The sequence below is a fragment of the Sphingobium sp. WR1 genome, assembly GCF_059693745.1.
This window is the reverse complement of sequence record NZ_JCATID010000013.1, coordinates 1-55294: the sequence shown is the minus strand read 5'-3', so window position 1 is coordinate 55294 and position 55294 is coordinate 1. Positions and strand designations below refer to the sequence as shown.

Annotated in this window: 55 protein-coding genes (1 of these 55 cut by a window edge); 27 read left to right on the top strand and 28 right to left on the bottom strand. The window is 64.6% G+C overall.

Going from position 1 to position 55294, the window contains the following annotated elements; all coding sequences use genetic code 11:
- The 6 genes from rbfA to rimP all read right to left on the bottom strand — a co-directional run.
- On the bottom strand, positions 1–303 hold the 5' portion of the coding sequence (rbfA, locus tag AC58EF_RS15850; RefSeq protein WP_497277335.1) for a 30S ribosome-binding factor RbfA. 99 nt of this gene lie to the left of the window's left edge; only the first 303 of its 402 coding nucleotides appear in the window; the start codon lies at positions 301–303; the stop codon falls past the left edge of the window.
- 181 nt (positions 304–484) lie between these two features.
- Complete coding sequence (gene infB / locus AC58EF_RS15845) at positions 485–3112, bottom strand: translation initiation factor IF-2 (protein ID WP_497277334.1); 2628 nt, start codon at positions 3110–3112, stop codon at positions 485–487.
- Positions 3113–3177: 65 nt separating this feature from the next.
- Positions 3178–3840 carry a DUF448 domain-containing protein gene (locus AC58EF_RS15840; protein ID WP_497277333.1) on the bottom strand — a complete coding sequence of 221 codons (663 nt, stop codon included), beginning with the start codon at positions 3838–3840 and terminating at the stop codon, positions 3178–3180.
- A gap of 63 nt (positions 3841–3903) precedes the next feature.
- Entirely contained in the window at positions 3904–4140 is a 237-nt protein-coding gene (locus tag AC58EF_RS15835) for a tautomerase family protein (protein ID WP_497277332.1), read from the bottom strand.
- Between the two features lie 6 nt (positions 4141–4146).
- A complete protein-coding gene (gene nusA, locus AC58EF_RS15830) occupies positions 4147–5718 on the bottom strand; it encodes a transcription termination factor NusA (protein ID WP_497277331.1) in 1572 nt (523 codons plus the stop codon).
- Positions 5719–5732: 14 nt separating this feature from the next.
- Positions 5733–6257, bottom strand: a complete 525-nt coding sequence (gene rimP / locus AC58EF_RS15825) for a ribosome maturation protein RimP (protein ID WP_497277330.1) — start codon at positions 6255–6257, stop codon at positions 5733–5735.
- Positions 6258–6515: 258 nt separating this feature from the next.
- On the opposite strand from rimP, the gene AC58EF_RS15820 reads away from it, so the two are divergent.
- Both AC58EF_RS15820 and AC58EF_RS15815 read left to right on the top strand, forming a co-directional pair.
- Complete coding sequence (locus AC58EF_RS15820; RefSeq protein ID WP_497277329.1) at positions 6516–7649, top strand: PQQ-dependent sugar dehydrogenase; 1134 nt, start codon at positions 6516–6518, stop codon at positions 7647–7649.
- 162 nt (positions 7650–7811) lie between these two features.
- On the top strand, positions 7812–8930 hold the full coding sequence (locus AC58EF_RS15815) for an NADH:flavin oxidoreductase/NADH oxidase (RefSeq protein ID WP_497277328.1): 1119 nt from the start codon (positions 7812–7814) through the stop codon (positions 8928–8930).
- A gap of 35 nt (positions 8931–8965) precedes the next feature.
- Here the strand turns inward: AC58EF_RS15815 and pyrG are convergent, their stop codons facing one another.
- The 3 genes from pyrG to tpiA form a co-directional block, all read right to left on the bottom strand.
- A complete protein-coding gene (gene pyrG, locus AC58EF_RS15810; protein ID WP_497277327.1) occupies positions 8966–10597 on the bottom strand; it encodes a CTP synthase in 1632 nt (543 codons plus the stop codon).
- 90 nt (positions 10598–10687) lie between these two features.
- Positions 10688–11074 carry a preprotein translocase subunit SecG gene (secG, locus tag AC58EF_RS15805; protein ID WP_497277326.1) on the bottom strand — a complete coding sequence of 129 codons (387 nt, stop codon included), beginning with the start codon at positions 11072–11074 and terminating at the stop codon, positions 10688–10690.
- A 191-nt stretch (positions 11075–11265) separates the two neighbouring features.
- Positions 11266–12027 (bottom strand): triose-phosphate isomerase, encoded by a 762-nt coding sequence (gene tpiA / locus AC58EF_RS15800; protein WP_497277325.1) that lies wholly within the window; start codon positions 12025–12027, stop codon positions 11266–11268.
- 202 nt (positions 12028–12229) lie between these two features.
- On the opposite strand from tpiA, the gene AC58EF_RS15795 reads away from it, so the two are divergent.
- Positions 12230–14182: a SurA N-terminal domain-containing protein gene (locus AC58EF_RS15795; RefSeq protein WP_497277324.1), complete on the top strand. Its 1953-nt coding sequence runs from the start codon at positions 12230–12232 to the stop codon at positions 14180–14182.
- 19 nt (positions 14183–14201) lie between these two features.
- Entirely contained in the window at positions 14202–15719 is a 1518-nt protein-coding gene (trpE, locus tag AC58EF_RS15790; protein WP_497277323.1) for an anthranilate synthase component I, read from the top strand.
- A gap of 16 nt (positions 15720–15735) precedes the next feature.
- On the opposite strand, the gene AC58EF_RS15785 is transcribed toward trpE, so the two are convergent.
- A complete protein-coding gene (locus tag AC58EF_RS15785) occupies positions 15736–16473 on the bottom strand; it encodes an extensin-like domain-containing protein (protein ID WP_497277322.1) in 738 nt (245 codons plus the stop codon).
- 3 nt (positions 16474–16476) lie between these two features.
- On the bottom strand, positions 16477–17247 hold the full coding sequence (locus AC58EF_RS15780) for an NUDIX hydrolase (RefSeq protein WP_497277321.1): 771 nt from the start codon (positions 17245–17247) through the stop codon (positions 16477–16479).
- A gap of 137 nt (positions 17248–17384) precedes the next feature.
- Between AC58EF_RS15780 and AC58EF_RS15775 the strand changes: the two genes are divergently transcribed.
- Entirely contained in the window at positions 17385–18017 is a 633-nt protein-coding gene (locus tag AC58EF_RS15775) for a glutathione S-transferase family protein (protein ID WP_497277320.1), read from the top strand.
- A 118-nt stretch (positions 18018–18135) separates the two neighbouring features.
- Here the strand turns inward: AC58EF_RS15775 and AC58EF_RS15770 are convergent, their stop codons facing one another.
- The gene (locus AC58EF_RS15770; RefSeq protein ID WP_497277319.1) at positions 18136–18885 is read right to left on the bottom strand and encodes a Bax inhibitor-1/YccA family protein; all 750 of its coding nucleotides are present in this window, start codon (positions 18883–18885) and stop codon (positions 18136–18138) included.
- Positions 18886–19033: 148 nt separating this feature from the next.
- Here AC58EF_RS15770 and thpR point away from each other — a divergent pair, with 148 nt between their 5' ends.
- Positions 19034–19591 (top strand): RNA 2',3'-cyclic phosphodiesterase, encoded by a 558-nt coding sequence (gene thpR, locus AC58EF_RS15765; protein WP_497277318.1) that lies wholly within the window; start codon positions 19034–19036, stop codon positions 19589–19591.
- Positions 19592–19600: 9 nt separating this feature from the next.
- On the opposite strand, the gene AC58EF_RS15760 is transcribed toward thpR, so the two are convergent.
- Positions 19601–20146 (bottom strand): superoxide dismutase family protein, encoded by a 546-nt coding sequence (locus AC58EF_RS15760; RefSeq protein ID WP_497277317.1) that lies wholly within the window; start codon positions 20144–20146, stop codon positions 19601–19603.
- Positions 20147–20227: 81 nt separating this feature from the next.
- A complete protein-coding gene (locus AC58EF_RS15755) occupies positions 20228–20641 on the bottom strand; it encodes a VOC family protein (RefSeq protein ID WP_497277316.1) in 414 nt (137 codons plus the stop codon).
- A 102-nt stretch (positions 20642–20743) separates the two neighbouring features.
- Between AC58EF_RS15755 and AC58EF_RS15750 the strand changes: the two genes are divergently transcribed.
- From AC58EF_RS15750 to trmFO, 3 genes are all read left to right on the top strand, one after another.
- Positions 20744–21292 carry a GbsR/MarR family transcriptional regulator gene (locus tag AC58EF_RS15750; RefSeq protein ID WP_497277315.1) on the top strand — a complete coding sequence of 183 codons (549 nt, stop codon included), beginning with the start codon at positions 20744–20746 and terminating at the stop codon, positions 21290–21292.
- Between the two features lie 52 nt (positions 21293–21344).
- On the top strand, positions 21345–22334 hold the full coding sequence (locus tag AC58EF_RS15745) for an SRPBCC family protein (protein WP_497277314.1): 990 nt from the start codon (positions 21345–21347) through the stop codon (positions 22332–22334).
- Positions 22335–22461: 127 nt separating this feature from the next.
- The gene (gene trmFO / locus AC58EF_RS15740; RefSeq protein ID WP_497277313.1) at positions 22462–23805 is read left to right on the top strand and encodes a methylenetetrahydrofolate--tRNA-(uracil(54)-C(5))-methyltransferase (FADH(2)-oxidizing) TrmFO; all 1344 of its coding nucleotides are present in this window, start codon (positions 22462–22464) and stop codon (positions 23803–23805) included.
- 8 nt (positions 23806–23813) lie between these two features.
- Here the strand turns inward: trmFO and AC58EF_RS15735 are convergent, their stop codons facing one another.
- Together AC58EF_RS15735 and AC58EF_RS15730 are read right to left on the bottom strand one after the other, a co-directional pair.
- Complete coding sequence (locus AC58EF_RS15735; RefSeq protein WP_497277312.1) at positions 23814–24278, bottom strand: EF-hand domain-containing protein; 465 nt, start codon at positions 24276–24278, stop codon at positions 23814–23816.
- 44 nt (positions 24279–24322) lie between these two features.
- Positions 24323–24982 (bottom strand): hypothetical protein, encoded by a 660-nt coding sequence (locus AC58EF_RS15730; protein WP_497277311.1) that lies wholly within the window; start codon positions 24980–24982, stop codon positions 24323–24325.
- 151 nt (positions 24983–25133) lie between these two features.
- On the opposite strand from AC58EF_RS15730, the gene AC58EF_RS15725 reads away from it, so the two are divergent.
- Genes AC58EF_RS15725 through AC58EF_RS15715 form a run of 3 tightly spaced genes read left to right on the top strand, consistent with a single transcriptional unit; the run spans position 25134 to position 28416 of the window.
- A complete protein-coding gene (locus tag AC58EF_RS15725) occupies positions 25134–27155 on the top strand; it encodes a pilus assembly protein TadG-related protein (RefSeq protein ID WP_497277310.1) in 2022 nt (673 codons plus the stop codon).
- Positions 27152–27751, top strand: a complete 600-nt coding sequence (locus AC58EF_RS15720) for a TadE/TadG family type IV pilus assembly protein (RefSeq protein WP_497277309.1) — start codon at positions 27152–27154, stop codon at positions 27749–27751. The genes AC58EF_RS15725 and AC58EF_RS15720 overlap by 4 nt, the downstream gene beginning before the upstream one ends.
- Positions 27751–28416 carry a TadE/TadG family type IV pilus assembly protein gene (locus tag AC58EF_RS15715; RefSeq protein WP_497277427.1) on the top strand — a complete coding sequence of 222 codons (666 nt, stop codon included), beginning with the start codon at positions 27751–27753 and terminating at the stop codon, positions 28414–28416. The genes AC58EF_RS15720 and AC58EF_RS15715 overlap by 1 nt, the downstream gene beginning before the upstream one ends.
- Before the next feature lie 39 nt (positions 28417–28455).
- On the opposite strand, the gene AC58EF_RS15710 is transcribed toward AC58EF_RS15715, so the two are convergent.
- The 4 genes from AC58EF_RS15710 to eno form a co-directional block, all read right to left on the bottom strand.
- The gene (locus AC58EF_RS15710) at positions 28456–29820 is read right to left on the bottom strand and encodes a pyruvate dehydrogenase complex E1 component subunit beta (protein ID WP_497277308.1); all 1365 of its coding nucleotides are present in this window, start codon (positions 29818–29820) and stop codon (positions 28456–28458) included.
- The gene (pdhA, locus tag AC58EF_RS15705) at positions 29820–30899 is read right to left on the bottom strand and encodes a pyruvate dehydrogenase (acetyl-transferring) E1 component subunit alpha (RefSeq protein WP_497277307.1); all 1080 of its coding nucleotides are present in this window, start codon (positions 30897–30899) and stop codon (positions 29820–29822) included. The genes AC58EF_RS15710 and pdhA overlap by 1 nt, the downstream gene beginning before the upstream one ends.
- A 231-nt stretch (positions 30900–31130) precedes the next feature.
- Positions 31131–31442, bottom strand: a complete 312-nt coding sequence (locus AC58EF_RS15700) for an FtsB family cell division protein (RefSeq protein WP_497277306.1) — start codon at positions 31440–31442, stop codon at positions 31131–31133.
- Between the two features lie 89 nt (positions 31443–31531).
- Positions 31532–32809 (bottom strand): phosphopyruvate hydratase, encoded by a 1278-nt coding sequence (gene eno / locus AC58EF_RS15695; RefSeq protein ID WP_497277305.1) that lies wholly within the window; start codon positions 32807–32809, stop codon positions 31532–31534.
- A 227-nt stretch (positions 32810–33036) separates the two neighbouring features.
- Between eno and AC58EF_RS15690 the strand changes: the two genes are divergently transcribed.
- From AC58EF_RS15690 to AC58EF_RS15670, 5 genes are all read left to right on the top strand, one after another.
- Complete coding sequence (locus tag AC58EF_RS15690; protein ID WP_497277304.1) at positions 33037–33660, top strand: hypothetical protein; 624 nt, start codon at positions 33037–33039, stop codon at positions 33658–33660.
- Positions 33661–33685: 25 nt separating this feature from the next.
- On the top strand, positions 33686–34075 hold the full coding sequence (locus AC58EF_RS15685) for a hypothetical protein (protein ID WP_497277303.1): 390 nt from the start codon (positions 33686–33688) through the stop codon (positions 34073–34075).
- Positions 34072–34395 carry a hypothetical protein gene (locus AC58EF_RS15680; protein ID WP_497277302.1) on the top strand — a complete coding sequence of 108 codons (324 nt, stop codon included), beginning with the start codon at positions 34072–34074 and terminating at the stop codon, positions 34393–34395. Before AC58EF_RS15685 ends, AC58EF_RS15680 begins: the two co-directional genes overlap by 4 nt.
- Positions 34388–35029 (top strand): hypothetical protein, encoded by a 642-nt coding sequence (locus AC58EF_RS15675; RefSeq protein ID WP_497277301.1) that lies wholly within the window; start codon positions 34388–34390, stop codon positions 35027–35029. The genes AC58EF_RS15680 and AC58EF_RS15675 overlap by 8 nt, the downstream gene beginning before the upstream one ends.
- A gap of 105 nt (positions 35030–35134) precedes the next feature.
- Entirely contained in the window at positions 35135–35356 is a 222-nt protein-coding gene (locus tag AC58EF_RS15670; protein WP_497277300.1) for a DUF4170 domain-containing protein, read from the top strand.
- A gap of 102 nt (positions 35357–35458) precedes the next feature.
- Here the strand turns inward: AC58EF_RS15670 and AC58EF_RS15665 are convergent, their stop codons facing one another.
- The 6 genes from AC58EF_RS15665 to carA form a co-directional block, all read right to left on the bottom strand.
- Positions 35459–36118, bottom strand: a complete 660-nt coding sequence (locus AC58EF_RS15665; RefSeq protein WP_497277299.1) for a rhomboid family intramembrane serine protease — start codon at positions 36116–36118, stop codon at positions 35459–35461.
- A gap of 5 nt (positions 36119–36123) precedes the next feature.
- Entirely contained in the window at positions 36124–36600 is a 477-nt protein-coding gene (gene greA / locus AC58EF_RS15660; protein WP_497277298.1) for a transcription elongation factor GreA, read from the bottom strand.
- 84 nt (positions 36601–36684) lie between these two features.
- A complete protein-coding gene (carB, locus tag AC58EF_RS15655) occupies positions 36685–40020 on the bottom strand; it encodes a carbamoyl-phosphate synthase large subunit (protein ID WP_497277297.1) in 3336 nt (1111 codons plus the stop codon).
- Positions 40020–40244, bottom strand: coding sequence for a methionyl-tRNA formyltransferase (locus AC58EF_RS15650; RefSeq protein ID WP_161730337.1), 225 nt, complete (start codon positions 40242–40244; stop codon positions 40020–40022). Before AC58EF_RS15650 ends, carB begins: the two co-directional genes overlap by 1 nt.
- Before the next feature lie 26 nt (positions 40245–40270).
- The gene (locus AC58EF_RS15645) at positions 40271–40639 is read right to left on the bottom strand and encodes a ribonuclease E inhibitor RraB (protein WP_497277296.1); all 369 of its coding nucleotides are present in this window, start codon (positions 40637–40639) and stop codon (positions 40271–40273) included.
- The gene (gene carA, locus AC58EF_RS15640; RefSeq protein ID WP_497277295.1) at positions 40636–41814 is read right to left on the bottom strand and encodes a glutamine-hydrolyzing carbamoyl-phosphate synthase small subunit; all 1179 of its coding nucleotides are present in this window, start codon (positions 41812–41814) and stop codon (positions 40636–40638) included. Before carA ends, AC58EF_RS15645 begins: the two co-directional genes overlap by 4 nt.
- Positions 41815–41967: 153 nt before the next feature.
- Between carA and AC58EF_RS15635 the strand changes: the two genes are divergently transcribed.
- The 4 genes from AC58EF_RS15635 to rpoD all read left to right on the top strand — a co-directional run bounded on the left by AC58EF_RS15635 (position 41968) and on the right by rpoD (position 46925).
- Complete coding sequence (locus tag AC58EF_RS15635) at positions 41968–42420, top strand: GatB/YqeY domain-containing protein (RefSeq protein ID WP_497277294.1); 453 nt, start codon at positions 41968–41970, stop codon at positions 42418–42420.
- A 128-nt stretch (positions 42421–42548) separates the two neighbouring features.
- Positions 42549–42956 (top strand): GIY-YIG nuclease family protein, encoded by a 408-nt coding sequence (locus tag AC58EF_RS15630; protein ID WP_497277293.1) that lies wholly within the window; start codon positions 42549–42551, stop codon positions 42954–42956.
- Positions 42953–44833 carry a DNA primase gene (gene dnaG / locus AC58EF_RS15625; RefSeq protein ID WP_497277292.1) on the top strand — a complete coding sequence of 627 codons (1881 nt, stop codon included), beginning with the start codon at positions 42953–42955 and terminating at the stop codon, positions 44831–44833. The genes AC58EF_RS15630 and dnaG overlap by 4 nt, the downstream gene beginning before the upstream one ends.
- A gap of 43 nt (positions 44834–44876) precedes the next feature.
- Positions 44877–46925 carry an RNA polymerase sigma factor RpoD gene (gene rpoD / locus AC58EF_RS15620; protein ID WP_497277291.1) on the top strand — a complete coding sequence of 683 codons (2049 nt, stop codon included), beginning with the start codon at positions 44877–44879 and terminating at the stop codon, positions 46923–46925.
- 52 nt (positions 46926–46977) lie between these two features.
- Here the strand turns inward: rpoD and AC58EF_RS15615 are convergent, their stop codons facing one another.
- Positions 46978–47706, bottom strand: a complete 729-nt coding sequence (locus AC58EF_RS15615; protein ID WP_497277290.1) for an FkbM family methyltransferase — start codon at positions 47704–47706, stop codon at positions 46978–46980.
- Positions 47707–48022: 316 nt separating this feature from the next.
- Between AC58EF_RS15615 and AC58EF_RS15610 the strand changes: the two genes are divergently transcribed.
- From AC58EF_RS15610 to AC58EF_RS15590, 5 genes are all read left to right on the top strand, one after another.
- Positions 48023–48703 (top strand): DUF6975 family protein, encoded by a 681-nt coding sequence (locus AC58EF_RS15610; protein ID WP_497277289.1) that lies wholly within the window; start codon positions 48023–48025, stop codon positions 48701–48703.
- Positions 48704–48777: 74 nt separating this feature from the next.
- On the top strand, positions 48778–49623 hold the full coding sequence (locus AC58EF_RS15605; RefSeq protein ID WP_497277288.1) for an AAA family ATPase: 846 nt from the start codon (positions 48778–48780) through the stop codon (positions 49621–49623).
- Positions 49624–49740: 117 nt separating this feature from the next.
- A complete protein-coding gene (locus tag AC58EF_RS15600) occupies positions 49741–50154 on the top strand; it encodes a GFA family protein (protein WP_497277287.1) in 414 nt (137 codons plus the stop codon).
- A gap of 90 nt (positions 50155–50244) precedes the next feature.
- The gene (locus AC58EF_RS15595) at positions 50245–51282 is read left to right on the top strand and encodes a hypothetical protein (protein WP_497277286.1); all 1038 of its coding nucleotides are present in this window, start codon (positions 50245–50247) and stop codon (positions 51280–51282) included.
- 41 nt (positions 51283–51323) lie between these two features.
- On the top strand, positions 51324–52181 hold the full coding sequence (locus AC58EF_RS15590; RefSeq protein WP_497277285.1) for a DUF817 domain-containing protein: 858 nt from the start codon (positions 51324–51326) through the stop codon (positions 52179–52181).
- On the opposite strand, the gene AC58EF_RS15585 is transcribed toward AC58EF_RS15590, so the two are convergent.
- Positions 52169–53533: a methyl-accepting chemotaxis protein gene (locus tag AC58EF_RS15585; RefSeq protein WP_497277426.1), complete on the bottom strand. Its 1365-nt coding sequence runs from the start codon at positions 53531–53533 to the stop codon at positions 52169–52171. The two genes, AC58EF_RS15590 and AC58EF_RS15585, sit on opposite strands and share 13 nt — an antisense overlap.
- 157 nt (positions 53534–53690) lie before the next feature.
- On the opposite strand from AC58EF_RS15585, the gene AC58EF_RS15580 reads away from it, so the two are divergent.
- The gene (locus AC58EF_RS15580) at positions 53691–54866 is read left to right on the top strand and encodes a vWA domain-containing protein (protein WP_497277284.1); all 1176 of its coding nucleotides are present in this window, start codon (positions 53691–53693) and stop codon (positions 54864–54866) included.
- The last annotated feature ends 428 nt before the right edge of the window (positions 54867–55294 follow it).

The window sequence follows — 55294 nt, the reverse complement described above, 5'->3', positions numbered from 1 at the left end:
GAATTTGAGCTTCGCCGCATATTTGAGGCGGATGCGGTGCGCGACCTCACGCTGGAGATAGGCGGTGTTGGTGCGCAGCGCCTTCAGCACCGCTTCCTCATCCTGCCCCAGCAGCGATTTGATGAAAACGGTCGCGTGGCGCAGGTCCGGCGACATGCGCACTTCGGTCACGCTGACGACATGCTGGGCCAGCACATCGTCATGCACGTCGCCGCGCTGGAGAATGTCGGACAGGACATGACGCACCTGTTCGCCCACGCGCAGCAGGCGGACGGAGGGGCCTTCGGATTGTTGTTGAGCCATAAATCATCCCTCCCGCTTGCGAGTTCCGGGTGAACCATGCCCCGCATAGTTCAGGCCAGTCCGGGGGACTGACCGACCCGGAACCGGGCCGGGGGTGGGCTCGTCCCACCGGCCTTTGCAATTCAGGAGAGGGCGAGCCCACCCCCTTGCCCCCTCCCGCGAGCAGGAGGGGGAACATGGTTTACAACGTCCGCTGGCGCTCTTCGACCTCGAACAGTTCGAGCGTATCGCCGACCTTGATGTCGTTCGTGTCCTGCAACACCGCACCGCACTCCATACCGGCGCGGACTTCGGACACATCGTCCTTGAACCGACGCAGCGAGGCGATGTGGGTGCGCGACACGATGACATCGTCGCGGGTAAGGCGCGCGGACAGACCCTTGCGGATGATGCCGTCGAGGACGAGCAGACCCGCCGCCTTGTCCTTCTTGCCCGCGGGGAAGACCTGAAGCACCTCGGCGCGGCCGACGATGGTTTCGATGCGTTCGGGCGCGAGCTGGCCCGCCATTTCGCCGCGCACTTCCTCAAGCAGGTCGTAGATCACGTCATAATAGCGCAGCGAGATTTTCTCGCGCTCCGCCAGCTGGCGCGCCTTGGCATTGGGGCGGACGTTGAAGCCGATCAGCGGCGCGCGGCTGGCCGCGGCCAGCGTGACGTCGCTTTCGGTGATCGCGCCGACGCCCGAATGCAGGATGCGCACCTTGATCTCGTCGGTCGAGATCTTGTTCAGGGACGATACGATCGCTTCGACAGACCCCTGCACGTCGCCCTTCACCACCACCGGATATTCGATGACGGTCGTGTTCAGCGCCGAGAACATATGCTCGAAGCTGGTTGGGGCAGCGGTGGTGCGCTTCTTGGTCGCCTGTTCCTGACGGTAAGCGGCGACTTCGCGGGCGCGGGCTTCGTTCTCGACGACGGTGAGCTGATCGCCCGCCATCGGCACGCCGGACAGACCCAGAACCTCGACCGGGGTCGAGGGGCCGGCGGTCTTCACCTGCTGGCCCTTGTCGTTGATCATCGCACGGACCTTGCCGCTTTCCGAACCGATGACAAATGTGTCGCCGATCTTCAGCGTGCCCTTGCGGACGAGGACGGTCGCGACGGCGCCACGGCCCTTGTCGAGCTGCGCCTCGATCACATTGCCTTCGGCGGCGCGATCGGGGTTGGCGGTCAGTTCCATGACCTCGGCCTGGAGCAGGATCTTGTCGATCAGTTCATCGAGGCCGGTCTTCTTAAGCGCCGACACCTGCACATCCTGCACGTCGCCGCCCATATCCTCGACCACGATCTCATGCTCCAGCAGACGTTCGCGCACCCGCTGCGGGTTCGCTTCAGGCTTGTCGCACTTGTTGATCGCGACGATCATCGGGACGCCGGCGGCCTTGGTATGGTTGATCGCCTCGATCGTCTGCGGCATCAGGCCATCGTCGGCCGCCACCACCAGGATGACGATGTCGGTGACGTTGGCGCCGCGCGCGCGCATTTCCGAGAAAGCCTCATGGCCCGGCGTATCGAGGAAGGTGATGACGTCGCCACCCTTGGTCTTCACCTGATAGGCGCCGATATGCTGGGTGATGCCGCCGCTTTCGCCGGCCACCACGTCGGTGCCGCGCAATGCGTCGAGCAGCGAGGTCTTGCCGTGATCGACATGGCCCATGATGGTCACGACCGGGGCGCGGGGCTTCAAGGTTTCGGCCGCGTCGACCTCGCCTTCCATGCCGATTTCGACGTCGGCGTCGGACACGCGCTGGATGCGGTGGCCGAATTCCTCAACCAGCAGTTCGGCCGTATCCTGATCGATCGCCTGGTTGAGCGTGACGGCAGTGCCCATCTTGAACAGGGCCTTCACCAGGTCCGCGCCCTTTTCGGCCATACGGTTGGCGAGTTCCTGCACGGTGATGCTTTCGGGCACGACCACGTCGCGCGACTGCTTCTCGCGCGGCTGGCTGCCGCCCGAATAATGGGCGCGGCGTTCCTTTTCGCGGGCGCGCTTCAGCGCGGCGAGGCTGCGGGCGCGGGCGCTGTCATCGTCCGCGAGCGCGCGGGTGACGGTCAGCTTGCCCGCCTGACGGCGATTATCGTCGCCCCGCTTGGCGCGCTCGGGCTTGGCCGGTTCGGGACGCTTGACCGGCGTAACCGGGGTGAAGCGACGCGGCGGCGGCGGCGCGGCGGAAGTGGTGGTGGCGGGCTTCTCCTCGACCGCCGGCGAAGACTCGGCTTTGACCGGAGAAGGAGCGGCAGGGGCAGCGACAGGCGCGGCGTCCTCGACAAGCGGCGCGGGCGCAGGCGCTTCGGCAGGCTGGGCGGCCGCTTCGGCCTGACGCGCGGTTTCGGCCTCGGCGGCTTCGGCAGCCAGGCGATTTTCCTCGGCGCGGCGCTTTTCTTCCTCGCTCGCGGCCAGACGCTGGGCGTCCTCGCGGCGACGCGCTTCCTCCAGCGCGTTCATGCGGGCTTCTTCGGCCTCGCGCAGCAGCTTGGCCTGCAATTCCTGACGCGACATCAGGCTCTGCGGCGGCGCCTGACGCACCGGAGCGGGCTGCGGCGCGCGGGCCTGGGGCGCGGGCGCGGCGGCCGGACGCGGCGCGGCGGGTGCGGGCGTCGGATCGGCCTGGGGCGCAGCCGCAGGCGCAGCACCGGTCGTCTCACCGGGCTTGCCCAGAGGGACACGGCGCCGCTTCACCTCAACCACGACCGTATTCTTGCGGCCATGGCTGAACTGCTGCTGCACCTGGCCGGATTCCACGGTCCGCTTGATGCCCAGCGGCTTGCGGCCCAGAACCGGCTTGTCTTCCTTGCTGTCACTCATACGATCGAACTTAACCCTTCACTTCCGCTCCGGCCGGAAAGGCCCGCCGGCGCCTTATACCATGCTTAGTCGGTGACGGCCGGCGCATCAGCGGAGACATGCTCCCCATGCACTGGCGCCCCGTTAGCGCAACCCAGATAGCTTTCCAAGCGGCCTATGGCCGCGCGCAGACGCGATGCAGCACGCGAGTCGGTCACCGCGATATGGACGACATTATCCCGCCCCATTGCCATAGATAGGGCATCGCGGTCCACAGGCAAGACGATGCCCGCCAATTCCGTGCCTTCGGCTTCCTGTCCGACCCGCAGCGCCTGGTCCAGCTTGCGGTTGCCGTCGGCCGCCGCGTCGGCGGCGTGGAGTAGCAATCGCACCTGACCCTTGCGGCAGGCGACATCGATCTTTTCCGATCCGGTGAGCAGCATGGAGGCGCGCGCCTCCAGCCCAAGCCGGTCGAGCAGCGCCTTGCGCAAGCCATCCTCGATCATCGCGGGCAGCGTTTCGGGAATCTGTAGCGCGCCATCCTTGAAGGACCGTGCGAGCGCGCCTTTCAGCTTGCCCTTGGCCAGCGCGGTTTCCAGTTCGGCGCGATTGACGCCGATCCACGCGCCCCGTCCCGGCGCCTTGGCGCGCAGATCGGGCAGCACTTGCCCCTCCGGCCCCACGGCCAGACGGATGAGCGTTTCGGGATCAGCACGGTCGCCGGTCAATATACATTTGCGTTCGGTCATGCGCGCTCCTCCGCCAGAACGGAAGAAAGGGCAAGTCCGACGCTATGGGGAGCGTTTATTCTCTCATCGGGGAGTGACCGCAGCATTTGCGTCCTCCCTTGGTGAAGAGGGTGTATCGCGGTCGGCGATCAGTTGACCGCCGGCCCCGTAATTTTCGGTCGGGATTTCGGAAATCACCACCTGCACGGCGCCCGCCGGCTTCCCCAGCCGCTCCACGAGCGACCGGGTGACGTCGGCAACGATCGCGGCTTTCTGCTCGCGCGTGGCGCTGCCGGCCAGACGGATGTCGACAAAAGGCATGGAGACTTACGCTTCCTCGTCGAACCAATGGGCGCGGGCGGCCATGATGATCTCATTACCCTGCTCGTCGCTGAGACCATAGGCGGCGAGGATGCCACCCTTGTCGTCGCTGTTGCCATCCGACTTGCGGCGGCGCTGGTCGACGCGCTTCTTCTGCACCAGCTCGTCGGTGGCGAGGTCGGCAAGGTCATCGAGCGTCTTGATGCCCGCCTTGCCCAGCGTCACCAGCATCGCTTCGGTGAGGTGCGGCATGTCGGCCAGCGCATCCTCGACGCCCAGCGACTGGCGCTCTTCGCGCGCAGCGGCTTCCCGGCGGTCGAGCGCTTCCTGCGCGCGGCTCTGGAGTTCGGCGGCCAGGTCTTCGTCGAAGCCTTCGATCGCGGCCAGTTCCTCGACGCTGACATAGGCAACTTCTTCCAGCTCGCCAAAGCCTTCGGCGACCAGAAGCTGCGACAGCGTCTCGTCCACGTCCAGTTCGTTCTGGAACAGTTCGGAACGGGCGACGAATTCCTTCTGGCGCTTCTCGCTGGCGTCGGCCTCGGTCATGATGTCGATCGCTTTGCCGGTCAACTGGCTGGCGAGGCGGACATTCTGGCCGCGGCGGCCGATGGCGAGCGAAAGCTGATCGTCGGGAACGACGACTTCGATGCGTTCTTCTTCCTCGTCGATGACGACGCGGGCGACCTGCGCGGGCTGGAGCGCGTTGACGACGAAGGTCGCGGTATCTTCCGACCAGGGAATGATGTCGATCTTCTCGCCCTGCATTTCCTGCACGACGGCCTGGACGCGGCTGCCCTTCATGCCGACGCAGGCGCCGACCGGATCGATGCTGCTGTCACGGCTGATGACGCCGATCTTGGCGCGCGAACCCGGATCGCGGGCGGCCGCCATGATGGTGATGACGCCGTCGTAGATTTCGGGGACTTCCTGCGCGAACAGCTTCTTCATGAATTCGGGGTGCGCGCGGCTGAGGAAGATCTGCGGACCGCGATTTTCGCGGCGCACGTTCAGCACGACCGAGCGGATGCGGTCGCCGACGCGGACGACTTCGCGCGGAATCTGCTGGTCGCGGCGGATCACGCCTTCGGCGCGGCCCAGATTGACGACGACATGGCCGAACTCGACCGACTTGACGACGCCGGTGATGATCTCACCCACGCGGTCTTTATATTCTTCGAACTGGCGCTCGCGCTCGGCGTCGCGGACCTTCTGGAAGATGACCTGCTTGGCCGACTGGGCGTCGATGCGGCCCAGGTCGATCGCGGGCAGCGGATCGACGATGAAGTCGCCGACGACCGCGTCCTGCTTCAGCTTGGCGGCCTGCTTGAGGTCCACCTGCTTGAAATAATCCTCGACCACCTCGACCACTTCGACGACGCGCCACAGACGCAGGTCGCCGCTGTCGGGGTCCAGCTTCGCGCGAATGTCGTTCTCCGCACCGTAGCGCGCGCGTGCGGCGCGCTGGATCGCGTCCTCCATCGCCTCGATGACGATGGCCTTGTCGATCATCTTTTCCGACGCCACCGAATTGGCGATGGCGATCAGTTCTGCCTTGTTGGCGGAAATGGCGTTGGCCATGACGTTATGAACCCTTACTCTTCGGTTTCAAACTCGTCCGCCCCATCGGAGGAGAGCGGCATAGTAGCAGCAATCAGCTTGTCGGTCAGCACCAGCTTGGCGTCGCCCACAAGCGCGAAAGGAATGGCGACGTCGCCCGCCTTGGCGTCGGCGAAAAGGATATCCTCCCCCTCGACACCGTTCAGGACGCCGCGAAAGCTCTTGCGGCCCGACACGATTTCGGTCGCATTGATCTTCGCCTCATGGCCCGCCCATTCGCGGAAATCGTGCAGGCGGGTCAGCGGCCGGTCGATGCCGGGCGAACTCACTTCCAGGCGATAGGCTTCCTCGATCGGGTCGGCCTCATCCAGCACGTCCGACAGACGGCGGGAAATGGTGGCGCAATCCTCGATCACCAATTGCTTGGTGGCAGGATTTTCAGCCATGATCTGGAGCGTATGGTCGTCGCCCGTCCCGAACAGCTTGATGCGCACGAGGTCGAAGCCCAGAGCCTTCACCTCGGGTTCGATCAGCGCGGTCAGTGCGGCGATGTCCGCCATGCAGTCTCCAGATACGAAATATGTGCGTCTTCCCGTGCCGCGAGCTTCCGCCCGCGACCCCGACATGTTTGACGATGTAAGGAAGCAAGGGCGATATAGGCGGGGCGCGGAAAATCTGCAACAAATTTAATCCCGACACATTTCCGTTGGGGCTGAGCTTGTCGAAGCCCATCACTTTCTTTCAAAACAAATGAAGAAAAGCCGTTGGCTTCGCCGACCTACGGTTCGACAAGATCGGGGCGAACGGAGATAGAGATCATGCGTCACTCATTGGCCTTCACCCTTCCCCTCCTGCTGATCGCCTGTTCGGGCGACGGGGCCAACAGCCAGACCGCCGCGCCGACACAAAGGCCGTTCAAGTCTTCCACCATAGCCGACTTCGATTCGCCCTGGGCGATGACTTTCCTGCCCGACGGCCGCGCGCTGGTGACGGAGAAGGCGGGCGAGATGATTCTGTTCGATCCGAAGAACGGCACCAAGATTCCGGTCGCGGGCATTCCCAAGGTCGACAGCGCGGGACAAGGCGCGCTGATGGACGTGGTGCTCTCCCCCGGCTTCGCGAAGGACAAGACCGTCTATTTCAGCTTTTCCGAGGAGCGCGACGGCGTGAAGGGCGTGGCGCTGGCCAAGGGGGCATTCAACCAGGCGAGCGACGGGACGACGAAACTGGATGGCGTGCAGGTCATCTTCCGCGCCAGCCCCTATGTCGAAGGCAACGGCCATTATTCGGGCCGCATCGCCTTTTCGCCCGACGGCAAATATCTCTTCTTCACCAATGGCGAGCGGCAGAAGTTCGACCCCGCGCAAGACCCCAAATCGACGCTGGGCAAGGTGCTGCGCCTCAACCCGGACGGCACGCCCGCAGCAGGCAACCCCCTTGCGGCGAAGGGCTTCAACCCCGCCATCTGGTCCTATGGCCATCGCAACCTGCTGGGCATCGCCTTCGACGCGGACGGACGGCTGTGGGAGCAGGAAATGGGGCCGAAGGGCGGCGACGAGGTCAACCTCATCAAGCCGGGCCTCGACTATGGCTATCCCAAGGTATCGAACGGCAGTCATTATGACGGCCGCGACATTCCCGACCATGCGCCCGGCGACGGCTTCGAAGCGCCGAAAGTTTCATGGAACCCGGTCATCTCGCCGGGCGGACTGCTCTATTATTCGGGCGATCTCTTCCCGCAATGGAAGGGATCGCTGTTCATCGGCGGCCTGTCGAGCCAGGCGCTGATCCGGGTCAAGCTGGACGGCGAGAAAGCGGAAAAGGCCGACCAGTGGGACATGGGCGCGCGCATCCGCGAGGTCGAGCAAGGCCCGGACGGCGCGCTCTGGCTGCTGGAGGATGGACGCGAAGGATCGCAGGGCCGGATGCTGAAGCTGACGCCGGTGAGTTGACCCAAGCCCCGTTCGCTTCGAGCCCTTCGACCGCCTGTCGGCGACAGGCGGTCAGGGCTCGAAGCTGACGGAGATACATAAGCCACATCTGCCACTGGCAGCCGGGCCTGCCAGCCCCTATCTCCGCGCCGCTTCCTTCCCTCTCCTCCATCGGAGTACCCCATGAGCGGTCCCAAGCTGTTCCAGCCCTTCCATGTCGGCGACATCAGGCTCGACAATCGCATCGTCATCGCCCCCATGTGCCAATATTCGGCCGTGGACGGGGAAATGACCGACTGGCACCTCATCCATCTCGGCCAGCTCGCCCTGTCGGGTGCCGCGCTGCTGACGATCGAGGCGACCGCGGTCCTGCCGGAGGGACGGATCAGCCATGCCGATGTCGGCCTGTGGGACGACCGCACCGAGGCGGCGATGAAGCGGGTGCTGGACGGCGTGCGGCGTCATAGCGATATGCCGATCGCGATCCAGCTTGGCCATGCGGGGCGCAAGGCGTCGACGCAAGTACCGTGGCAGGGCGGCGCGCAGGTTGCGCCCGATGCGGTCCATGGCTGGCAGACGGTCGCCCCTTCTCCCCTGCCCTTCACACCCGGCACCAATGCCCCGATGGAACTCGACCGGGCGGGGATCGAGCGGCTGCGCGACGCCTTCGTCGCGGCGGCGAAGCGGACCGACAATCTGGGGCTGGATGCGGTGCAGCTCCATGGCGCGCACGGCTATCTGATGCACCAGTTCCTCTCGCCCCTCTCCAACCGGCGCGATGATGAATATGGCGGCAGCCTCGAAAACCGGATGCGCCTGCCGCTGGAGATTTTCGAGGCCGTGCGTGCGGCCTTCCCGGCCGGCAAGGCGGTGACGATGCGCGTGTCGGGCACCGACTGGGTCGAGGGCGGCTGGGATGTCGAACAGACGATCGCATTTGCCCAAGCGCTGGAGGCGCGCGGATGCAGCGCCATCCATGTGTCGAGCGGCGGCCTCGATCCGCGACAGGAGATTCCGGTCGGTCCCAGCTATCAGGTGCCGCTCGCCCGCGCGGTGAAGCAGGCGGTGGCGATGCCGGTGATCGCGGTGGGCCTGATCACCGACTATGAGCAGGCCGAGGCGATCGTCGGCACCGGCGACGCGGACCTCATCGCGATCGCGCGCACCATCCTCTACGACCCGCGCTGGCCCTGGCACGCGGCCGCCCATCTGGGCGCATCGGTGAAGGCCGCCCCGCAATATCTGCGCTGCCAGCCGCGCCAGTACCGGCATCTGTTCGACACGCCGAAGACGGAGGGCTGAAACGAAAAACGGGGCCTTGTCGGCCCCGTTTCCATTTATACCAACCGGCTCTGCTTGACCGCCGCCGCGATGAAGCTGGCGAAGAGCGGATGCGGGTCGAAGGGCTTGGATTTGAGTTCCGGGTGGAACTGCACGCCCACGAACCAGGGATGATCCGGCCGCTCGACGATCTCCGGCAACGTGCCGTCGGGCGACATGCCCGAGAAGATCAGGCCGCCCTTTTCAAGTCGGTCGCGATAGCTGGCATTGACCTCGTAGCGATGGCGGTGGCGCTCGCTGATCTCGGTCGCGCCATAGATGCCCGACACGACGCTGTTGCCGTCCAGCCTGGCCGGATAGGCGCCCAGCCGCATGGTGCCGCCCAGATCGGTTTCGGCGGTGCGCTGCTGCAGCCCCTCCTTGCTCATCCATTCGGTGATGAGGCCGACGACCGGCTCGGACGTTTCGCCAAATTCGGTGGTGGAGGCGTCGGCGATGCCCGCCGTGTTCCGCGCGCCCTCGATACAGGCCATCTGCATTCCCAGGCAAATGCCGAAGAACGGCACGTCGCGTTCACGCGCGAACCGGACCGAGGCGATCTTGCCCTCCGACCCGCGCACGCCGAAGCCGCCGGGGACGAGAATGCCGTGCATCGGTTCGAGGCTGACGGCGAGATCCTCGCCCTTCTCGAACAATTCGGCGTCGATCCACTTGATGTTGACCTTCACCCGGTTGGCGAGGCCGCCATGATGCAGCGCTTCGTGCAGCGACTTGTAGGCGTCGAGCAGGCCGACATATTTGCCGACCACGCCGATCGTCACTTCGCCTTCGGGGTTGAGCTGGCGATCCATGATGTCGTCCCAGCGCGCCATGCTGGGCGCGGGCGCATCACTGATACCGAAGGCGCGCAGCACTTCCTCGTCCAGCCCTTCCGCATGATATTGCTGGGGGACGGCATAGATGCTGCTGGCGTCGAGCGCAGGGATGACCGCTTCGGGCCGGACGTTGCAGAAAAGCGCGATCTTCTTGCGCTCGCCCTCAGGCAGCGGATGTTCGCAGCGGCAAAGGAGAATGTCGGGCTGGATGCCGAGCGAGGTCAGTTCGCGCACGCTATGCTGGGTCGGCTTGGTCTTCAGCTCGCCCGCCGCCGCGATATAGGGCACCAGCGTCACATGGACGAAGATCGACTGGCCGCGATCCAGATCATTATGCAGCTGGCGAATCGCCTCCATGAAGGGCAGCGATTCGATGTCGCCCACCGTGCCGCCGATTTCGCAGAGCACGAAGTCGAGATCGTCGGTGTCGGCGAGCGCGAACGCCTTGATCTCGTCGGTGACGTGCGGGATCACCTGCACCGTCGCGCCCAAATAGTCGCCGCGCCGTTCGCGCTGGATGATCGTCTGATAGACGCGGCCCTGCGTCACATTGTCCGACTGGCGCGCCGAAACCCCGGTGAAGCGCTCATAATGGCCAAGGTCGAGGTCGGTTTCCGCCCCATCGTCGGTCACATAGACTTCGCCATGCTGATACGGGCTCATCGTGCCCGGATCGACGTTGAGATAGGGATCGAATTTCCGAATGCGAACACGGAAACCTCGCGCCTGCAACAATGCTGCAAGCGAAGCGGCCATCAGGCCCTTGCCAAGCGAGGAGACCACGCCGCCGGTGATGAAAATATACCGCGCCATGGGAGTGGAGGCTTAGCCTTTCGGAACAACAAAGGGCAAGCGCGCGAATCCACGCGCGCTTAAAAAAAGATCGAAAGATCGGTGAATTGTTTAGTTGGCGAGCGGAACCGCGCCATTGGACGCCGGGGCCGGGGTCGTTGCCGAGGCAGCATTGCCGGCCGCACCCGCCAGCGGATCGGCGTTCGGGATCGCCGGAGCGTTCTGCGTGGCAGGCGCCTGCTTCACCAGCGAGGTGTCGATGTCGCTGGGCGCATGGCGCACCGAGGCGATGACCGCCATGACGATCGACAGCAACACGAAGATGCTGGCGAGGACCGTGGTCGAGCGGGTCAGGAAATCCGCCGCGCCGCGCGCCGACATCAGCCCCGCCGGGCTGCCGCCCACGCCCAGACCGCCGCCTTCCGACTTCTGCATCAGGATGACAGTGACCAGCAGGGCGGCGACGATCGCCTGGACGACGAGGAGGAAGGTGAACATTGCGAGTTTCTGTCCGGTGAAGGAGTGCGTTGGCGCGCACATAGCGACGATGGGGCGCGGGGGCAACCTGTGAGGGACGGCTGCCTCATCCCGGACACATCTCCGTTCGTTTCGAGCGAAGTCGAGAAACGCCGCCACAGCGCTCGTCGCTTCTCGACTTCGCTCGAAGCGAACGGACGTTGCGCTTTATGTCAGGCCGCAGCCGCCATGCGCTGGTCGGCCGCCTCGATGATCGGGGCGAACTTGGCCGCGGTCAGGCTGGCGCCGCCGACCAGGCCGCCGTCGACATCGCCGATCGCCATCAGATCGGCCGCATTGTCGCCGTTCATCGACCCGCCATAGAGGATTCGCACCTTGTCCGCTTCCTCGCCGATCCGGCTCGCCAGCGCGGCGCGCAGGGCGGCGTGCATGGAGGCGACCGCCTCCATCGTCGGGATGCGGCCGGTGCCGATCGCCCAGATGGGTTCATAGGCGACCGCCAGCCAGTCGGCCGACGCGCCTTCGGGCAGCGACGCGAGCAACTGCGCCGACACGACGTCTTCCGCCTTGCCCGCATCGCGTATGTCGATCGTCTCGCCGACGCAGAGGATGACGTTGATCCCCGCCTTGTGCGCGGCGACCGACTTGGCGGCGATGTCGGCATTGGTTTCGCCGCGCGCTTCGCGCCGTTCGCTATGGCCGGTGATGACCCAGGTGGCGCCCGCTTCGGCCAGCATTTCCGCCGACAGCGATCCGGTATAGGCGCCGCTCATGTCCATATGGCAGTTCTGCGCGCCGACGAAGGCCGCGCCGCGCCGTTCCGATCCCGCCATGATCAGCGTCGCGGGCAGGCACAGGCCCACTTCCACCGCCGGATGCGCCGCCGCCACGCGGCCGATCGCCTCCACTTCGCTCAGATGCGCGCGCATCCCGTTCATCTTCCAGTTGCCGACAACCAGCTTTCGCCTGTTCATCCGCCTCGTTTCCCTTGTGGTTATTGCTGCACGTCGCTCCCGCCCTTCCGCCGCCGGTTCGTTGCCCGACGTCTCCCCGGAAGAAGAAGGAACTGAGGAAAGCCGATGAACGGCGCTCACGCATTTGTCCAGTGCAAGCCTTGCCCACGCGCCGATCCGCCCTTAAAGCGGGCCGCCACACAGCCGCAGTTCCGGAAAACCCATGCTTTCTGTCTTTCGCAGCATCATCCGCTCCAAATTCGGCGCGCTTTTCGCGATCCTGTTCCTCGGGATCATCGCCGCCGCCTTCATCATGGGCGACATCACCAGCGGCAAATTCGGCAGCGGATCGATGTTCGGCGGCGGTTCGGCCGCCAAGGCGAAGGGCCGGACGCTGAGCCAGGGCGAGTTTCAGGACCGCGTCCAGCGCGTGTTCGAAAATGCCCGCCGGTCGAATCCGGGCCTGCAAATCAGCGACTTCTTCGCGCAGGGCGGCGCGGCCCAGGTCTATGACCAGCTGGTCGCATCGCTGACGCTGCGCGCCTTCGCCGACGATCAGGGCGTGCATATCAGCAAGCGGCTGGTCGACGCCCAGATCGCGCAGATCCCCGCCTTCCAGGATGCGGCCGGCAATTTCAGCCAGGATAATTTCCGCGCGCTGCTGACCCGCGAGCGGCTGACCGAGCAAGCGCTGCGCGACGATATCAGCCGTGAAATCCTCCAGCGCCAGTTGCTGGCGCCCATCGGCCTTGGCGCGCGCCCGTCGGAAACCTTGGTGCTGCCCTATGCCTCGCTGCTACTGGAAGCGCGGCAGGGCACGGTCGCCGCGATCCCGGCGGTCGCCTTTCTCGACGAGAAGAACCCGACCGACGCGCAGCTGACCGACTATTACAAGAAGAACAGCGCGCGCTTCACCATCCCCGAACAGCGCCGGATCCGCTACGCCGTGGTCGACGCCGCCCGCTTCGTCCAGGCGTCGCAGCCGTCCGAGGCGGAGATCAGCGCCTATTACAACCAGAACAAGGCCGCCTATGCCGCCAAACAGAGCCGCAGCGTCGAGCAGTTGGTGCTGCCGACGCAGGCGGGCGCGAAGGCGATCGCCGACCAGGTGAAGGGCGGCAAGAGCCTGGCCGACGCCGCCAGGGGCGCGGGCCTTGCCGTGGCGACGCTGGCCGACCAGAGCCGCGAGGCGCTGACCGCTTCGGCGAGCAAGGCCGTGGCCGACGCCGCCTGGGCCGCCAGGCAGGGCGAACTGGTGGGGCCGGTGCGCGGATCGCTGGGCTGGCTGCTGCTGCGCGTCACCGCCGTCAACGAAACCGCCGCCCGCCCACTGGCCGCCGTGCGCGGCGAGATTATCGAGACGTTGCGCGCGCGGAAGGAAAAGCAGCTGCTGACCGACTTCACCGGCAAGCTGGAGGACCAGATCGCCGATGGCGGCACCTTCGAGGAAGTGGTGAAGGATAATGGCCTGACGCTGGAGACCAGCCCCGCGCTGCTGTCGACCGGCAAGCAGGTCAAGGATCAGGCCTATGCGCCCGGCCCCGACCTCCAACCGCTGGTCGCGCCGGTCTTCGCGATGAGCGCCGACGACGATGCGCAGCTGGTGCCGATCACTCCCGACAAACGCTATGCGCTGGTCGCGCCGGGCCAGATCGTCGCCGCTGCGCCCCCGCCGCTGGCCGAGGTCAAGCAGCTCGTGCTCGCCCAATATAAGCTCAACGCCGGCAATCTGAAGGCGAAGGCGCTGGCCGAGCAGATCCAGGCAAAGGTCGCCAAGGGCGGAAGCCTGGCCGACGCGATCGCGCAGGCCGGCGTCAAGCTGCCCGCGCCGCAGGTGCTGGGCGGCCGCCGCGCCGACATCATGCGCGGCGAGCAGCGCCCCCCGGCCGAGGTCGCCATCCTCTTCTCGATGGCGGCGAATACGGTGAAGACCCTGCCCATCGGCCAGGATCGCGGCTATTTCGTGGTCCAGCTGAACAAGATCGAGCGCGGCGACGCCAAGGCCCAGCCGCAGCTTCTGGCGCAGGTGCGCGACCAGCTGGGCGAAGTGATCGGCCAGGAATATGGCGAGCAGTTCGAACGCGCGGTCGAAAAGGAATTGAAGGTCACGCGCAACGCCAATGCCGTGGCGCAAGTCCGCCAGGCCCTGTCCGCCACCAACAGCGGCGACCAGTAAAATGGTGGCCAAGGGGGGAATGGGCGCCGGGGGCACGGACGGTGTGAACTTTGCGCGCGCCGCGCTGGCGCGGGGGGAATCGGCTTTGGTGTGGCGACGGCAGATCGCCGACACCGACACGCCGATCTCTGCTGCGCTGAAGCTGTTCGAATCCGACCGTGGCGATTATCTGCTCGAATCGGTCGAGGGCGGCGCGGTGCGCGGCCGTTACAGCCTGATCGGTCTCGCGCCCGACCTCGTTTTCCGCGCCAACGGCCAGAGCGCCGAAATCAACCGCCACTGGGCGACCGATCGCGACGCCTTCGCGCGGACGAGCGCCGGCGCGCTCGACGCGCTGCGCGCGCTGGTGGCCGAATGCCGGGCGGAAATGGACCCGGCGCTGCCGCCTGCGCTTGCCTGCCTCGTCGGCTATTTCGGCTATGAGACGGTCGGGCTGGTCGAGAAACTCCCCCGCCCCGCCCCCAATCCGATCGGCGTGCCCGACATGCTGTTCGTGCGGCCGACCGTGATCCTGATCTTCGATCGCCTCGCCGATCAGCTCTATATCGTGTCGCCGGTGTGGAAGGGCAGCTTCACCGATCCCGATAAGGCGATCGGGGCCGCGCTGGAGCGGATCGACGCCATCGCCGCGCGACTGGCCGCACCGCTGCCGGGCCTCCCCGCGCCCGCCGAGATCGCCGATGTCGAAGTGATGCCGGTGCTGGAGCCGGGCCGCTATGCGCAGATGGTCGACGCGGCCAAGGACTATATCGTCGCGGGCGATATTTTTCAGGTGGTGCTGGCGCAGCGTTTCACCAGCCCCTTCACCCTGCCGCCCATCGCCCTCTATCGCGCGCTGCGGCGGATCAACCCGTCGCCCTTCCTCTATTATCTCGACCTGCCCGGCTTCGCGCTGATTGGCTCGTCGCCGGAAATTCTCGTCCGCGCCCGTAATGGCGAGGTGACGATCCGCCCGATCGCGGGGACGCGGCCGCGCGGCAAGAACGCGGTCGAGGATGCCGCCAATCGCGAGAGCCTGCTCGCCGACCCCAAGGAGCGGGCCGAGCATCTGATGCTGCTGGACCTGGGCCGGAACGATGTCGGCCGCGTCGCCGCCGCCGGATCGGTCACGGTCACGGAGAGCTATACCGTCGAATTCTACAGCCATGTCATGCACATCGTGTCGAACGTGGTCGGCCGGCTGGCCAGCGACAAGGATGCGATCGACGCGCTGTTCGCCGGTTTCCCGGCCGGCACCGTCTCGGGCGCGCCCAAGGTCCGCGCCTGCGAGATCATCGCGCAGCTGGAGCCGGAAACGCGCGGCGCCTATGCCGGCGGCGTCGGCTATTTCGGGCCGGACGGCAATATGGACAGCTGCATCGTGCTGCGCACCGCGGTCCTCAAGGACGGCGTCATGCACGTCCAGGCGGGCGCCGGGATCGTTGCCGATTCGAACGCCGAATATGAGCAGCGCGAGTGCGAGGCGAAGAGCGGCGCATTGCTGGCGGCCGCGCGCGAGGCGGTGAGCGTGGCGCGGGAAAGCGGCTTCGGGCAGTAAGGCAACATCCGTCCGTTCACCGGCACGCCCGCCATCCGGTCGCGCCGCGTTCCGCCTGGTCAAGGTGAAAATGGTCGCGATGGGCCGCATTATAGTCGGGTGACAGCACGGTCGAGAACAGGCCGCACGCCCCATCGCGGACTTCGCGCAGGAAGGCAGCGTCCGTCCCCCCATCCTTCCCTTCGCCCTTCCAATCGTTCAGCACGCTGACCTGCCGCCCGTCCTTCAGCACGAAGGCGGCGACGTCGATCGCATCGGCAGTGGCATGTTCGCTGAAATCCCCCTGGCTGCGGCCATACATCCGCCGACAGCTATAGCTGCCGAAATGACGGATGCTGCGCACCGGCTGGCCGAAGATGCGCTGGGCGGCCGGCTGCACGACCTGCCATTCCCAGAGCTTGAGCGCGGCGACCACCGGACAGGAGGGCGCAACCGACATGGGGACCAGCGCGATGGCGCCCGGCTCGTGCTTCAGCCGCACCGCATCGGCATAGGCGCAATGATCCGCGCCGCCGGGCTTCATCGACACATAGGCGATTCCCGCCCGGTCGAGCAGCGCCTTGCAGCCGGCCGTATCGCCGGTCAGCGCGGCCAGCTTGCGGCCGGTGAAGAGGCCGATGGGCTGGGCAAGGTCAAGATCGGTCCAGGGCAGATCCTGCGGCCGCTGGCGCAGCCAGACATAGGCCAGGAACAGCAGGAGCAGGATACCGCCCCACAGGACAAGATGGCGCAACGTCAGATGCAGCCTGCGCATCCGTCAGGCACGCCGGACCTGCCGCAAGGGTTCCGACGTGACCGGATAACCGAGATGTGCCGGGATGCAGAGATGCGCCTCGCCGTCCCGCTCCTCCCTCCATGGGCGGACCTTCTCCACGGGGAAGGCGCCGGCATGGGCAACCAGATCGGCATGGGAACTAAATAGCGCCAGCCGTTCCAGATTGCGCCGGGTCGGGAAGATGATCCGTCCCTCTCCCGCGTCGCAGCGCGCCAGCGTGTCGGCGGCGCTGCTCCAGAAGAGCCGCACATTTTCGGTCGTATCGACGCTCGCCACCTGCGCTTGCGGCGCGCGGGCGAGATAGAAGCGGGTGTCGAACACCCGCGCCGCCCGTTCGAAGGGCGCGGGATGCCAGCGAGCGAAGGGCGTGAGCGCATCGAGCGCGAGACCCAGCCCATGCCGGTCCAGCAGTTCGCCAAGCGGCTTGCCGTCATGCAGTCCGTCGCGCAGGCGCAGCACCACCGCTGCATCGACCGGCCCGGTCAGGCCGATACCCAGTCCGGCTTCCTCGATCGTCTCGCGAATCGCGGCGATGCGCGCGGCGGCCTCGTCCGGGTTCAGCGCGCCGCCGATCCGCGCCGCCAACATATGATCGTCCGCGTCGAGCGCGCCGCCAGGAAAGACCAGCGCGCCCGCGGCAAAAGCCATGGTGGATGCACGTTCCATCATCAGCAATTCGGGGGCGCCATCCGGCCGGTCACGCACGATCACAACCGTCGCGGCGGGACGGCCTGCATCTTTTTCCTCTGTCATGAAACCGCTCTAAGCGCTCGACGCCCGCACCGCCAGTCGGACATGCGACGGGCTGCGCGAAGGAACCGGGTGGCGCCCGGCGCGTCCTTGCGTCACCTTCCATTTCCCGACTCAGGCCAGATTCAGGAGAGCGCGCCATGTCCCTCGATCTCGTCTTCTACACCAATCCCATGTCGCGCGGGCAGATCGCCCGATGGATGCTGGAGGAGGTCGGCGAAGTCTATGAAACGGTGATCCTTGATTATGGCGATGACGGGATGAAATCGGCCGACTATCTGGCGATCAACCCGATGGGCAAGGTGCCCGCGATCGTCCACCAGGGCAGGATCGTCACCGAATGCGCCGCCGTCTGCGCCTATCTGGCCGACGCTTTTCCCGCCGCGAACCTCGCCCCGCCGCCGGGCGAACGGCATGATTATTATCGCTGGCTCTTTTTCGCCGCCGGGCCGGTGGAGGCGGCCGTCACCAACAAGGCGATGGGCTTCGCCCTGCCCGAAGGCCGCGAGCGCAGCGCCGGCTATGGCAGTTTCGACGACACGATCCATGCGCTGGAAAGCGCGGTATCCGGTGATGGCTGGATTTGCGGCGACCAGTTCACCGCCGCCGACGTCTATGTCGGGTCGCAGATCGACTGGGGGCTGAGCTTCAAGTCGATTCCCAGCCGCCCCGCCTTCGAAGCCTATGCCGCCCGTCTGCGGACACGTCCGGCCTACAGGCGGCAGAAGGAGATAGACGGCGCGCTGATCGCGGAGATGCAGACGAAGGGTTGAGCGTCATCTCCGTTCGTTTCGAGCGCAGTCGAAAAACGAACGGCTCTTGGGTTCTTCCAAACGGAAAGGCCCGGCAGATCGCTCTGCCGGGCCTTTCCGTTTCAGTCCGCGTAACGGATCAGTCGCGGTTGCCGCCCATGAAGCGCAGCAGGAACAGGAACATGTTGATGAAGTCGAGATAGAGGTTCAGCGCCCCCATCACCACCGACTTGCCCATCATGTCCGTGCCCGCGACATGCGCATAGATGCTCTTGATCTTCTGCGTGTCATAGGCGGTGAGGCCCGCGAACAGCAGTACGCCAAGGCAGCTGATGACCAGGTCCATCGCGCTCGACTTCAGGAACAGGTTGATCAGCATCGCCACGAACAGGCCCACCACGCCCATGATCAGGAAGGTGCCGAAGCCCGACAGATCCTTCTTGGTGGTGTAGCCCCACAGGCTGAGGCCGGTGAAGGCGGCGGCCGTCGCGAAGAAGGTCTGCGCGATCGAGGTGCCGGTATAGACCAGGAAGATCGACGAGAGCGACAGGCCCATCACCGCGGCATAGATCCAGAAAAGCGCCTGCATCGTCGCCGTCGACAGGCGGTTAATGCCGAAGCTCATCACCATGACGAACGCCAGCGGCGCGAACATGATGACATATTTGAGGATGCCGGGGCCGCCGAGAATCTGGAGCGCCAGACCGCTGGACGCGAACAGCATGGCGACCACGCCCGTCAGCAGGACGCCGCTCGCCATATAATTGTAAACCGACAGCATATAGCGGCGCAGGCCGGCGTCGAACGCCTCGCCACGCGCGGCGGTGGCACCGCCGAAGCCCGGAATGCCGGACGGGGCGCCGGAACGGGGGTCGGACCAGTTGGCCATGAAAATCATCTCCTTTGACGGCGTTCAGTGCCGATGACCCCATTATCGGTCGAACGCGGCCGGACTTCAAGATAAACCGGAAGGCGGGGCCGCAAAGAACCGGCCGAAAGATCATGGCGGATCGCGCGCGCGGCCCTATATCCATGTCATGCACCGTCTGTTCGTGGCCATCCGCCCGCCCGCCGCCATCCGTTCGCTGCTGCTGTCGCTGGCGACCGGCATTCCCGGCGCGCGATGGCAGGACGACGACCAGTTGCACCTGACCCTGCGTTTCATCGGAGACGTCGACCGCCACCGCGCCAACGACATTGCCGACGTGCTGTCGGCCATCCGATTCGCGCCATTCGACATCAGCCTGTCGGGCGTCGGCAGTTTCGACCGCAAGGGCGTGATCGATACGCTGTGGGCCGGCGTCCAGCCGCGCGATCCACTGGCGACCCTTCATAAAAAGATCGATCGCGCCTGTATTTCGGCCGGCCTGCCGCCGGAGGGCCGCGCCTATCTGCCGCATGTCACGATCGCGCGATTCGGCCGGTCGGGCGGGTTGGTGGACGGCTTCCTGGCGGTTCATGCAGGCCTCGCCAGCCCACCCTTCCCGGTTGAGGGCTTCAGCCTGTTCGAAAGCCGCATCGGCCACGAAGGCGCCCGCTATGAAGCGGTCGCCGATTACGGGACCGGCGGGAGCGGCATCGCCTCCCCCGCCTGATCGGGCGGATCACCCCGCCTTCAGCACGCCGCACGCAATGCGACCGCCGGCATTGCCCGTCGGGTCGCTCTTATTGTCGTCGGCCTGCGCATGGATCACGACAGCCGCGCCGTCGGCATCGAGCAGCGGCGTCTCGCCACCCTGAATCTGGCCATGCGGCACTACATATTCCATCTCGCCCGCGCCGTCCGACCCGACGAGCATGTTGGGCATGTCGCCCATATGCATACCGGCGGGATTATCCTTGCCATGCTGGCGCCCGGTCGGATTCCAATGGCCGCCCGCGCTGGTGAAGTCGGGACCGGTGCAGGTGCCGGTGGTGTGGATATGCACCGCATGGATGCCCGGCGGCACGCCCTTCGCCTTCACCACGACATGCAGGCCGTCCGCCGCCTCGGTCACGACCGCGGTCCCGCGCGCGCTGCCGTCGCCGGCGGCCAGACTGGCATGGGCGGTAGGCGCGGCGGCGGGCGCGGCCGCATCCGACGCCGTCGTGGCGCAGGCCGAAGTGGCGAGTCCGATCGGCAGGGCGAGCAGCAGGGGGGCGATCTTCATGGACAATCTCCTGAAAGGGCGCGAAAAAACTTTTGCGCGAACGCTGTAGAACGGCTTTTGTTGCCGATCCGAATCCATTTGTCACCCCACCGCGGCCGGCTCCTCCGCCGCATGACACACCGCCTCGATGTTCAGCCCGTCGGGATCGAGGATGAAGGCCGCATAATAAGCCGGACCATAATGGGGGCGCAGCCCAGGCCCGCCCTGGTCCCCGCCGCCCGCCGCCAGTCCGGCCGCGTGGAAGGCGTGGACCATCGCCCGGTTCGCGACGCGGAAGGCGATGTGCGTCCCCTCCCCCACCGTTTCATTGTCGCCGATCCAGAAAAAGGCGTCGCCATCCTCCGCTCGGCCATAGCCATGCGCCATGCCGCCGCTGCCATTCTCCGCCGCGGGGATGGTGGCGAGCCGCACAAGGCCGATCGCACCCAGCAGCGCGTCGTAAAATTCCCCCGACCGTTCGGCATCGCCGACAGCGAACCCGACATGATCGATCATGACAGCCTCTCCTTTGCCGTCACAACCATCGACCGGCATGACCGTTCCGGCTTGCGCGACTCAGAATATTCCGTTATTTCTGTTTTTACAGAAAGGAACGTCATGCCACTTCTCGACCATCCCGATGCCAAGGCGTTCCTGCTCCACTGGGGCGAGATGGGCACCCAATGGGGCGTCAATCGCTCGGTCAGCCAGGTCCATGCGCTGCTCTATCTTTCGGACCGGCCGCTGCCCGCCGACGAGATTGTCGACCAACTCGGCCTCGCCCGCTCCAATGTCTCGACCGCGCTCAAGGAGTTGCAGTCCTACGCCATCGTCCGCCGCGTCCATATGGAGGGCGACCGGCGCGACCATTTCGTCGCCGAACTGGACCTGTGGGACATGCTCACCCGCATCGCGGCGGAACGCAAGCGGCGCGAGATCGACCCGACCATCGCCCTCTTGAACGAATTGGCCCAGCGGCTGGCGAAGGATGACAGCGCTCCCGCCCATGTGCGCGAACGCATCACCCGGATGCACGAATTCATGTCGACGCTGGGCAACTGGTATGAGCAGGTCCGGGTCCTGCCCAAGCCGACTTTGGTCACGCTGATGAAACTGGGCGGCAAGGTTGCCCGCTTCCTGCCGGGCGCGAAGGCGAAGGCCGACTAAGGCCCCGTCTACACTTCCTCCTCCATGCCCGCGCATTTCGGAGATTCCAGAAATGTCTGATATTAACGACACACCCGATGCCGCCCGCACCCGCACGGCCACGATCCGCGTTCTTGCGGCCATCGGCACCGCCTTTGCCTTTGCGCTCGGCGTCTATCTACTGCTCGAAGCGCTCCAACCCGGCGGCGGCCTCATCAGCTTTTCCTTCCTGCTGATCCTCCCCGCCGCGATCACCGCCTTCGTCACCTTCGTCGGCGATCCGATGGCGACACGGAACCGCGCCTATTATATGACCATGCCGCTCTGGCTGCTGGGCGCGGTGATGCTCATTTCCATCCCCGTGTTGAAGGAAGGCATCATCTGCGTCGTGATGCTCGCGCCGCTTTGGATCGCCAGCGGCATGGTCGGCGCTTATGCCACCTACCGCCTGCGTGGACGTGCCGGGGATGGCGGCACCTATTGCATGGCCGTACTCGCCCTGCCGCTGATCGCCATGCAGGTCGAACCGATGCTTCCCCTGCCGCAGGCGACCGCGACCGTCAGCCGCTCCGTCATCGTGGATGCGACGCCCGCCAAAATCTGGCCGCTGCTGCGCGGCATCCCCGACGTCCGCCCCGGCGAAGGCGCCTGGACCTTCACCCAGGATGTGCTGGGTGTGCCACGCCCGATCGGCGCCCATATGCTGGGCGAAGGGATCGGCGCCACGCGCATGGCCAATTGGGGTCGGCAGGTGCGCTTTCGCGAACATATCATCGACTGGCAGCCGGATCGCAGCATCGGTTGGCGCTTCGACTTTCGCGGCCTCCACGCCTGGCAGTTCACCGACCGGCACCTGATGCCCGACAGCCGTTATTTCAAGGTGACGACAGGCGGATATCGCATGGAGCCGATTGGCCCCGGCCGCACCCGCGTCACCATCGACACTCATTATTGGATGCAGACCCCGGTCAACGGCTATTCCCGCCTGTGGGGCGAGCTGTTCCTGGGCGATATAGAGGATAATCTGCTTGCCCTCATCCGTCAGCGCGCGGAGCGGCCCTGATCGCCCGGACCAATCGCCCTGTCCTATCCGCTCCCGACTGGGCTATACTCCTTGCCACTGGCACCGATATGGCCCACTGGCGGGCGCAATCACCCAATCTGCGAACAAATGCGAACTCAGGCGAACCATGTCCAATCATCAGGTCCATATCATCGGCGGCGGCCTCGCCGGATCGGAAGCCGCCTGGCAGCTGGCGCAGGCCGGCGTCCGCGTCCGCCTGTCCGAAATGCGGGGAACCGGGGATATGACCCCGGCGCACCAGACGACAAGCCTCGCTGAACTGGTCTGCTCCAACAGCTTCCGCTCCGACGATGCCGACAAGAATGCCGTGGGCCTGCTGCATCAGGAAATGCGGCGGCTTGGCTCGCTCATCATGGCGCAGGCGGAACCGGCCAAGGTGCCCGCCGGCTCCGCGCTCGCCGTCGACCGCCATGTCTTTTCCGACGGCGTCACCCGCGCGCTGGCCGATCATCCCAATGTCGAGATCGTGCGCGAGCGGATCGACACGCTGCCGAGCGAGGGCATGACCATCGTCGCGACCGGCCCGCTCACCGCGCCCGCATTGGCGGAAAGCATCGGCCAGGCGGCCGGGATGGAGCATCTGGCCTTTTTCGACGCGATCGCGCCGGTCGTCCATCATGACAGCATCGACATGGAGCAGTGCTGGATGGCCAATCGCTGGGACAAGATCGGCCCCGGCGGCGGCGAGGGCAAGGATTATATCAACTGCCCGATGGACAAGGACCAGTATCAGGCCTTCGTCCAGGGGCTGCTCGACGGCGAGAAGACGCAGTTCAAGGAATGGGAGTCGAACACCCCCTATTTCGAGGGCTGTATGCCGATCGAGGTCATGGCCGCGCGTGGGCCGGAGACGCTGCGCCACGGGCCGATGAAGCCGATGGGCCTCGACAATCCGCGCACCGGCCGCTGGCCCTATGCCGTGGTCCAGCTGCGGCAGGATAATGCGTCGGGGACGCTGTGGAACATGGTCGGATTCCAGACCAAGCTGAAGCATGGCGCGCAGGTCGAATTGTTCCGTACCATCCCCGGCCTGGAAAAGGCCGAGTTCGCGCGGCTGGGCGGATTGCACCGCAACACCTTCATCCAGTCACCCAAGCTGCTCGACCCGACGCTGCGCCTTAAAGCCAGGCCGCATATCCGCTTCGCCGGGCAGATGACGGGCTGCGAGGGCTATGTCGAGAGCGCCGCGATCGGCCTGATCGCCGGGCGCTTCGCCGCCGCCGAACTGCTGGGCCATGACCTGACCCCGCCGCCAGCCGACACCGCGCTGGGCGCGCTGCTGGGGCATGTGACGGGCAATGTGGAAACGGCGGACTATCAGCCGATGAACGTCAATTTCGGCCTTTTCCCGACGCTGGACGACGTGAAGAAGAAGCAGCGCAAGGAAGCCTATACCGCCCGCGCCCGCGCCTCCTTCGGCGCATGGATGGGTGAGATGGAACTGGCCTGAACGGAGGGTCAACATCTGCACTTCTGCTTCGCCGCCCGCTTCGGCGCGGTCGCGGCGAACTCCGCCGAGGTCAGCTCGCCGTCCTTATCGGCGTCCGCCGCGCCGAAACGATCGGCCGTCGCCACCGCCCATTCCTCGAAGGACAGGAGGTTGTCGCCATCCCTGTCCAGCGCCTTGAACGCCCTGGTGCGGCTGCCCAGCATCTCGACGCGGGTGATGACGCCGTCTCGGTTCCGATCGTAGCGGGCGAAGCGCTTCTGCTCGCGGTTCTGCGGGCTGGCCTCGGCGGGCATGGGCGGGGCATCCCCCACGGCATCGGGATCACCTTCGGGGAGGCTCTCGACCGGCGATGGCGGCGGCGGCGCGACCGCCAGTTGCGGCGCGGGCGCGGTGTCCGCCCGCCCCTGCCACCAGAAAAGCCCGCCCGCGACCAGCAGCAGCGCCGCCATGCCCCCCGCCAGCACTCGCCCCATGCCTGTCCCCCTCTGTTTCGATGGGCGGAGACTATCGCGATCAACTAGCGCCCGACAAGCGCGATCCGCAGCAGCCGCAGCGCAAGGCCGCGCGGCATCCCCGCCGGCGCGCCCCGCCCCGCCATCACATCCTGCCGCGCCAGGGTGAAGGCGATCCGCAGCGGCTTCCATGCGCGCGGCCAGCGCGCGCCCTCGACCTGCGGCGGCAGATCGAGGGCCATCCGCAACGCCGCCTGCGCCAGCGCCGGATCATCGACGTGCCCAGCCAGATCCCAGAGCGCCCAGACCTGCCCCGCCGCCATCAGCCATTCCGGCGCGTCCCCGGCGTCGGCCAGCGCCCGGAACAGGCCGCCACCGCGCCCGGCGGCATAGTCGCGCAAACCGTCGTCATCGATCTCCGGTTCGACCACCAGCACTTCCCAGCCATCGATCATCGCCACAAGACCCGGTGCGGATATCGCCCCGGTCGCCCGCATCGCGTCCACGACGGGTTCGCCCCGTCCCTTGCGCGCATCCGCATCCTCGATCACGTCGTTCCACCATGCGAGCCGCATCTGCCCGATCGCCCGTTCGCTGGTGGTGCGGGCGACATGCGCCAGCCGCCCGTCGAACGCCCAGATCGCCCGATGCCGCGCCGCCCGCGCGCCCGCATGGGCGGAAAGCAAGGCGGCGAGCGGCGGCAGGGCGTCCTCCCCCCCGCTCATCGCGCGATCCCCGGCGTGACGGGAGCCGGGCAGGTTATCGGTCCTTTAACCATCTTCCTCATACACATTCTAACGGGTGGGCCTGCATAGGCCCGGATGCTGCCCAGCCCATGAGGGGGGTCACGGGCGCGACATGGGTGATTGCGGACAAATGGGCAAGTCGAACGGACATCAAATGGGCTTTCTGGCGCGGCTGCTGAGAAATCAGGCAGGGAACACGATGGTGATCGTCGCGGCAGCGATCATTCCGCTTGCAGCACTGATCGGCGGTGGGCTGGACATGGGCCGCGCCTATATGGCCCGCGCCCGTATGCAGCAGGCCTGCGACGCCACCGCGCTTGCCGGTCGCCGCGCGATGACCGGGTCATCCATGACCACCGCCGACATCACCGAGGCGCGCAAATTCTTCGACTTCAACTTTCCGCAGGGGACGTTCCAGGCGGCCGCCTTCACGCCTGTCATCCGCAGCAAGCCCGGCGAGACCACCACCGTGCAGGTATCGGCGTCGACCACGTTGCCGACCACGGTGATGAAGATTTTCCGCTATGAGACGCTGCCCCTGTCCGTGACATGCGAGGCGCGGTTCGACATCGGCAATACCGACGTGATGCTGGTGCTCGACACCACCGGGTCGATGGCCGAAAACATGACCGATACCGACGGCACAACGATGACGCGCCTGGCTGCGCTCAAGCTGGCGGTAAAGGATTTCTATGATACGCTGGGCGCGGGTTCCAATACCACCGGGCGCATCCGTTACGGTTTCGTTCCATATAGTTCGGCAGTCAATGTCGGCTATTCACTTCCGACCACAGACATGCTAGGCGGGACAACAGGCGACACATGGAATTACCAAACACGCCGGGCCCTCTATTACTATGAGACGTCCTCAACGCCTTCGACTTGCTATCGCCGATATGGTTTGAGCACCTGCTACACCTCATCCACAAACGCCAACAATGCGTCGACATCTTCGACCTTGTCAGCATCCAACTGCACGAGTTGGAGTGGCAACTACGGAACCAACCCCGTCAAGTCCGGCACGGAACCGTCCAACACCACTACGACCACATATAGCTATGACAGCTTCAACGGCTCCACCAATTCTCCGTCCGGTGGGAACAACCGGAAGTGCGTCCGCAAGGAAAGCATCGTTACCAAGACATATGCAACGACGAATACGGCCGGAAGCAACACCACCTTCTATAAGTGGGAATATGGTCAGTATCCAGTCAATCTTGATGGTGTCATAGCGGGCAATGAGGTGTCCAATCCGACCTACAATGCCAGTTCGACCACTGATGCGAACGGTACATCGGTTTCGTCAACCATGACCTGGTCGGGCTGCATCGAGGAACGGTCTACAGACGGCAGCATAACTGCATCGACATCGACCTCCTCAATCCCCAACACTGCTTTCGATCTCCAGATCGACACGGCACCGACAGATATTGATACCAGATGGCGGCCGCACTTGCCTCAGGTAGAATTCAAACGGAACGGTCGTTGGTTGAACGACAACCGGGACAACACAAAAGCCCCGATCCCGGAAACTGACACCTATCGCGCCGGCTCCGGCGGCTGGAACGCGTGCCCCAGCAGGGCGCGCAAACTGGCCAGCTACTCCAGCCGCTCCGCCACGCCCACTGGCATGTCTAGCAGCTTCGACAGCTATGTCGACGGCCTGATCGCAGTCGGCGGCACCTATCATGACATCGGCATGATCTGGGGCGCGCGCTTCCTGTCTCCGACCGGCATCTTCGCCAGCGAGAACAACAGCGCGCCCAACGGCTTCAATATCTCGCGCCACATCGTCTTCATGACCGACGGCGATCTGACCGCCTATGACGCAGTCTATGGCGCCTATGGCTATCAGAAGCTGGACGGTCGTGTCGCGGCGACCAGCACCAATAACGATACCCTAAAAGCAATCCACAAGCGACGCCTCGAAATGCTGTGCAACGCCGTCAAGGGCATGGGCATCACCATCTGGGTCGTGGGCTTCAAGAATCAGCCACCTACGGGCACGTCGGACGAGTCCATGATCGATGCCGAACTGCGCGGCTGCGCCAACAGCGGCAACCACTGGTTCATGGCCTACAAACCTTCAACGCTGCGCCAGAAGTTCCGGGATATCGCCAAGAATATCGGCGGCCTGAGGGTGTCGCAATGATCGACCGGGCGCGCCCTTTCCTCACCCGCCTGCGCGACCACGCCCGTGGCGCGACATTGATGGAATTCGGGCTGATTGCGGGCCCCCTGATCCTCACCATCATGGCGATCGGCGATCTGGGCTATCAATCCTATCTGCGCGCGGTCGCGCGCGGGGTGCTGGAGAAGGCGGCGCGATCGGCCTCGGTCGGGACGCTCAATGCAACGCAGTTGGACGCCTATATCACGCAACAGATGTCGACCATCACCGCGAAGAATGGCAGCCCGCCGGCGGTGGTCAAGAAAAGCTATTATAATTTCTCGCGCGTGGGAAAGCCGGAGAAGATCACGACCGACAAGGAGCCACTGGGCACTTATAATAGCGGCGACTGCTATGAGGACGCCAACGGCAATGGCAGCTTCGACACGTCGACCGGCAACACCGGCCTGGGCGGCGCGGACGACATCGTCTATTATGAAGTGACCATTTCCCAGCCGCGTCTGTTCCCTATGGCCAAGCTGCTGGGATGGAGCGCCACCCAGTCCGTGACGGTCAGCACCATGGTCCGCAACCAGCCCTGGGCTAATCAGGCCACGCCTACGATCCGCTGTTCATGATGAGACGCCCCCTTCTCCCCTTGCGCTTCCTCCTGCGCCGTTTGCGCCATGACGAGCGCGGCCTGGCGCTGATCGAGTTCGCCGCCTCGCTGCCGGTCCTGCTGATACTGTGCATGGCGGGGCTGGAGTGCGCCAATCTGGCGCTGGCGCATCTGCGTGTCAGCCAGGTCGCGATGCTGGTGGCGGACAATGCCGCCCGTGTCCGCACCTCCATCGACGAAGCCGATGTCAACGAGATCATGACAGGCGCCGATCTGACCACCAATTCGCTCCGTCTCAAGGCGAACGGCCGTATCTTCCTGTCCGATCTGGAACCCAATGGACTGACCGGGTCGAACGAGGGTCAATTTATCCGTTGGCAGCGCTGCTGGGGCAATGGCGCCTTCACCTCCAGCTACGGGGTCGCCAATGATGGCAAGACCAACAACAGCATGAGGGACGGCATGGGGCCGGGCTCAACCGCCGCGACCAAGGTCAAGGCGGCCAGCAGCTCCGCCGTCATGTTCGTGGAAGTCGCCTATCGTTACCAGCCGCTGATCACCAATTCGATCTTCGGCAACAGGATCATCCGTTATGCCAGCGCGTTCAATGTGCGCGAGCGGACCGATCAGACGATCAAGAACGCCGGCGGTCTGGCGTCGTCGGCCACTGCCGCCTGCAGCTGAACGGAAAAGGGCGGCCCCGTCGGAGCCGCCCTCTCAACCTTACTTATAACACACCTTCTTCGCCGCCTCGACCACGCGGGCGGCGTCGATCAACGCCGCTTTCTCCAGGTTCGCGGCGTAGGGCAGCGGCACATCCTCATTGGTGACGCGCAGGACCGGGGCGTCGAGATCGTCGAAGCCCTGCTCCATGACCACGGCCGCGATCTCCGACGCGATCGAGCAGGTCGGCCAGCCTTCCTCCACCACCACGATGCGGTTGGTCTTCTTCAGGCTCTCCAGCACGGTCGCGGTGTCGAGCGGGCGCAGCGTGCGCAGGTCGATCACCTCCGCATCGATGCCCTCCCCAACCAGCGTCTCGGCGGCTTCCAGGGCGACACCCACGCCGATCGAATAGCTGACCAGGGTCACGTCCTTGCCAGGCTTCATGATACGCGCCTTGCCGATCGGCAGGACATGATCGTCCAGCTTGGGCACGTCGAAGCTGCGGCCATAGACCAGTTCATTTTCGAGGAACACGACCGGGTCTTCCGAACGGATCGCGGCCTTGAGCAGGCCCTTGGCGTCGGCCGCGTCATAGGGCGCGATGACGATCAGGCCGGGAACGGCGGCATACCAGGGGCCATAATTCTGGCTGTGCTGCGCGCCCACTCTGCTGGCGGCGCCATTCGGGCCGCGGAACACAATCGGGCAGCGCATCTGGCCGCCGGACATATAGTTGGTCTTGGCCGCCGAGTTGATGATGTGGTCGATCGCCTGCATGGCGAAGTTGAACGTCATGAACTCGATGACCGGACGCAGGCCGCCCATGGCCGCGCCCGCGCCGATGCCGGCAAAGCCATATTCGGTGATCGGCGTGTCGATGACGCGCTGCGCGCCGAACTCGTCGAGCAGGCCCTGCGTGACCTTGTAGGCGCCCTGATATTCGGCGACTTCCTCGCCCATCACGAAGACGCGCGCGTCGCGGCGCATTTCCTCCGCCATCGCGTCGCGCAGCGCTTCGCGGACGGTCGTCTTGACGAACTCGGTGCCTTCCGGGATCGCCGGGTCCTGAACGGTCGCCTTGACCTCGGCGGCAAGCTTCGACGTGCCGCTTTCCGCCTTCCTGGGCGCTTCGGGCGCGGCTTCGACCGCCGGAGCCGGAGCCGGGGCTGCGGCTTCGCCGCCCTCGCCCGCCATTTCGGCGATGACCGTGCCGACCTTCACCCCTTCGGTGCCTTCGGCGACGACGATCTTGCCGATCTTGCCTTCATCGACGGCTTCAAATTCCATCGTCGCCTTGTCGGTTTCGATTTCCGCCAGGATATCGCCCGACTTCACCTCGTCGCCTTCCTTCACCAGCCACTTGGCCAGCGTGCCCTCTTCCATCGTCGGCGAGAGCGCCGGCATCTTGATTGCGATACCCATTAATATTGCTCCACCAGCACGTCGGTATAGAGTTCAGCGAGATCCGGTTCAGGCGAGGTTTCGGCGAAATCGGCCGCTTCGGCGACGATCTTGCGGATATCCTGGTCGATCACCTTGATCTCGTCTTCGCTGACGCTGGCGTCGATCAGATATTTCTTCACGCCCTCAATCGGATCGGACTTGTCGCGCATCGACTGCACTTCCTCGCGCGATCGATATTTGGCCGGGTCGGACATGGAGTGACCGCGATAACGGTAGGTCTTCATTTCCAGCAGGATCGGGCCATTGCCCCCCTGCACCCATTTGAGCGCTTCCTCGGTCGCGCCGCGCACCGCGAGCACGTCCATGCCATCGACCTGAAGGCCCGGAATACGGAAGCTCTCGCCACGGCGATAGAGCTGGTCTTCCGACGAGGCGCGATTGACGCTGGTGCCCATGGCATATTGGTTGTTCTCGATCACGAAGATGATCGGCAGCTTCCACAGTTCGGCCATGTTGAACGATTCATAGACCTGGCCCTGGTTGGCCGCGCCGTCGCCGAAATAGGCGACGCAGACGCCGCCATCGTCATTATATTTATGCGCGAAGCCCAGGCCCGCGCCCAGCGACACCTGTGCGCCGACGATACCATGGCCGCCGTAGAATTTATGCTCGACGCTGAACATATGCATCGAACCGCCCTTGCCGCGCGAGATGCCCGCTTCGCGGCCGGTCAGTTCGGCCATGATGAGCTTAGGATCGATGCCATAGGCAAGCATGTGACCATGGTCGCGATAGCCGGTGATGACGCTGTCCTTGCCGGGCTTCAATGCCGACTGGATGCCGACGGCAACGGCTTCCTGACCGATATAGAGGTGGCAGAAGCCGCCGATGAAACCCAGGCCGTAAAGCTGGCCGGCCTTTTCCTCGAAGCGGCGGATGAGGACCATCTGCCGGTAGAATTCCAGCAGCTCTTCCTTGCTGGCCTTGTAATCGGTGGGCGTTTGCGGGCGAGGCCGGTTATGGTCCGCACCGGCAACGGCGGGTGCAGCCGCCTTTGCCCTTGCGCTCGCAGCGCGCGGCGTGGTTGGTTTCGCCAAGGCTGTTATCCTTTTGCGTGGGGTAGGATGGAAGGAAGCCCGATATAGCGGCAGAGTTGCATATATTGCAACTGCGGACCCCCCGGAATCCGGCCAGAACCAATAGCCATCACCCAAAATTGATGGGTTTGAACGGCCTGGTCGCAGAGCGGTAAAACGCACTCGCAGCAAAATTGCGAAAAGGCGGATTTGCGCGCAAAATCCTTTCGCGGATGTCGCGCCGCCGTAACGTCAATTGAGCGGGACGATCACTTCGTCATGATGAATCACGCCGAGTTGGCGGCGGATCAGCTCGTCCGCCAGGTCGGGATCGACCCGGCGCGGGTCGAGCGCCTCGACCCGGTTGCGCAGTTCCGCGCGCGCCTGCTGGGTCTTCCTGAGTTCGGCCTGCGCCTGGCGCAGCTGGCGGGTATAGTCGCCCCAGGCCAGCACGCCGTTTGATCCCAGCACGACATAGCCCGCGAAAGAGAGCAGGAGCAGCAGCGCGATCGCGGGGCCAAAGGCCGACGCCAGCAACAGTCGAAGTTTCGCGATATGCGCCATGGATCAGAAGAATCACAGCAAATGGCCGGCCGCAAGTGAAAAATCATCAACTTGCGACCGGCCGAATATTTTGTTGCTTTACAGACCGCTTATGAGCGGAAGATCGAGCGTCCGGCATAAACGGCGATGTCGCCCAATTCTTCCTCGATGCGGATCAGCTGGTTATATTTGGCGAGCCGGTCCGAACGGGCGAGCGATCCGGTCTTGATCTGGCCGCAATTGGTGGCGACGGCGAGGTCGGCGATGGTCGCGTCTTCGGTCTCGCCCGAACGGTGCGACATGACCGCGGTGTAGCGCGAGCGGTGCGCCAAGTCGACGGCGGCCAGCGTTTCGGTCAGCGTACCGATCTGGTTCACCTTCACCAGCAGCGAATTGGCCAGCCCCTTGCCGATGCCCATGGCAAGGCGGGCCGGGTTGGTGACGAACAGGTCGTCGCCCACCAGCTGCACCTTGTCGCCGATCTTGTCGGTCAGCGCCTTCCAGCCTTCGAAATCATCCTCGCTCATGCCGTCCTCGATCGACTTGATCGGATAGTCGGCGGTCAGCGCGGCGAGATAGTCGGCCATTTCGACCGGCGACAGGGACAGGCCTTCGCCCGAAATCTCGTACTTGCCGTTCTTGAAGAATTCGGTCGCGGCGCAGTCCAGCGCCAGCACGACGTCGTCGCCCGGCTTGTAGCCCGCCTTCTCGACCGACAGCATAATGAAGTCGAGTGCGTCGCGGGTCGAGGCGATGTTGGGGGCGAAGCCGCCCTCGTCGCCGACCGATGTCGCCAGCCCCTTGTCGTGCAGGCCCTTCTTGAGCGTGTGGAAGATTTCCGACCCGATCCGCACGGCGTCGGCTATGCTTTCCGCGCCGACCGGCATGATCATGAATTCCTGGAAATCGATCGGATTGTCGGCATGTTCGCCGCCATTGATGATGTTCATCATCGGCACCGGCAGGACATGAGCCGACACGCCGCCGACATAGCGGTAGAGCGGCAGGCCGCGCGCGTCGGCGGCGGCCTTGGCAGTGGCGAGCGACACGCCCAAGATCGCGTTGGCGCCCAGACGCGACTTGTTCTCCGTGCCGTCGAGCGCGATCATCGCGGCATCGACCTCGGCCTGGTCCTCGGCGTCGAGGCCGATGATCTGCTCGGCGATCTCGTCATTGACGGCGGCGACGGCGGCCAGCACGCCCTTGCCCAGATATCTGGATTTGTCGCCGTCGCGCTTCTCGACCGCCTCATAGGCGCCGGTGGATGCGCCCGAGGGCACGGCGGCGCGCCCGAAGCTGCCGTCTTCCAGCATGACGTCGACTTCGACGGTGGGGTTGCCACGGCTGTCGAGTATCTGGCGGGCGTGGATGTCGAGAATAGCGGTCATGATCGCTCCCTGATATATGGCCTCATCGCGGCCGGGCGGCTATTTCGCGCCCCGCTTAGCCAGCGCCTCCCGCCTTGGCAATGCGGGGGCTTGCACGAGGCGAAAAAATGCCGATGCTCAAAATGTAACGGCAACGGAACTGTAGGCCGCCGCGAAGCATTAGGAGCATGACCCCGCCGCATTCCCTCGCGGCCGCCATGCTGGACATGAAAGGGAGACTGAGGACGATGGCCGACACACCGGAAACCCCGCCCGTCAAGCGCGTGAAGAAGACGCCGGCGGCCAAGCCCGTCAAGGCGAAGCCGGTCAAGGCGACGACGGCCGCCGCAGCGCCGGTGAAGGCGGCGCCGGTCAAGAAGGCCGCGACGCGCAAGGCGCCCGCCCCCAAGAAGACCGGCAATGGCGCCGCAGCCCATGGCTGGACCGCGCAGATCGCGCCCCTGAAGGAACAGGCCGAAAAGGCGGCGAAGGCGGCCGCCGACAAGCTCAACGCGGTCGACTGGAAGGCGCATATCGACCCGATCAAGGAGCAGGCGGGCAAGACCGCCAAGTCCGCCGCCGGCGTCGCCAAGGACAAGACCGGCACCGCTATGCAGAGCCTGGCCAAGCTGATTTCCGACACGGCCGGCACCGTCGACGCCAAGCTCGGCCCGCAATATGGCGACTATGCGCGCCAGGCCGCCGAACAGGTCGCCGGGGCCGCGGACAGGCTGGAAAGCAAGGATGTCGACCAATTGATGGACGAAGCGCGCGATTTCGTGCGCAAGAGCCCGGCCGTCGCCATCGGCGCCGCCGCCGTGGTCGGCTATGTCCTCATGCGCCTCGCCAAGGGGTCCGACGACAAGGCTTGAAGATCGGACGGGGCGGAGAGTCGTTTTGATTGAACAGCCAGCGGAAACGGCGGTGACGCCGCACGCCGACGGGCCGGATGAGGCCGCGCAGGACGAATCGGTGCGCGACGCCTTTGCGCGTCTCTATGCCGATGCCCGCGCCTATGCCGCCGCCGAAGCCGACAGACAGAAGCTGCGCGCCGGGATCGTCGCGGGCGCGGCGCGCAATGCCGCGATCTTCGGCGTCGTCGCCTTCATCCTGGCCTTCGCCAGCGTCGTCGCGCTGCTGGTCGGCCTGATCCTTGCCTTGCAGACCAGCCTGGGCACGCTGGGCGCCACGCTGGCGGTGGTGGGCGGCGGACTGCTGATCGCTATGATCCTGCTGCTGCTCGCGAAGGGCTGCATCACCCGCATGAAGAAGGCGATAGCCCCATGAATCAGGAAGCGGCCTATCGCGACGCCTGCACCCGCGCCGACGAACAGCGCGCCCGGCTGGCGGCCAGCGCGCAGGCAGCCAAGGCCCGGATCGCCCCTGCCCGGCTGAAGCAGGACGCCAAAAATAAAGTGACGGCCACCGCGCTCGACGCCGCGGCCTACGCCGCCGCCAAGGTGCAGCAACGCCCCGTCGCGATCGGGGCAGCGGCGGCCGCCTTCGGACTTTTCCTTGCACGCCGCCCGCTGGCGGCACTTTTCGGACGGTTATACGTTCGTTTCAGGAACAGGGACACCGACCTTTCGGAGATTGATGATGGCTGATATCCGCGCTCAATTCACCCGCGTCCGCGAAGCGGCGAACGACGCCGCGGTCACGGCGACAGACCGGATCAAGGACACCACCGAAAAGGCCCGCGAAGGCGCCGGCGAACTCATCCAGACCAGCCGGGACAAGGCGAGCGACGCCTATGCCGACGCCCGCGACAAGACCCAGCGCGCCGCCGCCCGCGCCAACCAGATCGTGCAGGACCATCCGGTCATGGCCGTGGCGGGCGCCGTCGCCGCCGGCGCCGTCATCGCCTGGATGTTCCCCAAGAGCCGCCGCGCGATGAAGGCGCTGCCCGGCCTTGCCGCCAGCGCCGGAACGAAGGTCCTCGAAGCCGCCAGCGCCGCCCGTGCGGCGGCAGCCGATGCGGCCGTCGCTGCCCGCTCGGCGGCAGCCGATGCGGCCATCGCTGCGCGCGATGTCGCCGCGGACGGCGCCGAAACGGTGAAGCAGGGCGCGACCAGCGCATTGCACGCCGCCGGCGATGCGGCAGCCAGCGCGAAGGACAGCCTCGCATCTTCCGAACTCCCCGCCAAGGCATCCAGGCTCGCCGACGACGTCGCCGCGCTGGTCGCGGCCCGAGTCGATGCGATCCGCAGCGCCATCAAGGCGCGATTGCCGAAAAGCTAATCGCGATTGCCCGATATGCAATCGACACCTGCTCCTCCTCTCCTTGGCTGATCGCGGCGCCAGTGCTAGAGCGCTCGCAATCAGCCAAAGGAGAACAATAAGACCATGAGCAAGATGCATCTGGTGATGGGTGGTCGCGTCACCAACCCGCAGACGCTGGAATTTCAGGATCTGAGCAAGGTCGATCTGGTCGGCGTATTCCCCGACTATGCCTCGGCCGAAAAGGCCTGGCGCGGCGCAGCGCAGCGCACCGTCGACGATGCGGAAATGCGCTATGTGATCGTGCACCTGCACCGTTTGCTGGAGCCGGAACTGCCGAGCGCCTGACAGCAGAATTCCCAAACCCGTTCGCTTCGAGCGAAGTCGATAAGCGCCTGGGCTATCGTGCCCCGACTTCGCTCCACACGAACGGGATATTGTCCAAATTTCCTAATTCACCGCCCGCGGCTTCTTGCGGAAGCGCCAGCGCAACAACGGGCGCGTCACCGCCAGCCCCGCCAGGAAGCCGCCGATATGCGCGGCGATCGCGATCTGACCCAGATCGCCGAAACCGCCCGCCGTCGCCACTCCGATCATCAGCTGGATCGCGATCCAGCCCGCGGCCAGCCACAGCACCCGCACCAGATTGGCCGATAGCGGCCCTACCTTGCGCACCTGCTGCTGGCTGTAGAGCAGCGAATAGGTGGCGAGGATCGCGGAAATCGCCCCGCTCGCCCCCACCATCGGATTGGTCGAAGCGGGGTCCACCACCCATTGCGCCAGACAGGCGGCATAGCCGCCCACGCCGTAAAGAAACAGCGTGCCACCCCAGCCCAGCACATGCTCCACCTGCCGCCCGCAGAAGATCAGCATCAGCATGTTGAAACCGATATGCAGCCATCCGGCATGGATCAGCGTGCAGCTGACCGGGGTCAGCCAGATGGGCACCGCCGCCATGCCCTGCAACAGGGCCGGCTCGCCGATCCGCGCGGGGATGAAGCCGCCAAGGATCGCGGCGTCGTCCACCTTGCCGGTCAGAGACAGGAGCAGGAAGGCGGCGACACTGATCGCCGCGATTCCGTTGGTGGCGCGACCGGCGGGCAGTCTCACGGCGCTCAGATGAACTGGATCTTGTCGACCAGGTAGAATTTGTCGCCCGACGGGACCGACACTTCGACCTCGTCGCCGACCTCGCGTCCGATCAGCGCACGGCCCAGCGGGCTGTTATAGCTGATCATGCCCATCTTGGCGTCCGCCTCGGCCTGGCCCACAATCTGATATTTGATCGGCTTGTCGTCCTCGTCCAGCAGGGTCACGGTCGCGCCGAACACAATCTTGTTGCCCGACAGGGTGGTCGGGTCGATGATCTGGGCGCGGGACAGCTTGTCCTCCAGATCGTTGATCGTGGCTTCGACCTGGCCCTGCCGTTCCTTGGCGGCGTGATATTCGGCATTTTCCGAAAGGTCGCCATGCGCGCGCGCTTCCTCGATGGCGTCCACGATCAGTGGGCGCTCAGCCTTCAGCTCGCGGAGCTGCGCATTGAGCTTGTCATAGCCCGCCTGCAGCATCGGCATCTTTTCGACGGTCGCCATTCCCTAAAAATCCTTCGTCAAAACTTCCCTCTGGCGGCTCCTTCGAAAGGAGCCGCCCCGCAGCATCATTCCTTGTGCAGGGGTTCAGGCTTGCGACAGGGGATAATAGGACTGGAGTGCGCGCACTTCAAGGGCACGCCCCCGAAGCGCTTCGATCGCGTCCGCCGCGGCGACACTGGCCGCCGCCGTGGTGAAGCTGGCGATCTTGGCGCGCAGCGCCGACGTGCGGATCGCCTTGCTGTCCTTGAGCGATTGCCAGCCCTCAGTGGTGTTGAAGATCAGCTGCACGTCGCCGTCGGTGATCCGATCGACGATGTGCGGGCGTCCTTCGGCCACCTTGTTGACCGTTTCGACGGCAATGCCCTGCGCCTCCAGATAGGAAGCGGTGCCGCTGGTCGCGATAATGGTGAAGCCCATCGCCGCCATCTTCCTGACCGCCGGCAGGATGACCGGCTTGTCGCTATCCTTGACCGACACGAAGACGGTGCCTTCGGTCGGCAAGACCATGCCCGCGCCCAGCTGCGCCTTGGCGAAGGCGGTCGCGAAATCGCTGTCGATTCCCATGACTTCGCCGGTGCTCTTCATTTCGGGCGACAGGACCGGATCGACGCCGGGGAAGCGCGCGAAGGGGAAGACCGCTTCCTTGACCGCGATGTGCGAAATCGCGTTGCGATCGATCTTCGGCAGATCCTTCAGCATCTCGCCTGCCATCACGCGCGACGCGATCTTGGCGATGGGCGTGCCGATCGCCTTGGCGACGAAGGGCACGGTGCGGCTGGCGCGCGGATTGACCTCGATCAGATAGACGGTGCCGTCCTTGACCGCGAACTGGATGTTCATCAGGCCCCGGACGGACAGAGCACGGGCCAGAACATCGGCCTGCCGTTCGATTTCCGCGATGATTGCATCCGACAGGCTGTAGGGCGGCAGCGAGCAGGCGCTGTCGCCCGAATGGACCCCCGCCTCCTCGATATGCTGGAGCACGCCCGCCACGACGACATCGTCGCCGTCGCACAGCGCATCCACGTCCACCTCGACAGCATCGCGCAGATATTGGTCGATCAACACCGGCGAGTCGCCCGACACCTGCACGGCGGTGGTGATATATTCCTCCAGCTGCGCCTGGCCGTCGACAATCTCCATCGCCCGGCCGCCCAGCACATAGGACGGCCGCATCAGCACTGGATAGCCGATGCGGTTGGCGACGGCGATCGCCTCTTCCCGGCTGCGGGCGATGCCGTTGGCGGGCTGCTTCAATTTCAGCTTGTCGATCAGCGCCGCGAAGCGCTCGCGATCCTCGGCCAGGTCGATCGCGTCGGGGCTGGTGCCCAGGATGGGAATGCCCGCATCCTCCAGCGCCTGCGCCAGCTTGAGCGGCGTCTGGCCGCCGAACTGGACGATGACGCCGGCCAGCGTGCCATTCGACATTTCGACGCTCAGGATTTCGAGGACATCCTCGGCCGTCAGCGGCTCGAAATAGAGGCGGTCGGACGTGTCATAGTCGGTCGACACGGTTTCCGGGTTGCAGTTGACCATGATCGTCTCATAGCCGACCTCGGCCAGCGCGAAGCAGGCATGGACGCAGCAATAATCGAACTCGATGCCCTGCCCGATCCGGTTCGGCCCCCCACCCAATATGACCACCTTCTTGCGGTCGCTCGGCTGCGCCTCATTCTCCGCCTCGCCGAAGATCGGCGCTTCATAGGTGGAATACATATAGGGCGTCTTCGCCTCGAATTCGGCGGCGCAGGTGTCGATGCGCTTGAACACCGGGCGCACGCCCAACCTGTGGCGCAACGCACGCACTTCATCCTCGGTCACGCCGCCGGTCATGGCCTTGACCGCTTCGTGGATCAGGCCCGAACCGCGGGCGATGCCGCGCTCCATGCCGCGCAGGTTGGCGGACTTGAGCGCCAGCCAGGCGAGCCGCTTGTCGGAAAAGCCCATGGCTTTCAGGCGACGCATCCCGTCCGCATCCTGCGGCAGGCCGTTTTCCAGCACCTCGGCTTCGGCGTCGACGATTTCCTTGATCCGCTCCAGGAACCAGGGGTCGAACTTGGCGATGGCGTGGATTTCCGCGACGGTCAGCCCTTCACGCAGCGCCTGCGCGGCGACCAGCAGGCGGTCGGGCGTCGGCTGCGCCAGAGCGGCGACGATGTCGTCCTTGGGCGCGCCGACCAGATGATCGACCTGATTGAAGCCCGACAGGCCGGTTTCCAGACCGCGCAGCGCCTTCTGCATCGATTCATGGATATTGCGGCCAATCGCCATGACTTCGCCGACGGACTTCATGGCGGTTCCGAGCAGCGGCTCGGACCCCTTGAACTTTTCGAAGGCGAAGCGCGGGATCTTGGTCACGACATAGTCGATGGTCGGCTCGAACGAGGCCGGCGTCGCGCCGGTGATGTCATTCTCGATCTCGTCGAGCGTATAGCCCACGGCCAGCTTGGCCGCGACCTTGGCGATCGGGAAGCCGGTCGCCTTCGACGCCAGCGCCGAGGAGCGCGACACGCGCGGGTTCATCTCGATCACGATCAGGCGGCCATCCTTCGGATTGACCGCGAACTGCACGTTGGAACCGCCTGTTTCGACGCCGATTTCACGCAGCACGGCGATGCTCGCGTTGCGCATGATCTGATATTCCTTGTCGGTCAGCGTCAGCGCCGGCGCGACGGTGATGCTATCGCCCGTATGGACGCCCATCGGATCGATATTCTCGATCGAGCAGATGATGATGGCATTGTCGTTGCGATCGCGCACGACTTCCATCTCATATTCCTTCCAACCGAGGAGCGATTCCTCGATCAGCACTTCGGTCGTCGGCGATGCGTCGAGGCCCTCGCTGACGATCCGCTTGAACTCTTCGCGGTTATAGGCGACGCCGCCGCCCGTGCCGCCCAGCGTGAAGCTGGGGCGGATGATCGAGGGAAGCCCGGTGAACTCCAGAGCCTCCAGCGCCTCCTCCATCGAGTGCGCGATGCGCGAGCGGGCGGATTCGAGGCCGATCTTGTCCATCGCGTCGCGGAACTTCAGGCGATCTTCCGCCTTGTCGATCGCGTCGGCGTCGGCGCCGATCATCTTGACGCCGAACTTCTCCAGCGTGCCGTCATTGAACAGGGCCAGCGCCGTGTTCAACGCGGTCTGCCCGCCCATCGTCGGCAGCACCGCATCGGGCCGCTCCTTCTCGATGATCTTCGCCACGATTTCGGGCGTGATCGGCTCGACATAGGTCGCGTCGGCAAATTCCGGGTCGGTCATGATCGTGGCCGGGTTGGAATTCACCAGGATGATGCGATAGCCCTCCTCTTTCAGCGCCTTCACCGCCTGCGTGCCCGAATAATCGAACTCGCACGCCTGGCCGATGATGATCGGACCCGCGCCGATGATGAGGATGGAGGAGATGTCGGTTCTTTTAGGCATCAGAAGTGGCTTTTCCCGATCTGCACCAGCTTTTCAAAAGCGGTTTTATCTAAGCGAATTGTTTGCGAAACTTTCCCAGGCATCTCCCGGCCGGGTCGGCCGTAGGTATCAATCTGGATCAGTTTCTCACGGCCGCAATCTACAAGCCGCACGATGGTTTCGACCTCTTCGTGAGGCCGGGCATTGTCTAGATGTTCAACCGTAAAGTCGCGCACCGTCGCCATTGCTCAATCCCTCCCAAAATGGGCCATCAATGCACGCCCCCCGCCTGCGCTTCGCAGCCCCAGCCGTCATATTCGACGCCGCAGAGGATTTCGATCTGGAGGCACTTCCTGGTCAGCGCGCGGATCGACTGTTCGTCGACCGGCTGCACGCATTCGAGGAAGAGGAACAGGTCGCCATCCTCATCCTCCTCGCGGTCCAGTTCGACCATGCCGAACTGGCTGGCGATCATCAGGACGCGCTCGAAATCCTTCTCGCTGCCCCGGAAGGACACGTCCACGGGCCGCGCGATGCGGGCCACGTCGCCATTGGCGGCCAGATTGGCGAGGACGGCCTTGTCCGCCTCCCACTCGGCGGCAAGGCGCGCTTCGTCGACCGGGGGCAGGTTCTGGCTCACGCCGCGACCGGCTTTTTGATGCCGTCCACGAACCGCTGGAACAGGTAGAAGCTGTCCTGCGGGCCGGGCGAGGCTTCGGGGTGATATTGCACCGAAAAGGCGTTCTTGTCGGTCAGTTCGATGCCGCAATTGCTGCCGTCGAACAGCGACACATGGGTCGACCGCACATTGGCGGGCAGCGTGTCGGCGTCCACGGCAAAGCCATGGTTCATCGACGTGATCTCGACCAGACCGTCGCTCAGGCGCTTGACCGGGTGGTTGGCGCCGCGATGGCCCTGGTGCATCTTGATCGTCTTGGCGCCCACCGCCAGGCCCAGCAACTGGTGGCCCAGGCAGATGCCGAACACGGGTGTGTCGGCGTCCAGCACCTGCCGGATCACCGGCACCGCATAGGCGCCGGTCGCGGCCGGATCGCCCGGACCGTTGGAGAGGAACACGCCGTCCGGCTTCTGCTCCATCACCTGTTCATAGGTCGCGGTGGCGGGCAGCACGGTGACGCGCGCGCCGGCCTGCACCAGATTGCGGAAGATATTGTTCTTCGCGCCATAATCGATCGCGACGACATGGGGCCGTTCCTCGCCGGCCTCGTTCAGGCCATAGCCGAAGCCCAGCTTCCACACGCCATCCTTCCACAGGCGGCTTTCCTTGCCCGTGACCTCGATGGCGAGGTCCATGCCTTCGAGGCCCGGCCAGCCTGCCGCCTTCGCCGCCAGCGCCGCGATGTCGAACGCGCCTTCGGGATCATGGGCGATCACGACATTGGGGGCGCCCTTGATGCGAATGAGGCGGGTCAGCGCGCGGGTGTCGACCCCGGCGAGGCCGATGCGGCCATTTTCACGCATCCACTGGTCGAACGGTTCGACATTGCGGAAATTGCTGGGCGCGGTGACATCCTGCCGCACGATGCAGCCGAGCGCGTGGGACGACGTCGCCTCGACATCGTCCAGATTGGTGCCAACATTGCCGATATGCGGGAAGGTGAAGTTGATGATCTGGCCGGCGTAGGACGGATCGGTCATGATCTCCTGATAGCCGGTGATGGAGGTGTTGAAGCAGAGTTCGCCCACCGCTTCGCCGACCGCGCCGAAGCCGCGGCCGAACACCGCGCTGCCATCGGCAAAAACCACGACCCCTGTCGCTCCTTTGGGCACGGTAAGGGTTTTGGCGTCTGCCATGGTCTGCGGTCCTTTATGCTTTTGCGGGAACCCGTCTGGAGCGGGTTAAACGGCCGGTCAGGTAGGCGCGCATCCTCCCAAGGTCAACGTCTGTTAAAAATCTCTTTTGCCGCTATATCTGCTTCTTTCCCGAAGAGACAGGATTCTATCGCCATGATTCGCGAGCAGGTAAAGAGCGCCCAGGTCGAGTCGATGAAGGCCGGCGACAAGGAAAGGCTGGCGGCCGTGCGCCTGATCCTGGCGAAGCTGAAGGACCGCGACATCGAACTGCGCACCGCGACGAACGTGCCGGACGACGACGCCATCGTGGTGGAAGTGCTCCAGAAGATGGTGAAGCAGCGCCGCGAATCGATCGAGATGTTCAGGAACGGCGGCCGCGACGAACTGGCCGCCAGGGAACAGGCCGAAGTCGACGTGATCGAAAGCTTCCTCCCCGCCCAGTTGAGCGAGGAAGAAACCAAGGCCGCGATCGAGGGGATCAAGGCCGAAATCGGCGCGGAAAGCGTGAAGGACATGGGCAAGGTCATGGCGGTGCTCAAGGAACGCCATGGCTCGGTGATCGACATGAGCAAGGCCAGCGGGCTGGTCAAGGCGGCTTTGGGTTGAGCTTGCCGCTATAGTTCCCCTCCCGCTTGCGGGAGGGGTCAATCGCCTATCTCCGTTCGTTTCGAGCGAAGTCGAGAAACGACTAGCACCAAGCTCGACACAAGCGCGGCTTCAGGCATAATCGCCCGATGGCTTTCTGGACCTACATGCTCAAATGTTCAGATGGCCGCTATTATACCGGCCACACCGACAGTCTGGAGCATCGCATAGGTCAGCATCAATGCGGGCAGGGCAGCCAGTTTACCCGCACTCGCTTGCCCGTTACGCTCGTCTGGAGCGAGAATTTCGGATCGCGCATAGAGGCTCTGGAGGCCGAGCGCATCATAGGCGGATGGTCCCGCGCCAAGAAGGAAGCGATGATAGCGGGAAACTGGTCCTTAGTGTCGCACCTCGCGAAACCGCCCAAGGAACGCGCAGCTTCACAGTCCCCGTTCGTTTCGAGCGAAGTCGAGAAACGAGAAGAATATGCTATCCGTTTCTCGACTTCGCTCGAAACGAACGGATGTTGTGCGATTCCTCCTGAGCGCTCCACATGACCCTCACCCCTCAATGGCTGGACGAACTGCGCGCGCGCACGTCGCTGTCCACCCTCATCGGCAGGACGGTGAAGGTGCAGAAGGCCGGGCGCGAATATAAGGCCTGCTGCCCCTTCCATAACGAAAAGACGCCCAGCTTCACGATCAACGACGAAAAGGGCTTTTACCATTGTTTCGGCTGCGGCGCGCATGGCGATGCGATCCGCTGGATGACTGATCATCGCGGCCTGCCCTTCATGGAGGCGGTGAAGGAACTGGCCGCCACCGCCGGCATGGACGTCCCCGCGCCCGATCCGCGCGCCGCCAAGCGCGCCGAACAGGCCAAGGGATTGCACGATGCGATGGCGGCGGCGCAGGGCTTCTTCGAGGAGCAGCTTGGCGGCATCGACGGCGGCGAGGCGCGGGCCTATCTGCAAAAGCGCGGCATCAGTGATGCCACCCGCCGCGCCTTCGGCTTCGGCTATTCGCCGGATGGACGCGGTCGCCTGAAAACCGCGCTCAAGGAGTTTGGCGAGCCGATGCTGGTCGAGGCCGGCCTGCTCATCAATCCCGACAACGAACGCGACAGTTATGACCGCTTCCGCGGCCGCCTCATGTTCCCGATCCGCGACATTCGCGGCCGGGTCATCGCGTTCGGTGGCCGCATCCTTGGGGCGGGCGAACCCAAATATCTGAACTCGCCCGACACGCCGCTGTTCGACAAGGGCCGCACCCTCTACAATATCGACAAGGCCTCCCCCGCCAGCCGCAGCAGCGGCCGCGTCATCGTGGTCGAAGGCTATATGGACGTGATCGCGCTGGCCCAGGCCGGTTTCGGCGAAGCGGTCGCCCCGCTCGGCACAGCGCTGACCGAGCATCAGATCGAGCGGCTGTGGAAAATGGTGGAAGTGCCCCTGCTCTGCTTCGACGGCGACTCGGCGGGGCAGAAGGCGGCGATCCGCGCCGCCACCCGCGCCCTGCCGCTGCTCCACCCCGGCCACAGCCTCGCCTTCGCGACGCTCCCGCCCGGCCAGGACCCCGACGACCTGATTCGCGCCAGCGGCCGGCACGCGATGGAGGCCGTGCTGAACGGCGCCGAACCGCTGATCGAACGGCTGTGGAAGCATGAAGTCTCCTCGGCGCCGTTGGCCACGCCGGAAGAGAAAGCCGCGCTCAAGCAGCGGCTTCGGTCCATAACGGATGCAATTCAGCATCCCGACGTGCGCGCCCACTATGCCCATGAATTTCGCGAGCGCTACGACGCGCTTTTCTTCGCCCGGCGCGACTCGGCTCCCGCCCGGCAGGGCTTTCAGGGCGGCGGCAACAATCCGGGCCGCTGGCAACGCGACCGGCGCGGCAACTGGAAGCCGCCGATTCCGCCCGCCGGCACCGAAGCCCGCGCGATCGGCGCGAGCGGGATGGAACAGCGGCTGCTGCGCGCGATCCTGGCCGCGCTGCTGCGCCATCCCGAACAGATCGCGCCCCATCGGGAGATGCTTTCGGCCCTGCAAATCGGCGATCCCCTGCTCGCCCAGTTGCTCGCCGCGATGGTCAGCCTGTCCTTCCGCAAAGAAACAGTTGAAACGCAGGCCCTCCTTACCATATTGGGGCAAGGTGAGTTGTATAATATGGCCAAGGGGATGCTCCGGGCCGATGCGTTCACACTCACTCCCGACAGGATGGCAACCGACCCTGATCGCCTTGCGCGCGATCTGGAGGAGGCCGTCCGGGTGATGGCGCAGGGACCGGAGCTGGAAACGGCGCTGGTGGAAGCCACGAGGCGGTTCGAGAGCGACTTCAGCGAGGAAAATTTCGCTGAGCAGCAGCGCATTCGCGTGCTGAAAGCCGATCACGATCGCCGCCTGGCGGAACTTGCGCAGTCCGAAGATAGTATTTGATCGAGTTAGCCCTTTTGCAGGGCGGCGAAGTTAAGGCGAATAGATGGCGACCAAGGCGAACAGCAAGAATGGCGGCGTGAGCGATGGGGAGGATGGCGGCGACGCCCCCCTGCTCGATCTCAACGAAGCCTCGGTCAAGAAGCTGATCGCCCGCGCGAAAAAGCGCGGCTACATCACCTATGACGAACTGAACGACGCCCTGCCGCAGGATCAGATGTCCTCCGAGCAGATCGAGGACATCATGGCGGCGCTCAACGAGATGGGCGTCAACATCGTCGAGAATGAGGAAGCCAGCGAGGACGGCGACGAGCAGCGCGAGCGCGAGGATGCCGAAGACGCCGAAGACGATTCGGGCGACGATGACGGCCCCAAGCTCGTCACCGAAAAAAAGAAGGAAACGGTCGACCGCACCGACGACCCGGTGCGCATGTATCTGCGCGAGATGGGCGCGGTGGAACTGCTCAGCCGCGAAGGCGAAATCGCCATCGCCAAGCGGATCGAGGCCGGTCGCGACACGATGATCCTGGGCCTGTGCGAAAGCCCGACCACCTTCAACGCCATCATCGAATGGTCGACCGCGCTCAACAATGGCGAGATGCAGCTGCGCGAGATTCTCGATCTCGACGCCATGCTGTCCAAGGACCCCGCTCCGGAAAATCTGGAGGAAGGCGCCGAGGACGATGATGGCGAGATCAGCGAGAAGACCGCCGGTCCGAGCTTCAAGGAAGAAGAAGAGCCGGAAGAGGAGCCCGCCGACGGCGATGAGGATGAAGACGGCGCCGAGCGCCGTCCCCGCCGCAACGAGGAGGAAGAGGAAGAGGACAACACCCTCTCCCTCGCCCAGATGGAAGAAACGCTCAAGCCGATGGCGCTTGAGAAATTCGCGACCATCACCGAAATCTTCCGCGCCTTCGCCGCCGCGCAGGAATCGCGGATGCTCGCCATGGCCAATGGCGAAACGCTGAGCCAGAAGGCCGAGGACGACTATCAGGCGTTGCGTGAAAGCCTGACCGCCGAGGTCGAGAGCGTCCAGTTCCATCAGCAGAAGATCGAATATCTGGTCGACCAGCTCTACGCCTATAACCGGCGCCTGACCGCGCTGGGCGGGCAGATGCTGCGCCTGGCCGAGCGCCACAAGGTCAGCCGCAAGGATTTCCTCGACCGCTATGTCGGTAACGAGCTGGACGACGCCTGGCTGGAAAAGGTGCAGGGCCTCGACAAGAAATGGGCCGCCTTCGCCGCCGCCGAAGCGCGCGCGGTCGAACGCATCCGCAACGAGGTGAGCGAAATCGCCCAGGCGACCGGCATGTCGCTCAGCGAATTCCGCCGCATCGTCAACATGGTGCAGAAGGGCGAGCGCGAGGCGCGCATCGCCAAGAAGGAAATGGTGGAGGCGAACCTGCGCCTCGTCATCTCCATCGCGAAGAAATATACGAACCGCGGCCTGCAATTCCTTGATCTTATTCAGGAAGGCAATATCGGCCTGATGAAGGCGGTGGACAAGTTTGAATATCGCCGCGGCTACAAGTTCAGCACCTACGCCACCTGGTGGATCAGGCAGGCGATCACCCGCTCGATCGCAGACCAGGCGCGGACCATCCGCATCCCGGTCCACATGATCGAGACGATCAACAAGCTGGTCCGCACCAGCCGCCAGTTCCTGCACGAGCAGGGCCGCGAGCCGACCCCGGAGGAAATGGCCGAGCGCCTGTCCATGCCGCTCGAAAAGGTGCGCAAGGTGATGAAGATCGCCAAGGAGCCGATCTCCCTCGAAACGCCGATCGGCGACGAGGAAGACAGCCATCTGGGCGACTTCATCGAGGACAAGAACGCCATCATCCCGGTGGACGCCGCGATCCAGGCGAACCTCAAGGAAACCGTCACCCGTGTCCTGGCCAGCCTCACCCCGCGCGAGGAGCGCGTGCTGCGCATGCGCTTCGGCATCGGCATGAACACCGACCATACGCTGGAGGAAGTGGGCCAGCAGTTCAGCGTGACCCGCGAACGCATCCGCCAGATCGAGGCGAAGGCGCTGCGCAAGCTCAAGCACCCGTCCCGCTCGCGCAAGATGCGCAGCTTCCTAGATCAGTGATCACTAACAATAAGGGCGGCTTGCTACAGACCGCCCTTATTTTCCATTGATGTTAGAAACTGGACAGTTGCGCTACAAGCGTCCGGATGGGCGCATGCCCGGCAGGCCATGCCTTTTCTTTCGGAATCGCCAAATAATCCCAGAAGAACTGCTCAGCCGAAAAATGCACGAACTGCTCTCTGGTCAATTCTATCCCAAATATAGAAAATATGTTATATCCCATATCCTCAAAATATGAATAATAGTCATCTGACGTATATTCATAGTTGATAAGCGAAGAATCTCCCAGCTCAAAAGAGATGATTGGTCTGCAACGAGCAACCACATGAGTCGCGCCCCGCAATACGGTAAGCTCAGCTCCTTCCGTATCAATCTTGATGAATTTTATGTTGGGAATTTCCGAAAAGAAAGAATCGATTGATCGGACATCTACTTCGATCTGTTCAACCTTGACATCAGAGGCGTGGTAATGCCGTTCCTTAAAACCGCTGAATTCCGGAAATTCGGGGACAGATGTGAAGGATGCCCGTCCATCCGCTACACCCAGAGCGAGATTGAAGACGGAAATTTGTTGTAAGTTTCTGGCATTTACCACGTTCTTGAAATTGGCGAACTGGATAGGCAAAGGCTCGAAGCAGTAAATTCTGCCAGTCTCCCCCACTTTTTCGGCCATTGGAATGGAATGTCGCCCCTGATGGGAACCGACATCAATGGCAACATCTCCAGCATTCAGAACCGCGCTGTAAACGTCTTCAACCATCGCCTCATACGTCGGTAACATCGTCCCTCCTTCTCTACGTTAACGTCTTACCAGCATACTTTGAGTTGCTCAAAAATACCTCATTGGTGTATGAGATGGCATATTGATCTCAGTTTGCAAACTCGGGATGAAATTTGGAACATCCGGCTCGACCCGAAAGACAAATCGCTTCCGCCCAGCAAATTAATCCGCATCGGTAAATAGTAATTAACCATCCTTGACGGAAAAGGGCGGCTTTCCCGGTCGCCCTTTCTGATTCTGTAAACCGGACGTTTACTCGGCCTCCCTATTTTCGGGTTTCTCCCTGCATGGGCGGGGCATCACAGGGATCTGGAGCATGAGCGAAGCGGCCCCCCGCTATCAATTTGGCGACATATCGCGGGTCCTCGAAGCGCTCGTCGCCGCCGATGGGACCGCCGCGCACAGCTATGCCAACCGCGCCGGCATGGGCGTCGTGCGCGAAGGCCAGCTTCCGCTGCCCGACCTGGCCGATGCCGCCTCCTATATTTCCCTGCTGCACGGCCGCCATCCCGGCGTCATCGACTATGCCGCCACCCGGTCGACCGACAATGCCGCCCGTCGCTGGCTGGTCGAGACGGGTGACGCCTTCGCCGCGGAGCGCGCCTATCTGACCCAGGTCACTGTGGCCGCCGGCCCCGCCCCCAGCACGGCGGGTCAGGCCGACTGCGAAACCGCCGTCAACCAGCAGCGCCATGCGCTCGACACGCTCGCCCAGTCCGACCGGCGCGGCTGCGCCATGGGCGCGGCGATGGCGCTGGTGCTCGACTGGCGCGCGATGCGCCATGTGCTCGACATGGTGGCGATCCGCGCCGGTCTGGAACCGCAGCCCTGCGCCCTGCCCGACCGCGCCGCCACGCTGGAGGTCGCCCGCGCCATCGGCGGCGACGACAGCATCGACCGGGCGATCCAGTTCGGCGCGCGCCAGCTTCTCGCCCAGCATCGCGGCCTCTGGGATCTGCTCGCCGCCCGCGCCGCCGTTCGCGCCAGGGCGGCCTGACGCGACAAACGCGTTGCGCCCGCGCATCGCATTGCCTAGTCCGGTTGTCATTGGCAACGGGACGGGATTGCAGGATGCGCTTTGAAGGCACGCAGGATTATGTCGCCACCGACGATCTGAAGGTCGCGGTCAACGCCGCCGTGCTGCTGCGCCGCCCGCTGCTGGTGAAGGGCGAGCCGGGCACCGGCAAGACCGTGCTGGCGCAGGAAATCGCCAAGGCGCTGGACGCGCCGCTGATCGAATGGAACGTCAAGTCGACCACCAAGGCGCATCAGGGCCTTTATGAATATGACGCCGTCGCCCGCCTGCGCGACGGCCAGCTCGGCGACCCGCGCGTCCATGAGATTGCCAACTATATCCGCAAGGGCAAGCTGTGGGAGGCCTTCACCTCGCCGCGCCTGCCCGTGCTGCTGATCGACGAGATCGACAAGGCCGACATCGAATTTCCCAACGACCTGTTGCAGGAACTCGATCGCATGGCCTTCCACGTCTATGAGACGGGCGAAACGATCGCGGCGACCGAGCGCCCGGTGGTCGTCATCACCTCGAACAATGAGAAGGAATTGCCCGACGCCTTCCTGCGCCGCTGCTTCTTCCATTATATCAAATTCCCGGACCGCGAGACGATGGAACAGATTGTCGAGGTGCATTTCCCCGGCATCCAGAAGATCCTCGTGTCCCGCGCGATGGAGATTTTCTACGAGATACGCGACGTGCCCGGCCTCAAGAAAAAGCCCAGCACCAGCGAATTGCTCGACTGGCTGAAACTGCTGCTGAACGAGGACATGCCGCTCGACATCCTCCAGAACAGCGACCCGACCAAAGCCATCCCGCCCCTTCACGGCGCCCTGCTCAAGAATGAACAGGACATCATGATGTTCGAGCGGCTAGCGTTCATGACGCGGCGGCAGGGGCGGTAAGGCCAACCACGCCACCTCCGTTCGCTTCGAGCGTGTCCAGAAGTGGTCAGAACCGAGCCATCGTTTCTCGACTTCGCTCGAAACGAACGGAATCTCTAGTTCAGGAGTCTCCATTCCATGCCTCACTCCGCCGGATGCCTCTGCGGCCAGGTCCGCATCGCCATCGACGCAGACCCCATGGCCGCGCGCATGTGCTGGTGCCGCCTGTGCCAATATCTGGGCGGCGGATCGGCCACGGTGAATGTCTGCTTCCCCAGCGACAAAGTCTCCACCACCGGCGAGGTGCGCTGGCATGACAGCGTCGCCGACAGCGGCAACGCCATGAAGCGCGGTTTCTGCCCCACATGCGGCACGCCGCTGTTCAGCCTGGCCGAATCGCGCCCGCATCTGATCTTCATCCGCGCCGGCGCGCTGGACGATCCTGCGCTGATCGGCCCGCAGGCGGTGATCTGGACCGACACCGCGCCCTCCTGGGCGCATCATGACCCCGACCTGCCCCATTATCCGGCGCAAATGCCGCCGGTCGCCTGAAAAGCGACTTGCGCCCGCCGGTTTAGCCTGTAGCCTCCCTGTCATAGTTCAAGGCCGCATAAAGACGGTCTGATCTGGAGAGGGATGCTGATGCCCAAGCGCGCGTTGTTCCTGCTATCTGCTATCCTGTCGCTGACGGTGCCACCGCTGGCGCACGCCGCCGAGGAGGCCGAGGCCTGGACGCCGACGGAAAACGCCATTCGCGCCAATGCCGCCGGGATCAGCCTGCCTCAGACGATCGCCGGCCTGTCCCTCAGCAAAAGCGGCGAAGCCTCCAACGGTGGCCGCGCAGTGGACAATTACGCCCAATATCTGTCCGAGGACGGCGCCATCCAGGCGACCCTCTATATCTATATGCCGACCTATGCCGACGCCTCGCTCGCCGCCTATATGACCGACAAGGCGATCATGGAGCGGTTCGGTAGCCGGACCCGCCGCACCGCCTATGCCAGCGCCCCGGCGGCGGGTCAGGCGGGTCGCGCCATCCGTGCCGTCTATGACGATGCCGCCGACGGCGCGCTGACCACGGCGGCGGGCTTCGTCCATGCCGGGCGCTGGATCGCCAAGATTCGCGTCACCGGCCCCACGCAACGCCGCGCCGAGGTGCTGGCGGGCCTTGACGGCATGTTGTCGGGCCTCGCCTTCGACGATGCGGCGTCGCTCCATGCCACCGCACCGGCGACATTCAGCGCCTGCCCCGCCGCCGACGCCGCCGACGCGCAATTGGCGAAGGCGGACCCGGCCGACCCCGCCGTCCCGCAGGACGTCCGCATCCCGCGCGACGGCAAGGACGCCCTGTGCGTGCGCGGCGCCGTGACCACGGCGGAGGGGCGCTACGACATGCTCCAGCAGGTCGGCCGCAGCGACGGCGCGATCATCGTGCCGGTGGACGACAGCGGCACGCTGCTCGCCTTCGACCCGGCGGCCGATGCGCGGGGGTACAAGCTGTCCATCCACATGGTCGGCCAGACCGATCTCTATGGCGTCTATGACAGGGTGCCCAGCCCCCGTCAGATCGCCGCGATCCTCGACGGCAAGGACAAGCAGACCGCCCAGGCGCAGGCCGTCGCCACCTATGCCGCCAATGGCGAGGTGACGATGCGGCCCGGCGCATCGTCGGGCCGCTGATAGGACTTTTCTTCGCGCAAGCCCGGCGCTAGGCCATCGACATGACCAGGATGACGGGCGCGACCCGCTTCGCCCGTATTCGCGCCCGGCTGGAGGCGATCCGCATCGCGCCCGGTCCGCGATCATGGGCGTTCGAATTTCTCCTCTTCGGCTTCAAGCAGGGCTGGGCCTGCCTGTTCGGTGGGCTGATGCTGGCGCTGCTGCTGGCGACCCACCTCTTCTACCCCGCCGGCGCGCCGCTCCATCGCTATGATTTTCTGACCCTTGCCGCGCTCGCGATCCAGGTCGCCATGCTCGCCTTCCGCCTCGAAAGCTGGAATGAGGCGAAGGTCATCTTCGCCTTCCACCTGATCGGCACGATCATGGAATTGTTCAAGACCCACGCCGGATCATGGCTCTATCCCGAAGCCAGCCTGCTCCATGTCGGACCGGTCCCCCTTTTCTCCGGCTTCATGTATGCGGCGGTGGGCAGCTATATCGCGCGCATCTGGCGCATCTTCGGTTTCCGCTACACGCACTACCCGGCCGTCTGGACGACGGTGCTGCTGGCGGCCGCCATTTACGTCAACTTCTTCGCTCACCATTGGCTGCCCGACATCCGCCTCGCCCTGTTCGCCGCGGCGATCGCGCTGTTCGGCCGGACCTGGATCATCTTCATCCCCTGGCGCGAGCCGCGCCGGATGCCTCTGCTCGTCGGCTTCTTCCTCGTCGCCCTGTTCATCTGGTTCGCGGAGAATATCGGCACCTTCGCCAATGCGTGGACTTATCCCGACCAGCGCCATGGCTGGCAGATGGTCGGCGTCGCCAAGCTCGGCAGCTGGTATCTGCTGATGATCATCTCCTTCGTGCTCGTGTCGCTGATCCACGGCATCGGCAGAAACGCTGATCAGATCAGATAGCCCACCTCATACAGCCCCCAGCGCCGTCCCGCGAAGACAAGCGGCACGAACACGCTGCGCAAGGCCCGATAACGCCCCTCGCCCAGATCCTGCCGGTAGGTGAAGAGAAAGAAATCGCCCGCCCCGTCCAGCGCCCGCCGGGTCTGGCTGTCCATGAAAATCTGCCGGTTGCGTGCATGTTCCATGTTCCATGCCTGCGCGTCGGGCCGCTGGGGCTGGCTGCGCGCGCTGATATGGGTGGGCAGATAGCCGTTCATGTCGATCAGGCAGCAGCCGACGACCGCGCTGTCCTGCGCCGTATGCCGATCCAGCGCCGGCCGCAGCACGGCATCGGCAAAAGCGGTGAAGCCGTTCAGATATTGCGTCGGCTCCGACCCCTCGATCCGGCGATAGTCCGTGTCGAACAGCGCCTCGACGCTCAGTTGCCCGTCCCGCAACGCCGCCTCGATCAGCGCATGAACTTCCGCCGCGCCTTCCTCCGCCAGCGCGATATAGCGGCTGTTGCGCGTCGTCTGCGGCCCGTGCGCCGTGGTGTTGAGCATGGCGTTGGCCATCCCCTCCAACCCGTCCAGCTGCGCGCGCGCCGCATCGACCCGCGCCGCGCTCTCGCTCGACGATCGGCTGAAATCGCCCAGCCCACGGCGCAGCGCCACGATATCGCCGTCGGCGGCGTCGGTGCAGGCGACGATCGCGGCGGACCGCTCTCCGAACTGCGTCACCAGCGAGGCGATCTCCGCCATGCTCAGGCGCAGCCGATCGATATGGACGCCCGCCTCCCGCCCCTGCACGATATTGGCCTCCACCCCGCCGATCAGCCGCCGCGCATCGCGATCCAGCTGGCCAAGCTTGTCGCCGACGGACGCGGCCGACTCCCCCGCCTGCCCCGCCAGCCGCCTTATCTCCTCGGCTACCACGGCAAAGCCCAGCGTCGCTTCGCCGCCGCGCGCCGCCTCGATCGCGGCGTTGATGCCCAGCAGCCGCGTCTGTCGCGCGATCGCGCCCAGCTCCTCGGAAATCGAGCCGACCGCCTCGATCACCGACAGAAACTGGCGCAGATGCCCTTCCAGGCCGGTGACATGCGCGACCAGCCCCGCCACCTCGCCCAGCGACAGGCCGATCACCTCATGCCCGTCGGCGATGATCTGTCCGGCGCGGTGGGCGGTCAGGCTCAGCTCCTGCGCCGCAGCGACGCTCTCGCCATGGCTCTGCGCCAGCCTGTCCATGTTGCGCTCAAGCTCCGCCAGACGCGCGGTGTCGCCCTGGATGCGCCGATTGACTTCGCCCAGAAAACCAGCCGTCTCGCTGCACTGCAATGCTATGTCGCCCGACCATTCCCCCAGATCAGCCAACAGATCCCTATGTTCCAATTGTGCCCCGCAACTATGATCAAGTCTGAATAGTGACGGATTAACCATGCACTGCAACACTTAATATTCGGACGAGCGGGCGATCGCACCGGATCACCGTCGCGGCTTGCATCCCGCCGCCGCCTGCCCGACAAGGGCGGCCATGCTGCTCAACTTCCTCGACGCCCTCCGCGCCGCCGGCATCAACGCCAGCATCAAGGAGCATCTGCTGCTGCTCGAAGCGCTGGACCGCGACGTGATCGCCCGCACGCCCGAGGATTTCTATTATCTCGCCCGCGCGACCTATGTGAAGGATGAAGGGCTGCTCGACCGCTTCGACCAGGTGTTCGCGAAGGTGTTCAAAGGCGTGCTCGGCCAGGACGGGGTGGAAGCGGAGATTCCCGAGGAATGGCTGCGCCTCGTCGCCGAAAAATTCCTCAGCCCCGAGGAGATGGAGAAGATCAAATCGCTGGGCGACTGGGACGAGACCATGAAGGCGTTGAAGGACAGGCTGGAGGAGCAGAAGGGCCGGCATCAGGGCGGCAGCAAATGGATCGGCACCGGCGGCACCTCCCCCTTCGGCCATGGCGGCTACAACCCGGAAGGCGTCCGCATCGGTGGCGAGAGCCGCCACAAGCGCGCGATCAAGGTCTGGGAAAAGCGCGAATTCGCCAATCTCGACAATGGAAGGGAATTGGGCACCCGCAACATCAAGGTCGCGCTGCGCCGCCTGCGCCGCTTCGCGCGGGAGGGCGCGGCCGAGGAGCTGGACCTGGACGAGACCATTCGCGGCACCGCGCGGCAGGGCTGGCTCGACATCAGGATGCGGCCCGAACGGCATAATGCGGTCAAGCTGCTGCTGTTCCTCGACGTGGGCGGATCGATGGACCCGTTCATTACCCTCTGCGAGGAACTCTTCTCCGCCGCCACCAGCGAATTCAAGAATATGGAGTTTTTCTACTTCCACAACTGCCTCTATGAAGGCGTGTGGAAGGATAATCACCGCCGCTTTTCGGAGCGGACCCCGACCTGGGACATTCTCCACAAATATGGCCATGACTATAAGGTCATCTTCGTCGGCGACGCCGCGATGAGCCCCTATGAGATCAGCCATCCGGGCGGTTCGGTCGAACATATGAACGAGGAAGCGGGCGCCGTCTGGCTGAGCCGCGTCACCCACACCTATCCCGCCGCGGTCTGGCTCAACCCGGCGTCGGAAGCCCATTGGGGCTATAGCCAGTCCACCAGGATCATCCGCGAACTGATGAACGAGCGCATGTATCCGCTGACGATCGAGGGCATAGACGCCGCGATGCGCGAACTGACGCGCAAACGCTGATCCGCCGCNGATCATCCGCGAACTGATGAACGAGCGCATGTATCCGCTGACGATCGAGGGCATAGACGCCGCGATGCGCGAACTGACGCGCAAACGCTGATCCGCCGCGCTAGTGGTCCGATTCTGACATTCGACACCGCTTGAGGCCATGTCCCACACGAATGTCAGAATCTATTCGGACCACTAGAAATATTTGTTTCTAGTGGATTTTACGATTTTGACATTTGCAGACCCATCCCAACCGCCAGGGGATGCAAATGTCAAAATCAATCCACTAGGACATGTTCCCCCTCCCGCTTGCGGGAGGGGGTTAGGGGGTGGGCTGGACGGTGAAACAGCCCACCCCGCTGCGACTAATACCAACCCCCCATGATGCTGACTGACGAGGGGGATTCCCAAAGCAACGAAACTCTGACTCTATGGCTGCT

What these genes read in the sequence shown, in the direction of transcription:
- infB (WP_497277334.1), bottom strand. Translation starts at nt 3,112, where the DNA reads ATGAGTGACAGCAAGGAAGACAAGCCGGTTCTGGGCCGCAAGCCGCTG.
- AC58EF_RS15840 (WP_497277333.1), bottom strand. Translation starts at nt 3,840, where the DNA reads ATGACCGAACGCAAATGTATATTGACCGGCGACCGTGCTGATCCCGAA.
- AC58EF_RS15835 (WP_497277332.1), bottom strand. Translation starts at nt 4,140, where the DNA reads ATGCCTTTTGTCGACATCCGTCTGGCCGGCAGCGCCACGCGCGAGCAG.
- nusA (WP_497277331.1), bottom strand. Translation starts at nt 5,718, where the DNA reads ATGGCCAACGCCATTTCCGCCAACAAGGCAGAACTGATCGCCATCGCC.
- rimP (WP_497277330.1), bottom strand. Translation starts at nt 6,257, where the DNA reads ATGGCGGACATCGCCGCACTGACCGCGCTGATCGAACCCGAGGTGAAG.
- AC58EF_RS15820 (WP_497277329.1), top strand. Translation starts at nt 6,516, where the DNA reads ATGCGTCACTCATTGGCCTTCACCCTTCCCCTCCTGCTGATCGCCTGT.
- AC58EF_RS15815 (WP_497277328.1), top strand. Translation starts at nt 7,812, where the DNA reads ATGAGCGGTCCCAAGCTGTTCCAGCCCTTCCATGTCGGCGACATCAGG.
- pyrG (WP_497277327.1), bottom strand. Translation starts at nt 10,597, where the DNA reads ATGGCGCGGTATATTTTCATCACCGGCGGCGTGGTCTCCTCGCTTGGC.
- secG (WP_497277326.1), bottom strand. Translation starts at nt 11,074, where the DNA reads ATGTTCACCTTCCTCCTCGTCGTCCAGGCGATCGTCGCCGCCCTGCTG.
- tpiA (WP_497277325.1), bottom strand. Translation starts at nt 12,027, where the DNA reads ATGAACAGGCGAAAGCTGGTTGTCGGCAACTGGAAGATGAACGGGATG.
- AC58EF_RS15795 (WP_497277324.1), top strand. Translation starts at nt 12,230, where the DNA reads ATGCTTTCTGTCTTTCGCAGCATCATCCGCTCCAAATTCGGCGCGCTT.
- trpE (WP_497277323.1), top strand. Translation starts at nt 14,202, where the DNA reads ATGGGCGCCGGGGGCACGGACGGTGTGAACTTTGCGCGCGCCGCGCTG.
- AC58EF_RS15785 (WP_497277322.1), bottom strand. Translation starts at nt 16,473, where the DNA reads ATGCGCAGGCTGCATCTGACGTTGCGCCATCTTGTCCTGTGGGGCGGT.
- AC58EF_RS15780 (WP_497277321.1), bottom strand. Translation starts at nt 17,247, where the DNA reads ATGACAGAGGAAAAAGATGCAGGCCGTCCCGCCGCGACGGTTGTGATC.
- AC58EF_RS15775 (WP_497277320.1), top strand. Translation starts at nt 17,385, where the DNA reads ATGTCCCTCGATCTCGTCTTCTACACCAATCCCATGTCGCGCGGGCAG.
- AC58EF_RS15770 (WP_497277319.1), bottom strand. Translation starts at nt 18,885, where the DNA reads ATGGCCAACTGGTCCGACCCCCGTTCCGGCGCCCCGTCCGGCATTCCG.
- thpR (WP_497277318.1), top strand. Translation starts at nt 19,034, where the DNA reads ATGCACCGTCTGTTCGTGGCCATCCGCCCGCCCGCCGCCATCCGTTCG.
- AC58EF_RS15760 (WP_497277317.1), bottom strand. Translation starts at nt 20,146, where the DNA reads ATGAAGATCGCCCCCCTGCTGCTCGCCCTGCCGATCGGACTCGCCACT.
- AC58EF_RS15755 (WP_497277316.1), bottom strand. Translation starts at nt 20,641, where the DNA reads ATGATCGATCATGTCGGGTTCGCTGTCGGCGATGCCGAACGGTCGGGG.
- AC58EF_RS15750 (WP_497277315.1), top strand. Translation starts at nt 20,744, where the DNA reads ATGCCACTTCTCGACCATCCCGATGCCAAGGCGTTCCTGCTCCACTGG.
- AC58EF_RS15745 (WP_497277314.1), top strand. Translation starts at nt 21,345, where the DNA reads ATGTCTGATATTAACGACACACCCGATGCCGCCCGCACCCGCACGGCC.
- trmFO (WP_497277313.1), top strand. Translation starts at nt 22,462, where the DNA reads ATGTCCAATCATCAGGTCCATATCATCGGCGGCGGCCTCGCCGGATCG.
- AC58EF_RS15735 (WP_497277312.1), bottom strand. Translation starts at nt 24,278, where the DNA reads ATGGGGCGAGTGCTGGCGGGGGGCATGGCGGCGCTGCTGCTGGTCGCG.
- AC58EF_RS15730 (WP_497277311.1), bottom strand. Translation starts at nt 24,982, where the DNA reads ATGAGCGGGGGGGAGGACGCCCTGCCGCCGCTCGCCGCCTTGCTTTCC.
- AC58EF_RS15725 (WP_497277310.1), top strand. Translation starts at nt 25,134, where the DNA reads ATGGGCAAGTCGAACGGACATCAAATGGGCTTTCTGGCGCGGCTGCTG.
- AC58EF_RS15720 (WP_497277309.1), top strand. Translation starts at nt 27,152, where the DNA reads ATGATCGACCGGGCGCGCCCTTTCCTCACCCGCCTGCGCGACCACGCC.
- AC58EF_RS15715 (WP_497277427.1), top strand. Translation starts at nt 27,751, where the DNA reads ATGAGACGCCCCCTTCTCCCCTTGCGCTTCCTCCTGCGCCGTTTGCGC.
- AC58EF_RS15710 (WP_497277308.1), bottom strand. Translation starts at nt 29,820, where the DNA reads ATGGGTATCGCAATCAAGATGCCGGCGCTCTCGCCGACGATGGAAGAG.
- AC58EF_RS15700 (WP_497277306.1), bottom strand. Translation starts at nt 31,442, where the DNA reads ATGGCGCATATCGCGAAACTTCGACTGTTGCTGGCGTCGGCCTTTGGC.
- eno (WP_497277305.1), bottom strand. Translation starts at nt 32,809, where the DNA reads ATGACCGCTATTCTCGACATCCACGCCCGCCAGATACTCGACAGCCGT.
- AC58EF_RS15690 (WP_497277304.1), top strand. Translation starts at nt 33,037, where the DNA reads ATGGCCGACACACCGGAAACCCCGCCCGTCAAGCGCGTGAAGAAGACG.
- AC58EF_RS15680 (WP_497277302.1), top strand. Translation starts at nt 34,072, where the DNA reads ATGAATCAGGAAGCGGCCTATCGCGACGCCTGCACCCGCGCCGACGAA.
- AC58EF_RS15675 (WP_497277301.1), top strand. Translation starts at nt 34,388, where the DNA reads ATGGCTGATATCCGCGCTCAATTCACCCGCGTCCGCGAAGCGGCGAAC.
- AC58EF_RS15670 (WP_497277300.1), top strand. Translation starts at nt 35,135, where the DNA reads ATGAGCAAGATGCATCTGGTGATGGGTGGTCGCGTCACCAACCCGCAG.
- greA (WP_497277298.1), bottom strand. Translation starts at nt 36,600, where the DNA reads ATGGCGACCGTCGAAAAGATGCCGATGCTGCAGGCGGGCTATGACAAG.
- carB (WP_497277297.1), bottom strand. Translation starts at nt 40,020, where the DNA reads ATGCCTAAAAGAACCGACATCTCCTCCATCCTCATCATCGGCGCGGGT.
- AC58EF_RS15650 (WP_161730337.1), bottom strand. Translation starts at nt 40,244, where the DNA reads ATGGCGACGGTGCGCGACTTTACGGTTGAACATCTAGACAATGCCCGG.
- carA (WP_497277295.1), bottom strand. Translation starts at nt 41,814, where the DNA reads ATGGCAGACGCCAAAACCCTTACCGTGCCCAAAGGAGCGACAGGGGTC.
- AC58EF_RS15635 (WP_497277294.1), top strand. Translation starts at nt 41,968, where the DNA reads ATGATTCGCGAGCAGGTAAAGAGCGCCCAGGTCGAGTCGATGAAGGCC.
- AC58EF_RS15630 (WP_497277293.1), top strand. Translation starts at nt 42,549, where the DNA reads ATGGCTTTCTGGACCTACATGCTCAAATGTTCAGATGGCCGCTATTAT.
- dnaG (WP_497277292.1), top strand. Translation starts at nt 42,953, where the DNA reads ATGACCCTCACCCCTCAATGGCTGGACGAACTGCGCGCGCGCACGTCG.
- rpoD (WP_497277291.1), top strand. Translation starts at nt 44,877, where the DNA reads ATGGCGACCAAGGCGAACAGCAAGAATGGCGGCGTGAGCGATGGGGAG.
- AC58EF_RS15615 (WP_497277290.1), bottom strand. Translation starts at nt 47,706, where the DNA reads ATGTTACCGACGTATGAGGCGATGGTTGAAGACGTTTACAGCGCGGTT.
- AC58EF_RS15610 (WP_497277289.1), top strand. Translation starts at nt 48,023, where the DNA reads ATGAGCGAAGCGGCCCCCCGCTATCAATTTGGCGACATATCGCGGGTC.
- AC58EF_RS15605 (WP_497277288.1), top strand. Translation starts at nt 48,778, where the DNA reads ATGCGCTTTGAAGGCACGCAGGATTATGTCGCCACCGACGATCTGAAG.
- AC58EF_RS15600 (WP_497277287.1), top strand. Translation starts at nt 49,741, where the DNA reads ATGCCTCACTCCGCCGGATGCCTCTGCGGCCAGGTCCGCATCGCCATC.
- AC58EF_RS15595 (WP_497277286.1), top strand. Translation starts at nt 50,245, where the DNA reads ATGCCCAAGCGCGCGTTGTTCCTGCTATCTGCTATCCTGTCGCTGACG.
- AC58EF_RS15590 (WP_497277285.1), top strand. Translation starts at nt 51,324, where the DNA reads ATGACCAGGATGACGGGCGCGACCCGCTTCGCCCGTATTCGCGCCCGG.
- AC58EF_RS15580 (WP_497277284.1), top strand. Translation starts at nt 53,691, where the DNA reads ATGCTGCTCAACTTCCTCGACGCCCTCCGCGCCGCCGGCATCAACGCC.